53 protein-coding genes and 7 tRNA genes (2 of these 60 running past the window's edge) are annotated in these 57,671 nt (G+C 42.5%); 25 read left to right on the top strand and 35 right to left on the bottom strand.

From position 1 onward, the window contains the following. The 4 genes from HC723_RS01065 to HC723_RS01050 form a co-directional block, all read right to left on the bottom strand. Positions 1–1,222, bottom strand: the 5' portion of a protein-coding gene (locus tag HC723_RS01065) for an AmpG family muropeptide MFS transporter (protein ID WP_153446467.1). 122 nt of this gene lie to the left of the window's left edge; the window shows 1,222 of its 1,344 coding nt (coding positions 1–1,222); the start codon lies at positions 1,220–1,222; its stop codon lies off the left edge, out of view. A 101-nt stretch (positions 1,223–1,323) separates the two neighbouring features. Continuing rightward, a complete protein-coding gene (locus HC723_RS01060) occupies positions 1,324–1,869 on the bottom strand; it encodes a peptidylprolyl isomerase (protein WP_190337909.1) in 546 nt (181 codons plus the stop codon). After that, entirely contained in the window at positions 1,869–2,468 is a 600-nt protein-coding gene (locus HC723_RS01055) for a YajG family lipoprotein (protein ID WP_190337908.1), read from the bottom strand. Before HC723_RS01055 ends, HC723_RS01060 begins: the two co-directional genes overlap by 1 nt. A gap of 2 nt (positions 2,469–2,470) precedes the next feature. Next, positions 2,471–3,640 carry a methyltransferase gene (locus tag HC723_RS01050; RefSeq protein ID WP_153446473.1) on the bottom strand — a complete coding sequence of 390 codons (1,170 nt, stop codon included), beginning with the start codon at positions 3,638–3,640 and terminating at the stop codon, positions 2,471–2,473. Positions 3,641–3,831: 191 nt separating this feature from the next. Here HC723_RS01050 and bolA point away from each other — a divergent pair, with 191 nt between their 5' ends. From bolA to dinB, 10 genes are all read left to right on the top strand, one after another. Beyond that, complete coding sequence (bolA, locus tag HC723_RS01045; RefSeq protein WP_153446474.1) at positions 3,832–4,137, top strand: transcriptional regulator BolA; 306 nt, start codon at positions 3,832–3,834, stop codon at positions 4,135–4,137. 498 nt (positions 4,138–4,635) lie between these two features. Then, positions 4,636–5,976, top strand: a complete 1,341-nt coding sequence (locus HC723_RS01040; RefSeq protein WP_153446476.1) for a Na(+)-translocating NADH-quinone reductase subunit A — start codon at positions 4,636–4,638, stop codon at positions 5,974–5,976. 3 nt (positions 5,977–5,979) lie between these two features. Beyond that, the gene (locus HC723_RS01035; protein ID WP_153446478.1) at positions 5,980–7,224 is read left to right on the top strand and encodes an NADH:ubiquinone reductase (Na(+)-transporting) subunit B; all 1,245 of its coding nucleotides are present in this window, start codon (positions 5,980–5,982) and stop codon (positions 7,222–7,224) included. Beyond that, on the top strand, positions 7,214–7,987 hold the full coding sequence (locus HC723_RS01030) for a Na(+)-translocating NADH-quinone reductase subunit C (protein WP_153446480.1): 774 nt from the start codon (positions 7,214–7,216) through the stop codon (positions 7,985–7,987). Before HC723_RS01035 ends, HC723_RS01030 begins: the two co-directional genes overlap by 11 nt. Continuing rightward, positions 7,987–8,619, top strand: a complete 633-nt coding sequence (locus HC723_RS01025) for an NADH:ubiquinone reductase (Na(+)-transporting) subunit D (RefSeq protein WP_153446481.1) — start codon at positions 7,987–7,989, stop codon at positions 8,617–8,619. The genes HC723_RS01030 and HC723_RS01025 overlap by 1 nt, the downstream gene beginning before the upstream one ends. A gap of 5 nt (positions 8,620–8,624) precedes the next feature. Then, positions 8,625–9,221, top strand: a complete 597-nt coding sequence (nqrE, locus tag HC723_RS01020; protein ID WP_153446483.1) for an NADH:ubiquinone reductase (Na(+)-transporting) subunit E — start codon at positions 8,625–8,627, stop codon at positions 9,219–9,221. Positions 9,222–9,253: 32 nt separating this feature from the next. Beyond that, positions 9,254–10,480 (top strand): NADH:ubiquinone reductase (Na(+)-transporting) subunit F, encoded by a 1,227-nt coding sequence (gene nqrF / locus HC723_RS01015; protein WP_153446484.1) that lies wholly within the window; start codon positions 9,254–9,256, stop codon positions 10,478–10,480. 229 nt (positions 10,481–10,709) lie between these two features. Further along, a complete protein-coding gene (locus HC723_RS01010; RefSeq protein WP_238925386.1) occupies positions 10,710–11,690 on the top strand; it encodes an FAD:protein FMN transferase in 981 nt (326 codons plus the stop codon). A 14-nt stretch (positions 11,691–11,704) separates the two neighbouring features. Continuing rightward, complete coding sequence (gene nqrM / locus HC723_RS01005; protein ID WP_153446486.1) at positions 11,705–11,938, top strand: (Na+)-NQR maturation NqrM; 234 nt, start codon at positions 11,705–11,707, stop codon at positions 11,936–11,938. Between the two features lie 178 nt (positions 11,939–12,116). Next, positions 12,117–13,175 (top strand): DNA polymerase IV, encoded by a 1,059-nt coding sequence (gene dinB, locus HC723_RS01000; RefSeq protein WP_190337907.1) that lies wholly within the window; start codon positions 12,117–12,119, stop codon positions 13,173–13,175. Positions 13,176–13,406: 231 nt separating this feature from the next. Here dinB and HC723_RS00995 read toward each other — a convergent pair whose 3' ends face one another. After that, on the bottom strand, positions 13,407–14,879 hold the full coding sequence (locus HC723_RS00995; protein WP_190337906.1) for a beta-Ala-His dipeptidase: 1,473 nt from the start codon (positions 14,877–14,879) through the stop codon (positions 13,407–13,409). Positions 14,880–14,997: 118 nt separating this feature from the next. Between HC723_RS00995 and HC723_RS17670 the strand changes: the two genes are divergently transcribed. The 8 genes from HC723_RS17670 (at position 14,998) to HC723_RS00960 (ending at position 22,374) form a co-directional block, all read left to right on the top strand. Beyond that, positions 14,998–15,126 (top strand): hypothetical protein, encoded by a 129-nt coding sequence (locus tag HC723_RS17670; protein WP_267904236.1) that lies wholly within the window; start codon positions 14,998–15,000, stop codon positions 15,124–15,126. Positions 15,127–15,664: 538 nt separating this feature from the next. After that, positions 15,665–16,960, top strand: a complete 1,296-nt coding sequence (locus tag HC723_RS00990; protein WP_190337905.1) for an NCS2 family permease — start codon at positions 15,665–15,667, stop codon at positions 16,958–16,960. Positions 16,961–17,011: 51 nt separating this feature from the next. Next, a complete protein-coding gene (gene gpt, locus HC723_RS00985) occupies positions 17,012–17,476 on the top strand; it encodes a xanthine phosphoribosyltransferase (protein ID WP_153446493.1) in 465 nt (154 codons plus the stop codon). 185 nt (positions 17,477–17,661) lie between these two features. Continuing rightward, a complete protein-coding gene (locus HC723_RS00980) occupies positions 17,662–17,940 on the top strand; it encodes a GNAT family N-acetyltransferase (RefSeq protein WP_153446494.1) in 279 nt (92 codons plus the stop codon). Between the two features lie 106 nt (positions 17,941–18,046). Next, positions 18,047–19,288, top strand: coding sequence for an esterase FrsA (frsA, locus tag HC723_RS00975; protein WP_190337904.1), 1,242 nt, complete (start codon positions 18,047–18,049; stop codon positions 19,286–19,288). A 91-nt stretch (positions 19,289–19,379) separates the two neighbouring features. Beyond that, positions 19,380–19,772 (top strand): sigma factor-binding protein Crl, encoded by a 393-nt coding sequence (gene crl / locus HC723_RS00970; protein ID WP_190337903.1) that lies wholly within the window; start codon positions 19,380–19,382, stop codon positions 19,770–19,772. 175 nt (positions 19,773–19,947) lie between these two features. Beyond that, on the top strand, positions 19,948–21,075 hold the full coding sequence (proB, locus tag HC723_RS00965; protein ID WP_190337902.1) for a glutamate 5-kinase: 1,128 nt from the start codon (positions 19,948–19,950) through the stop codon (positions 21,073–21,075). Positions 21,076–21,123: 48 nt separating this feature from the next. After that, the gene (locus HC723_RS00960) at positions 21,124–22,374 is read left to right on the top strand and encodes a glutamate-5-semialdehyde dehydrogenase (RefSeq protein ID WP_190337901.1); all 1,251 of its coding nucleotides are present in this window, start codon (positions 21,124–21,126) and stop codon (positions 22,372–22,374) included. A gap of 259 nt (positions 22,375–22,633) precedes the next feature. On the opposite strand, the gene lipA is transcribed toward HC723_RS00960, so the two are convergent. From lipA to leuS, 12 genes are all read right to left on the bottom strand, one after another. Continuing rightward, a complete protein-coding gene (gene lipA, locus HC723_RS00955) occupies positions 22,634–23,599 on the bottom strand; it encodes a lipoyl synthase (protein ID WP_153446504.1) in 966 nt (321 codons plus the stop codon). 5 nt (positions 23,600–23,604) lie between these two features. Beyond that, positions 23,605–24,312 carry a lipoyl(octanoyl) transferase LipB gene (gene lipB, locus HC723_RS00950; protein WP_190337900.1) on the bottom strand — a complete coding sequence of 236 codons (708 nt, stop codon included), beginning with the start codon at positions 24,310–24,312 and terminating at the stop codon, positions 23,605–23,607. 207 nt (positions 24,313–24,519) lie between these two features. Beyond that, positions 24,520–24,789 (bottom strand): DUF493 family protein YbeD, encoded by a 270-nt coding sequence (gene ybeD, locus HC723_RS00945; protein WP_153446507.1) that lies wholly within the window; start codon positions 24,787–24,789, stop codon positions 24,520–24,522. A gap of 180 nt (positions 24,790–24,969) precedes the next feature. Further along, on the bottom strand, positions 24,970–26,157 hold the full coding sequence (locus tag HC723_RS00940) for a serine hydrolase (protein ID WP_153446509.1): 1,188 nt from the start codon (positions 26,155–26,157) through the stop codon (positions 24,970–24,972). Positions 26,158–26,273: 116 nt separating this feature from the next. Further along, positions 26,274–27,074, bottom strand: coding sequence for a septal ring lytic transglycosylase RlpA family protein (locus HC723_RS00935; protein WP_153446511.1), 801 nt, complete (start codon positions 27,072–27,074; stop codon positions 26,274–26,276). A gap of 4 nt (positions 27,075–27,078) precedes the next feature. Further along, entirely contained in the window at positions 27,079–28,200 is a 1,122-nt protein-coding gene (gene rodA, locus HC723_RS00930; RefSeq protein WP_190337899.1) for a rod shape-determining protein RodA, read from the bottom strand. Between the two features lies 1 nt (position 28,201). Further along, a complete protein-coding gene (mrdA, locus tag HC723_RS00925) occupies positions 28,202–30,103 on the bottom strand; it encodes a penicillin-binding protein 2 (RefSeq protein ID WP_190337898.1) in 1,902 nt (633 codons plus the stop codon). Between the two features lie 6 nt (positions 30,104–30,109). Further along, complete coding sequence (gene rlmH / locus HC723_RS00920) at positions 30,110–30,580, bottom strand: 23S rRNA (pseudouridine(1915)-N(3))-methyltransferase RlmH (protein ID WP_153446515.1); 471 nt, start codon at positions 30,578–30,580, stop codon at positions 30,110–30,112. Positions 30,581–30,691: 111 nt separating this feature from the next. Beyond that, on the bottom strand, positions 30,692–31,009 hold the full coding sequence (rsfS, locus tag HC723_RS00915; RefSeq protein WP_153446517.1) for a ribosome silencing factor: 318 nt from the start codon (positions 31,007–31,009) through the stop codon (positions 30,692–30,694). Positions 31,010–31,147: 138 nt separating this feature from the next. Then, positions 31,148–32,179: a DNA polymerase III subunit delta gene (holA, locus tag HC723_RS00910; RefSeq protein ID WP_190337897.1), complete on the bottom strand. Its 1,032-nt coding sequence runs from the start codon at positions 32,177–32,179 to the stop codon at positions 31,148–31,150. Positions 32,180–32,184: 5 nt separating this feature from the next. Further along, complete coding sequence (locus tag HC723_RS00905; RefSeq protein ID WP_407701687.1) at positions 32,185–32,835, bottom strand: LPS-assembly lipoprotein LptE; 651 nt, start codon at positions 32,833–32,835, stop codon at positions 32,185–32,187. Between the two features lie 183 nt (positions 32,836–33,018). Then, positions 33,019–35,613 carry a leucine--tRNA ligase gene (gene leuS / locus HC723_RS00900; protein ID WP_190337896.1) on the bottom strand — a complete coding sequence of 865 codons (2,595 nt, stop codon included), beginning with the start codon at positions 35,611–35,613 and terminating at the stop codon, positions 33,019–33,021. A gap of 121 nt (positions 35,614–35,734) precedes the next feature. Between leuS and HC723_RS00895 the strand changes: the two genes are divergently transcribed. The 4 genes from HC723_RS00895 to HC723_RS00880 all read left to right on the top strand — a co-directional run bounded on the left by HC723_RS00895 (position 35,735) and on the right by HC723_RS00880 (position 41,231). Beyond that, a complete protein-coding gene (locus HC723_RS00895; protein ID WP_190337895.1) occupies positions 35,735–36,214 on the top strand; it encodes a zinc ribbon-containing protein in 480 nt (159 codons plus the stop codon). Between the two features lie 310 nt (positions 36,215–36,524). Continuing rightward, entirely contained in the window at positions 36,525–37,892 is a 1,368-nt protein-coding gene (dcuC, locus tag HC723_RS00890; RefSeq protein ID WP_153446523.1) for an anaerobic C4-dicarboxylate transporter DcuC, read from the top strand. 80 nt (positions 37,893–37,972) lie between these two features. Then, entirely contained in the window at positions 37,973–39,097 is a 1,125-nt protein-coding gene (locus HC723_RS00885) for a M20 family metallopeptidase (RefSeq protein ID WP_153446524.1), read from the top strand. Positions 39,098–39,269: 172 nt separating this feature from the next. Then, the gene (locus HC723_RS00880) at positions 39,270–41,231 is read left to right on the top strand and encodes an LTA synthase family protein (protein ID WP_190337894.1); all 1,962 of its coding nucleotides are present in this window, start codon (positions 39,270–39,272) and stop codon (positions 41,229–41,231) included. A gap of 161 nt (positions 41,232–41,392) precedes the next feature. On the opposite strand, the gene lnt is transcribed toward HC723_RS00880, so the two are convergent. From lnt to miaB, 5 genes are all read right to left on the bottom strand, one after another. Further along, entirely contained in the window at positions 41,393–42,916 is a 1,524-nt protein-coding gene (lnt, locus tag HC723_RS00875; protein ID WP_190337893.1) for an apolipoprotein N-acyltransferase, read from the bottom strand. Positions 42,917–42,932: 16 nt separating this feature from the next. Next, on the bottom strand, positions 42,933–43,841 hold the full coding sequence (gene corC, locus HC723_RS00870) for a CNNM family magnesium/cobalt transport protein CorC (protein ID WP_153446528.1): 909 nt from the start codon (positions 43,839–43,841) through the stop codon (positions 42,933–42,935). 99 nt (positions 43,842–43,940) lie between these two features. After that, positions 43,941–44,405, bottom strand: a complete 465-nt coding sequence (gene ybeY, locus HC723_RS00865; protein WP_153446529.1) for an rRNA maturation RNase YbeY — start codon at positions 44,403–44,405, stop codon at positions 43,941–43,943. Positions 44,406–44,408: 3 nt separating this feature from the next. Further along, positions 44,409–45,530: a PhoH family protein gene (locus tag HC723_RS00860; protein ID WP_153446531.1), complete on the bottom strand. Its 1,122-nt coding sequence runs from the start codon at positions 45,528–45,530 to the stop codon at positions 44,409–44,411. Positions 45,531–45,764: 234 nt separating this feature from the next. Continuing rightward, entirely contained in the window at positions 45,765–47,189 is a 1,425-nt protein-coding gene (miaB, locus tag HC723_RS00855; protein ID WP_153446533.1) for a tRNA (N6-isopentenyl adenosine(37)-C2)-methylthiotransferase MiaB, read from the bottom strand. Between the two features lie 280 nt (positions 47,190–47,469). Here miaB and HC723_RS00850 point away from each other — a divergent pair, with 280 nt between their 5' ends. Further along, positions 47,470–48,651, top strand: a complete 1,182-nt coding sequence (locus tag HC723_RS00850; protein ID WP_190337892.1) for a 2-octaprenyl-3-methyl-6-methoxy-1,4-benzoquinol hydroxylase — start codon at positions 47,470–47,472, stop codon at positions 48,649–48,651. Between the two features lie 16 nt (positions 48,652–48,667). Here the strand turns inward: HC723_RS00850 and HC723_RS00845 are convergent, their stop codons facing one another. The 13 genes from HC723_RS00845 to lolB form a co-directional block, all read right to left on the bottom strand. Further along, positions 48,668–49,729 (bottom strand): lactonase family protein, encoded by a 1,062-nt coding sequence (locus tag HC723_RS00845; RefSeq protein ID WP_190337891.1) that lies wholly within the window; start codon positions 49,727–49,729, stop codon positions 48,668–48,670. A 213-nt stretch (positions 49,730–49,942) separates the two neighbouring features. Further along, positions 49,943–50,027: transfer RNA gene (locus HC723_RS00840), tRNA-Leu, on the bottom strand. A 66-nt stretch (positions 50,028–50,093) separates the two neighbouring features. Continuing rightward, a tRNA-Gln gene (locus HC723_RS00835) sits at positions 50,094–50,168 on the bottom strand. Between the two features lie 37 nt (positions 50,169–50,205). Then, a tRNA-Leu gene (locus HC723_RS00830) sits at positions 50,206–50,290 on the bottom strand. A 130-nt stretch (positions 50,291–50,420) separates the two neighbouring features. Beyond that, positions 50,421–50,497, bottom strand: a tRNA-Met gene (locus HC723_RS00825). Between the two features lie 229 nt (positions 50,498–50,726). Next, a tRNA-Gln gene (locus tag HC723_RS00820) sits at positions 50,727–50,801 on the bottom strand. 37 nt (positions 50,802–50,838) lie between these two features. Then, a tRNA-Leu gene (locus tag HC723_RS00815) sits at positions 50,839–50,923 on the bottom strand. Between the two features lie 127 nt (positions 50,924–51,050). After that, positions 51,051–51,127 (bottom strand) — tRNA-Met (locus HC723_RS00810). Between the two features lie 306 nt (positions 51,128–51,433). Then, complete coding sequence (gene ychF / locus HC723_RS00805) at positions 51,434–52,525, bottom strand: redox-regulated ATPase YchF (protein ID WP_153446537.1); 1,092 nt, start codon at positions 52,523–52,525, stop codon at positions 51,434–51,436. A 77-nt stretch (positions 52,526–52,602) separates the two neighbouring features. After that, positions 52,603–53,193, bottom strand: a complete 591-nt coding sequence (pth, locus tag HC723_RS00800) for an aminoacyl-tRNA hydrolase (RefSeq protein WP_153446539.1) — start codon at positions 53,191–53,193, stop codon at positions 52,603–52,605. Positions 53,194–53,337: 144 nt separating this feature from the next. Beyond that, complete coding sequence (locus HC723_RS00795; RefSeq protein ID WP_153446540.1) at positions 53,338–54,282, bottom strand: ribose-phosphate pyrophosphokinase; 945 nt, start codon at positions 54,280–54,282, stop codon at positions 53,338–53,340. Between the two features lie 27 nt (positions 54,283–54,309). Beyond that, entirely contained in the window at positions 54,310–55,260 is a 951-nt protein-coding gene (ispE, locus tag HC723_RS00790; RefSeq protein WP_153446542.1) for a 4-(cytidine 5'-diphospho)-2-C-methyl-D-erythritol kinase, read from the bottom strand. Next, positions 55,260–55,886, bottom strand: coding sequence for a lipoprotein insertase outer membrane protein LolB (gene lolB / locus HC723_RS00785; RefSeq protein ID WP_190337890.1), 627 nt, complete (start codon positions 55,884–55,886; stop codon positions 55,260–55,262). The genes ispE and lolB overlap by 1 nt, the downstream gene beginning before the upstream one ends. A 194-nt stretch (positions 55,887–56,080) precedes the next feature. On the opposite strand from lolB, the gene hemA reads away from it, so the two are divergent. Continuing rightward, positions 56,081–57,340 (top strand): glutamyl-tRNA reductase, encoded by a 1,260-nt coding sequence (gene hemA, locus HC723_RS00780; protein ID WP_153446546.1) that lies wholly within the window; start codon positions 56,081–56,083, stop codon positions 57,338–57,340. Between the two features lie 69 nt (positions 57,341–57,409). Beyond that, positions 57,410–57,671, top strand: the start of a protein-coding gene (gene prfA / locus HC723_RS00775; protein WP_153446547.1) for a peptide chain release factor 1. 827 nt of this gene lie beyond the right edge of the window; only the first 262 of its 1,089 coding nucleotides appear in the window; it begins with the start codon at positions 57,410–57,412; the stop codon falls past the right edge of the window.

Below are 57,671 nucleotides of genomic sequence, written 5' to 3'. Positions count from 1 at the left end.
AGTGATCGACCAGCTCACCACTAAAGGAGGCGAGGGTGGTTCGACCAAAGTTGCCTAAAGAGGCCAGTAACGCGTATTGAGTGGCCGAGAAGGCTTGACCAGTTAATACCGTTAAGAAGGAGACGAATGCCACGGTAGAAAACGCAGTGGTGAAATTATCGACCAATATCGTGGCAAGGAATAAATGCTCATTGGGCCCGACTGAGGCTAACCAAGCAAACATCAAGTTACTGCTTGCCATGGCCACACCGCCAATCATTAAGCCTTTAACGATACCAAAGCGGACGTTAAACATGCTGCCGACAAAAGTGAATAGCATGGTTGCGCCCCAACCAATTAGCTTAGAGTAGTCTCCAATTTGTTCGTTACTAAAGCCGACTTCTTTATAGAAAACAATCGACATCCGGCCTAAAAAGGCTTCACCGATTTTGAATAGGAAAACAAACAACAATAAGGTGATCGCAACTTGTACACCATTACGACGGAAGAAATCAAGGAAAGGTTCAATTAAGGTCACCGATAACCAAGCGGTAATTTTGGATTTAATCACTTTATTATGACGTTGTTCTGCTTGATGCTGCAATTCGTCTCGGTTAGTGACAGGCTCGCGAGCCAATAAGGTAAAGACCATCAGCAAGCCAATCACGCCAGTCATACCATAGTAAATATTGTTCCAACCTAACGCGTCGGCATTGGCAAAAGCAAAATAGCCGGGCAGTGAGTAACCGGTCCACCAACCAATTACTGACATAGCTGAAGCTTGCGGTAATTTACTGTTGTTGCTTTTAGGGAAGCTATCAATACGAAAGGCATCAATCGCGATATCTTGAGTGGCGGAGGCGGTTGAAATCGCCAGTGCAATTGCCGACATTAAAATAAGGTTATGAGTAGGATTTAGCCCTGCAATATAGAAGGTGCAAACTAAAATAATCGCTTGGCAGAAAAAAATCCAACTACGACGCTGGCCCAATAAAGGGTGCAGAAAAGGTAATTTGACCCGATCCACTAACGGCGCCCATAAAAAGTTTATCGCATACACCGCAAATACTGAGCCAAAATAGCCAATCGCGCTGCGGGTAAGCCCTGCATCGGTTAACCAACCAGACATGCTTGAGCCAATCAGTACCCATGGAAAACCGCTTGAACAGCCCAACATAAAAACCCACAACAATCGTTTGTCTAAATAGGATTTAAAGGTTTCTTTCCACGTCATTGAAGCCATTCAATATTCCTCGGTACCGCTGAATTTATTAGGGGAGATATGAGTAAGCCATCACAGGGATCTATGATGGCTTTAGATGTCGCGTATTTACGGTCGCTGGATTACTTAACTAAGGTCATTTTGGTGATCAAAATTGGCGTAACCGGTACATCTTGCATACCACCTTGAGTAGTAGTTGGTTTTTGCGCCATTTTTTGTACTACATCAAAGCCCTTGGTTACCTTACCAAACACGGCATAACCTGGGTTGCTACGCGCGTAGTTTAGAAAATCGTTATCGGTCAGGTTAACGAAGAACTGACGTGTGGCAGAGTTAGGATTACTAGTACGCGCCATTGCAACAGTAGCGGTATTGTTTTCTAAGCCATTGGTTGCTTCGTTGCGAATAGGTTTGTAAGAGGATTTTTGGTTAAGATCTTTATCAAAACCGCCACCTTGCGCCATAAAGCCTGGGATCACACGGTGAAATTGGGTGCCCACATAACTGCCATCATCGACATAACGCAAAAAGTTTTTCACTGAAATTGGTGCCATTTTCTGATTTAAATCGATAGTGAAATTACCTATTGTCGTTTCAACATTGACCAGTGGGGCCGCAACACTTGATACGCTAAATAGCATGGCAAGAGAAATTAGAAGCTTCTTCATTAAAAGTTACCTTTCATATAATTAGTGAGTTCAGAATCTTTAGCAATATTGGCTAATACATTACTTGAAACGCGATTGAGCACTTCTTCAATGTCTTTGGTGTCGGCAGTAAAAGAGCCGGTTTTAGTCCCGCTGCCTTGGTAGCTTTTAACAAACTTGCCATTTGGGGTTTCAGCGGTGATTTGAATGGTCACTTTACCGTCAATGGCATACTTGACCGGTTGTTGAGCAACTTTAACCACAGAGTCAACCACTTTGATATTTAAGGTGTTATTGCTATTTTTGGTTTTGGCAAAACCTTGCGAATAGAATTGCTGATAAATCGCATTAGCATAAGCCTCACGGACATTTTGTTTAGCATGCAAAGGTTGAACTTGTTCTTGTCCATCCATTTTTATTTCTGCTATGTATTGCGCAGTGCGGATATCTTGACTGGTTAAAGCGAAGGTTTTACCGCTGACAATTTGATTGGCGCTCAAGGTTGAAGAGGGAACTAAGTTGACCAAATCATTTTGAGAAATACTGGCACAAGCCGAAAGCATCACAGTGGCGCTTATTGCGAGCAGTGTTTTGAATTTTTTAGGTTTTATGAAGTTCATTATTAACGTCCTTTTTGCAGATCATTCTTTTTCAGATCATTGTTCTTGATAGCTTCAATGATCATAAATTTTGAGTTTTCAGCCACAATCGCCACTTGCTGTTCACCAAATAAACGCTCGAGTTTAATGTGATAATCAAGGTGACGATTTCCTACGACCAACAATTTACCATCATGGTTCAATGTATCTTTCGCATCACAGAACATTTGCCAAGCGATGTGATCGGTAATGGCATTTTGCTGGTGGAAAGGAGGATTACAAATGACCAAGAAGCTGCTGTTTTGTTTCATACCATCAAGGCAGTTATTGGCCAGTACTTGGATGTTGCGCTCTGAGCCTAAGTTGCGCTCAAGATTCTTTTTAGCTGATTCCACCGCCATATAGCTTTCATCAATACAAGTAATGCGAGCTTGTGGGTTGAGTTGACCAGCTTTGATGGCCAAAATGCCATTACCACACCCTAAGTCGATAATATGGCGTAAGTCGTCAACTTGTGGCAAGTAATCGAGCATAAAACGAGCGCCAAGATCTAAGTTTTCACCTGAATACACATTGGCATAATTAGACAGCACAATATCTTCACCATCGACTGGCCATTCGCATTCGGCCGCGACAGGGTGAATGGTTGAACAGTTAGCATGAGAAAACACTAAGCGGTGCTTTTTCTTGGCAAGAGAGGTGGTAGTGGTGCCAAGATGCTTTTCAAATAAATCGAGCGTCGAAGTATGAATTTCTTTGGCTTTATTGACACCAATTACCGGGCAATCAGCCGATAACGATGCGCGTAATTTAGACAATTGCCAAGTCAGTAGGCGATTACTTTTAGGCAATTGCATTAAGACTAAATCGATCTTGGCTGGGATGTCATCAAGGCAGTTAAGAAATTTGACTCGGTTGCATTGATTTCGTTGTAGGTTTTTAAGTGCGCCGCGATGAGAGATAAAAGAATCGCTCATCATGGTGACGGTATGGTGTTCGGAAAACCAGCAAGAGAGTGCGCCAAAATTATCATTTAAGATTAAAATATTTTGACCGTCTGGAAGGGCTTTTTCTGTGATGTGGTTAATTAAGTATTCATCACCGGCATCCCATGCTTGTAGCGTTTCATTGGCACGCTTGGGAAAACGGAAAAGTGACAGTTCGCGATCATGTAAAGCTAATAATGTATTCATCTTCAATCTATAATATTGAATCGCATGGCTGCGATATTTGGGCACAAATCGTATGATAGCACGTTAAAAGTCGCTACAGGTTAACTCGGTCATGCAATAATGACGAAAAAATGACGTGAGCGAAGAAAAAACAACCATGTAGCATCAAAGTAAACCCGTCCACATAACTTAATATCTTATAAGGGTAAATTATGATCCAAGACCAAGTTGAAAAAAAATTGCACCTGACATTTAATCCAATCCATTTACAGGTGATCAACGAAAGCTATATGCACAATGTTCCCGCTGGCTCTGAAAGTCATTTCAAGGTGGTAGTGGTGAGTGAGCAATTTGAAGGTAAGCGTTTATTAATGCGTCACCGTGCCATAAACAGTGCGTTGGCTGATGAGTTAGCGAATCATATTCATGCACTATCGATCAATGCTTATACCGATAGTGAATGGAAATCCTTAAGTGGCATTCCTGAGTCACCAAAGTGCGCTGGTGGCGGGAAATAAAGAGGTATATCGCGAACAATTAGATCTCAGCCGATTTTTTGAAATGACTATCGAGTTACTGTCAAATAAAGCGTGTAAAAAACCAACCAAATGTTTAATTTACGTACATAACTATGTAACGAAAAGGCTGACAGAAGCTAGCGTGTCTAATTGGTTCGGTATTTATTTCTAAGCGGTGATAAAGCGTTTGTTATATTTGTGCGGCGCCTCAAAAAACTGCGTTTTAACGTTGGTTTGATGTCGGTCGAGGGTCAAATAAATGTAGGAATCCTGTGAATCATCATGGCAAGGGATTCCAAAAAAGTGTTAGAATATGTCAACTATAGGTTTGTTAATGTTAAAAACCGCTCTAAAAGCCGAAATTGAATGAATTCGGCTTTTTTATATGGATGTTGCGATTTTGGTTACTGATAACTGAAACCGGACACAATAAATTGTCGTGTCTTAAATTGCGCAATAAAGAATCTTATTTCCTTAAATAAAGTAGTGCAAGTGCGTATGATTACAATAAAAAAGGGTCTGGATCTTCCTATTGCTGGAGTTCCTGCTCAGGTGATTAGTGATGGTCCTACCATCAAAACAGTCGCCTTGCTTGGCGAAGAGTACGTGGGTATGCGTCCAACAATGCATGCTCGCGTGGGTGATGAAGTGAAAAAGGGTCAAGTTCTTTTTGTCGATAAGAAGAATCCTGGCGTGCAATACACTTCACCTGCAAGCGGTAAAGTTATCGAAGTGAATCGTGGTGCAAAACGTGTTCTTCAATCGGTTGTGATTGAAGTTGCAGGTAATGACCAAGTGACTTTCGACAGCTACACAGCCGATCAACTGGTGAAACTAGACCGCAAGGTCATCGTTTCTCAATTGGTTGAATCAGGCATGTGGACTGCATTGCGAACTCGTCCGTTCAGCAAGGTTCCAGCAATCGAATCGACTACTCAGGCGATTTTCGTTACTGCCATGGATACCAATCCATTAGCGGCTGACGCGTCGGTAGTGATTAATGAACAACCAGAAGCTTTTAAAGCCGGTTTAGATCTTCTATCCGCTTTAACTGCTGGTAAAGTTTATGTCTGTAAAGGCAATCAAACGCTACCAACGTCTTCTCAATCGAATGTTGAAGAGCATGAGTTTGCGGGTGTGCATCCAGCCGGTCTAGTCGGTACACACATGCATTTCTTGTACCCTGTTAGCTTAGAAAATATCGCTTGGAACTTAAATTATCAGGATGTGATTGCATTCGGTAAATTATTCCTAACCGGTGAAATTAACACCGATCGCGTGATTTCTTTAGCGGGTCCTGCAACTAAGAATCCACGTCTTGTTCGTACTCAAATAGGTGCGAACCTTGAGAACGTCACTGAAGGTGAAGTATTACCTGGTGAAGTGCGTGTTATTTCTGGTTCAGTTCTATCAGGTACTCAAGCTTCGGGTCCACACGCTTACTTAGGCCGTTATCACATGCAAGTTTCTGTATTGCATGAAGGTCGTGAGAAAGAGTTCTTAGGTTGGGCTATGCCTGGTAAGAATAAATTCTCAGTAACGCGCTCATTTTTAAGCCATCTTTTCCCTGGCCGTGTATTCAATATGACTACAACGACCAATGGTAGTGACCGTGCCATGGTACCAATTGGTAGCTATGAACGTGTTATGCCATTAGACATCGAACCAACAGTGTTGCTTCGTGATCTATGTGCAGGAGATTCAGACGGTGCTCAACGCTTAGGTGTGTTGGAGCTTGCTGAAGAAGATTTGGCATTGTGTACCTTTGTATGTCCAGGCAAATATGAATATGGCGAATTACTTCGCGATTGCCTAGATACGATCGAGAAGGAAGGGTAATTCATGGGCCTTAAGAAATTTATTGAAGATTTAGAACCGCATTTTGAACCTGGTGGTAAGCATGAGCGTTGGTTTGCTTTATATGAAGCAGCCGCAACCTTAGCTTATACCCCTGGTACGGTTACAAAGCGCAGTTCTCATGTTCGTGATAGTGTGGATTTAAAACGTCTTATGATCATGGTATGGCTGGCTGTATTCCCTGCTATGTTCTGGGGAATGTACAATACTGGTCATCAAGCGATTGATGCTTTAAACCATATGTATGCGGGTGATCAGCTTGCTTCTATCATATCAGGTGATTGGCATTACTGGTTTACCGAAATGCTCGGTGGAACGATAGGTGCGGGAGCCGGTTGGGGCAGCATGATGCTGCTTGGAGCGACTTATTTCTTACCTATCTATGCGACGGTATTTTTGGTCGGCGGTTTCTGGGAAGTTTTATTCTGTATGGTGCGTAAGCACGAAGTGAATGAAGGTTTCTTTGTTACCTCTATTTTATTTGCGTTAATTGTTCCGCCAACCCTTCCTCTTTGGCAAGCAGCTTTAGGTATTACCTTTGGTGTGGTTGTCGCAAAAGAGATCTTTGGTGGTACAGGTCGTAACTTCCTAAACCCTGCATTAGCGGGTCGCGCCTTCCTGTTTTTTGCATATCCTGCTCAAATTTCAGGTGATGTGGTTTGGACGGCTGCAGATGGTTTCTCTGGCGCAACTGCATTAAGTCAGTGGGCTCAAGGCGGACATGGCGCATTAGTGAATACCGTTACAGGTCATTCAATTACTTGGATGGACGCCTTTATTGGTAATCTTCCAGGAGCCATAGGTGAAGTATCTACATTGGCGCTAATTCTTGGCGGCTTAATGATCGTTTATATGCGTATTGCATCTTGGCGTATCATTGCTGGTGTCTTAATTGGTATGGCGGCCGTGGCTACCATCTTTAATGTCATCGGTTCAGCAACTAATCCAATGTTTGCTATGCCTTGGTATTGGCACCTAGTATTAGGTGGTTTTGCTTTTGGTATGATTTTCATGGCAACCGATCCTGTTTCGGCTTCATTTACTAATAAAGGTAAGTGGTGGTACGGAATGCTGATTGGCGCAATGTGTGTATTAATTCGAGTGGTTAACCCAGCGTACCCTGAAGGTATGATGCTAGCGATTTTGTTCGCTAACCTATTCGCACCATTGTTCGATTACTTTGTCGTTGAGAAAAACGTCAAAAGGAGATTAGCTCGCTATGGCAAATAATAATGATAGCACCAAAAGAACGCTGATCACGGTTATCGCATTGAGCTTAGTGTGTTCAATTGTCGTATCGACAGCAGCGGTAGTATTAAAACCCAAGCAAGTGGCTAATGCCAAGCTTGACGTGCAAAGCAATATCGTTGCAGTTGCTGGTTTTGATGCTAAAAGCGCAGCTGAAATACAGTCAGTCTATAAGAAAAATATCGAGCCTCGCTTGATTGACTTCAAAACCGGTGACTTTATTGAAGGCGATGCCGCAGACTTTAATAGCCGTGTAGCAACCAAAGATGTGAAGCAGTCAATTAAGTTGACGCCTGAGCAAGATAAAGCAAAAATCATTCGTCGTCCTAACCAAGGTTTGGTTTACTTGGTAAAAGATGGTGACAAAGTGACTGAAATTATCTTGCCAATGAACGGTACGGGTCTCTGGTCAATGATGTATGCCTTCGTTGCGGTTGAAACCGATGGTAATACGGTTAAAGGTATTACTTATTACGAACAAGGTGAGACTCCAGGACTTGGTGCTGAAGTTGAAAACCCTAAATGGCGTGCTCAGTTTGTAGGTAAAAAATTGTTTGATGAAAACAATCAACCTGCAATCAAGATTGTTAAAGGCGGCGCACCTCAAGGTTCTGAACACGGTGTCGATGCGCTTTCTGGTGCTACATTAACCAGTAATGGCGTTCAGCATCAATTCGACTTCTGGCTAGGTGATATGGGCTACGGTCCTTTCCTTGCAAAAGTACGAGCAGGAGAGCTTAACTAATGGCGAGTATTAAAGAATTTAAAAAAGTCGTTATTGCTCCGGTTTTAGACAATAACCCTATTGCACTTCAAGTGTTGGGTGTTTGTTCCGCGCTAGCAGTAACCACTAAGTTAGAAACCGCATTTGTTATGACAATTGCGGTAATGTTAGTAACCGCATTTTCTAACTTTTTCGTATCTTTGATGCGTAACCACATACCAAGCAGCGTGCGTATTATTGTTCAAATGGCAATTATTGCGTCATTGGTAATCGTGGTCGATCAGGTATTACGGGCTTACTTCTACGATATTTCAAAACAGCTATCTGTTTTCGTTGGTCTTATTATTACCAACTGTATCGTAATGGGGCGTGCGGAAGCATTCGCTATGAAGTCACCACCAATTCCATCTTTTATTGATGGTATTGCAAATGGACTAGGCTACGGTTTTGTCCTTCTTGTGGTCGCTTTTTTCCGTGAATTGCTTGGCTCAGGAAGATTATTTGGTATGGAAGTATTGCCATTAATTAAAGATGGTGGCTGGTATCAACCAAATGGCATGATGCTACTTGCACCTTCAGCATTCTTCTTGATTGGTTTCTTGATTTGGATTATCCGAACCATTAAACCTGAACAAATTGAAGCGAAGGAGTAATCATCGTGGAACATTATCTTAGTTTGCTAGTTCGTTCGATTTTCATTGAGAACATGGCACTGTCTTTCTTCTTAGGCATGTGTACTTTCTTAGCGGTATCGAAAAAAGTTAAGACTTCTATTGGTCTTGGTGTTGCTGTTGTCGTGGTATTGACTCTGTCTGTACCGCTAAACAACCTAGTGTATACCTATGTACTTAAAGATGGTGCCTTAATTAAAGGTGTCGATCTAAGTTTCCTTAACTTCATTACTTTTATTGGCGTTATTGCGGCATTAGTACAAATTTTGGAAATGGTGTTAGATCGCTTTTTCCCACCTTTGTACAACGCATTGGGTATCTTCTTACCACTTATCACTGTGAACTGTGCCATTTTTGGTGGCGTATCTTTCATGGTGCAACGTGACTACAACTTTACCGAATCTATCGTATACGGCTTTGGTTCTGGTGTTGGTTGGATGCTTGCGATTGTAGCATTAGCTGGTATTCGTGAAAAAATGAAATATTCAGATGTACCACCAGGACTTCGTGGTTTAGGTATTACCTTTATCACGGCTGGTTTAATGGCGTTAGGCTTTATGTCTTTCTCTGGTATTCAACTGTAGGGTAAGCACCCAATAAATAAGGAAAATAGTCAATGGACATTATTCTTCTTGGTGTCGGATTGTTTACTCTGATTGTATTGGTTTTAGTGTTAGTGATTTTATTTGCTAAATCTAAACTGGTACCAACAGGTGACATTACGATTTCCATTAACGGTGACCCAGCGAAAAGTATCGTTACTTCTCCTGGTGATAAGCTACTCAGCGCAATGTCGAGCAAAGGTATTTTTGTATCGTCAGCTTGTGGTGGTGGTGGTTCATGTGGTCAGTGTAAAGTGAAAATTAAATCTGGTGGTGGCGATATTCTACCAACAGAATTGGATCACATCAGCAAAGGTGAAGCTCGTGAAGGTGAACGTTTAGCTTGTCAAGTGGCAGTGAAAACGGACATGGAAATCGAATTACCGGAAGAAATCTTTGGTGTTAAAAAGTGGGAATGTGAAGTTCTTTCTAATGACAACGAAGCGACTTTCATTAAAGAATTGGTACTTAAGATCCCTGATGGTGAAGAAGTACCGTTCCGCGCTGGTGGTTATATTCAGATTGAAGCTGAACCACATCATATTAAATACGCTGATTTTGATATTCCTGAGGAATACCGTGGTGATTGGGATAAGTTTAACTTGTTCCGCTATGAGTCTGTGGTGAAGGAGCCTTCAATTCGCGCATACTCAATGGCTTCATACCCAGAAGAGCGTGGCTTGATTAAGCTAAACGTACGTATCGCTACTCCGCCACCAAATAACCCAGACGTTGCCCCTGGTATTATGTCTTCGTATATTTGGTCACTTAAAGCGGGTGATAAATGTACTATTTCTGGTCCGTTTGGTGAGTTCTTCGCCAAAGAAACTGACGCGGAAATGGTCTTCATCGGTGGTGGTGCAGGTATGGCGCCAATGCGTTCTCATATCTTTGATCAGTTATTACGTTTGCAATCTACTCGTAAGATGTCTTACTGGTATGGCGCACGTTCTAAGCGCGAAATGTTCTACATCGAAGATTTCGATAAGCTAGCAGCAGATAACGAAAACTTTGTTTGGCATTGTGCATTATCTGACCCAATGGCTGAAGATAACTGGGATGGTTACACTGGTTTCATTCATAACGTTCTTTATGAAAACTACTTGAAAGATCATGAAGCACCAGAGGATTGTGAGTACTACATGTGTGGTCCTCCAATGATGAATGCGGCAGTGATCGGCATGTTAAAAGATCTTGGCGTAGAAGACGAAAACATTCTATTGGATGATTTTGGTGGCTAATTATAGCTAAGTGATTGATAGTAATGGCTGACTTTCTAAAGTCAGCCATTATTTTTTGAAGTTAAAAATAATGAGAAATATATCATTGCTATCGCTATCGCTAACGATATTCTATGGTCTATTCCTCATTCTTGTTTTTTACGTTAAGTTAAGGAGTCAGCAGGTGAAACTGAGAACTATTCATCTTGCAAAGCGAGTGAAATACTCGTTGTTAGTCGTGGTTTCTACCATGTTATTAATGGGGTGTTCAAAGCCAGCACAACAAGTGCACTTATCTGGCCCTACTATGGGAACCGGTTATAATGTGAAGTACTTAGTAAGTGATGGTCAACCTTCAGCCAAAGATCTGCAAAAAGGTATTGATAAGGTTCTTGAAAAAGTAAACGATGAGATGTCGACTTATCGTCCAAACTCAGAGCTTAGCCAATTTAATCAGCACCGTAGCAATCAACCTTTCACCGTATCAGAAGATACCGCGACTGTGATTCGCGAAGCATTGCGGATCAATAAAGTGACTGAGGGCGCAATGGATGTCACTGTGGGGCCGATTGTGAATTTATGGGGCTTTGGCCCTGAAGACCGGCCGGATCATACACCAAGTGATGAGAAGCTTGAACAGCGCCGCGCCATTACGGGGATTCAGCATTTACAAGAAACCGGTGATGCCTTAATCAAAGATATTCCAGACCTGTATGTCGATCTTTCTAGTATTGCCAAAGGCCGTGGTACGGATGAAGTCGCGAGTTACTTAGAGTCGATTGGTATTAACGATTATATGGTTGAGGTCGGCGGCGAGATCAGAGCTAAAGGTAAGAACCAGCAAGGCGTGGCTTGGCGCATTGCGGTAGAAAAGCCTGTTATTAATGAACGTGCCGTCGAAAATATTATCGAACCAGGTAATATGGCAATTGCAACTTCAGGCGACTATCGAAACTACTTTGAACAAGACGGTGTGCGTTACTCTCACATCATCAACCCTAAAACAGGAAAACCGATTAATAATAAAGTGGTTTCAGTGACGGTACTAAATCCATCCTGTATGACGGCAGATGGTTTGTCTACCGGGTTAATGGTGTTGGGTGAAGTGGATGGTATCCGCATTGCTAATAAAGAAAATATTCCAGTGTTGTATATTGTTAAAACGAAAGGTGGTTTTAAAGAGTACGCATCAGAAGCATTTAAGCCTTATCTTAAAGATAAGCAGAAATAAGCGAGGGTTTTATCATGGCGATATATTTGATCACTTTTTTGGTGTTTTTATTAGTAATAACTGCAATGTCTGTTGGCTATATTTTTCAAAAGAAAGTGGTTAAAGGCAGCTGTGGTGGTCTAGGTTCGGTTGGGGTGGATAAAGTCTGTAACTGCCCCGAGCCTTGTGACGCGCGCAAAAAACGGGAAGCAAAAGCGGCGATCCGTGCGCAAAAGTTAGCTGAATGGGAAAATAACCGAATTCAGTAATATGCGTTATAGCTTATGACTCGATAGCAATGCCCTGATCCTAACATCAGGGCATTTTTTGTGGTTAATTCTTATCCTTAAACTAATGACTATATTGATCGGTCATTAAAAAAATTTAGTTGTTATTTGACCTAGCATAACGCTATGATTGAGACTGTCTTTATATACAGTATTTAATATGGCAAACCGAAAAATTATTCATGTCGATATGGACTGCTATTATGCGGCAGTTGAAATGCGAGACTTTCCTCAATATAAGGATGTCGCATTAGCGGTTGGTGGCAATGAAAAACAAAGAGGCATTATCAGTACCTGTAACTATAAGGCGCGTGAATATGGTGTACATTCGGCGATGCCTACCGCGCAAGCTTATAAACTGTGTCCACAACTGGTGTTAGTGCCTGGACGGATGTCGGTCTATAAAGCGGTTTCAACGCAAATTCGGGCTATTTTTGCTCGTTACACCTCGTTAATTGAACCGCTTTCATTGGATGAAGCCTATTTAGATGTGACTGATTGCACCATGCATCATGGTTCGGCAACGTTGATTGCAGAGGCTATTCGACAAGATATTGAACGAGAACTGAACTTAACCGCTTCTGCCGGGGTCGCACCGCTCAAATTTTTAGCCAAAATTGCCTCCGATCTCAATAAACCCAATGGTGTGGCCGTGATCCCACCAGATAATGTTCAAGCCACTATTGATACGCTGCCGCTCGAGAAAATCCCAGGAGTGGGGAGGGTCAGTATTGCTAAATTACATCAAGCTAATTTATATACCTGTTTGGATATCAAGCAGTCTAACTATGCCAATCTATTACGTCAGTTTGGTCGTATGGGCGCGTCACTGTGGCAGAGAAGTCATGGCATAGATGAGCGTGAAGTGGTGGTGGATAGGCCAAGAAAATCGGTCGGGGTTGAGCGAACTTTTAGCGTCAATATTCAGTCTTATGCCCAATGCTGGCAGTTGATAGAACAAAACCTTTATCCAGAGTTAGAGCGTAGGTTAGTTAAAGCCAGTCCAGAGAAAAAGATCTTGAAGCAAGGCATCAAAATGAAATTTGCGGACTTTCAACAAACTACCATAGAACATAACCATCAAGTATTGAATTTAGACGATTTTAAAGGCTTGTTAGAAGCTATTTTGACCCGAGCTAATGGACGACAGATCCGCTTATTGGGATTGAATGTGATGTTAGTTCCAGATGAAATGAACAAACAATTATGCTTGTTATAAATAGATGGTTTTGTACTCAATTTTGAACGATCATTACATTTATGGAATTGGTATTACCAAGTGCCCTAGACGGTTTAAGCGTCTTTTCGAAATAGGTAATTGGGAGAAGCTTTCTAGGGATGTTTCATTTGGTATCAAAGGTGATTTTTGAGTCACTTAGCATAAAAATGCCTCGATAATATATTACCGAGGCATTTGCTTGTGAAGCTGATTAAAAGCTATCGAGCTGTATTATGCTTTTTCTGGGATGTTTTCTAAAATAGCAATCATTTGTTCCCAGTACAGTGCCACAGTGGCGATCTCTACTTTCTCGTCTGGAGAATGTGGGAATTTAATCGTAGGACCAAAAGAAATCATGTCCATTTCTGGGTAAGGTTTTTTGAATAAACCACATTCAAGACCCGCATGGATCACCATGATGTTTGGTTTACGGCCATAAATACCTTCATAGACATCGCGGAATACGTGCATGATTTCAGAATCTGCATCGGGTTTCCAGCCTGGGTAAGCACCGTCCAGTTTTAAATTCGCACCGGCTAATTGAGCCAGAGAAGCTAATGTCCCTTCGACCATCTCGCGACCTGAGTCAATCAATGAACGAATCAAACATAAGATGGTGATTTTGCCAGCTTCAGTGGTGATAACACCCACATTCAAAGAGGTTTCAACCACACCTTCAATTTTGTCATCCATACGGATCACGCCATTTGGACAAGCATTTAAGCTCGCAATAAAGCGCGCTTGGTCTGCTTGACTAAGTGGTGAGAATTGGCTTGTTTCTGCGGTTAATTGTGTTTCAAGTGCGGTTTCTACTTGTCCTAGCTCTTGCTTAACCGTTTGAGTATATTGCTCAAATGCGGCAACCAATTCGGCTTGTTTATTTGCTGGTAGCGCTACAATGGCTGACGCTTCACGCGGGATGGCGTTACGCAGGCTACCACCTTGGAATTCAATCACTTGTAGAGCAAGATCTTGCGCCGATTCAGCAAGGAAGCGGCCTAAGATTTTATTGGCATTGCCACGACCAGTGTGAATATCACAACCAGAGTGACCGCCTTTAAGTCCTTTAACCGCAAGTTTTTGTTGTACTACGCCGTCAGCCAGAGTACTACGTTCAATATCAAATACTAATGAAGCATTTACGCCACCGGCGCAGCCCATGTAAATTTCGCCTTCTTGCTCTGAATCGGTATTTAGTAGGATATCGGCTTCAAGCCAACCTGCTTTTAACCCAAACGCGCCAGTCATGCCCGCTTCTTCATCGATAGTCAGTAAAACTTCTAATGGACCATGCTTAATTTCGTTTGAGGCTAAAACTGCTAGGCAAGATGCCATGCCCATACCGTTATCTGCGCCAAGCGTGGTGCCTTTTGCGGTTACCCAGTCACCATCAATGTATGGTTGAATAGCATCGACTGCGAAATCGTGAGCAGTGCCTTCATTTTTTTGTGGGACCATATCAATGTGCGCTTGTAGAGCAACAGTCTTCTTGGTTTCCATTCCAGCAGTGGCTGGTTTTTTGATAATAACGTTGCCGGTTTCATCACGGCGAACTTCTAAATTTTGTTCTTGTGCCCAAGATACGATGTATTGCGCGAGTGCTTCTTCGTGCTTAGATGGGTGCGGAAAAGAACAGATTTTATCAAAGAATTGCCAAACAGGCTGAGGGGATAGTTGGCTGATTTCAGAATGAGTTTTAGACACAAATGACTCCTAATGCGTAAATAGCAGTGGAAAAATAAAAGAACGTTAGAATAATGCACCTTGGATGCAAGGATGTACAGTGGAAATAGGCTGATAATCGTGACTAAACAAGCTTTTTATGATGTCACAACGAGCTAAGATATTGCATTGTTCAACATCGGGTTTAACCTTTGGTGCGTTGTCAGAAGTACGCTCAATTATAGATGGCGATAAGGAAGAGCGCCAACGTACTCATGCGCCTTATTAATAGCCTGGCACATGCTAAACGATGCGAATTTTACCTTGGTTAATATTACGGCAAGATTTAAATAAAGCCAGTAAAAATGTTTTTATACTACGAAAACTGGTGATCTAAATCTCATTTCTAACCAAATTGATTATTTAGTAACTTTTTATTGTAATTTAATTACCATTATGTATAATCTCTTCACTCCTTGATATTGGCGATTTTTAGTGTCAATAGCGAATAGCTTATTCAAATTGAGCGTAGTCGATACTTGAGTGGTCGTTTCTTGCTTTTACGGCTTTTCATCCTACGATTTTGATTTGATTATTGTGTTTAAATACCCCTTATATTTTAGAATTTCTCTAGCCATGATGGCTTTTTTAGATTCTACCAACCACCTTTGATAGGTGGTTTTTTTTTGCCTGTTAATAAAATACTCAACGGTCTTAAATTCCGATTGCTTTGTGGCGGTTTTTTTGGAAAAATACACCACATTTTTTATCAATCGATTGCGCAAACGATTAATTGTGATAAAACGCCAACCTTTAGGAATATAAACATGTTAGAGAAGTACTTTAAGCTGTCGGAACACGGTACCACGATTAAAACCGAAATTTTGGCGGGAATGACCACATTTTTGACTATGGCTTATATAATTTTCGTCAATCCGGCTATTTTATCAAGCACTGGCATGGATCATGGTTCGGTGTTTGTGGCAACGTGTTTAGCGGCCGCGATTGGTTGTTTCATTATGGGGCTTTACGCTAACTACCCAATCGCTCAAGCGCCAGGCATGGGTTTGAATGCCTTCTTTACTTACACTGTTGTACTTGGCATGGGGCATACATGGCAAATGGCATTAGCGGCGGTATTCTGCTCTGGTGTTTTATTTATCCTATTAAGCTTATTTAAGATCCGTGAGTTGATCATCAATGCTATTCCAGTTTCACTTCGCCTAGGTATTTCAGCGGGTATTGGTTTGTTCTTAGCGCTCATCGCACTAAAAAATGCCGGTATTGTGGTGGGTAACCAAGCCACATTAGTCGGTGTTGGTGATCTGACCTCGATCCCTGCCATTCTTGGCGCAGTTGGTTTTATTCTGACGATTGTTTTAGTACAACGTGGTTATCGCGCTGCGGTTATGATTGCCATTTTAGCCACCACGGGTTTAGGTATTTTGGTCGGCAATGTTGAATATCATGGCGTGGTTTCTATGCCGCCAAGTATTGAACCGACTTTCTTACAATTAGATTTCTCGGCGATGACAGATGTCGGTATGATTTCTGTGGTGTTTGCCTTCTTATTTGTCGATTTATTTGATACTGCCGGCACTTTAGTCGGTGTAGCAAATAAAGCAGGCTTTATCGGTAAAGATGGTAAAATCCCACGTCTTAATAAAGCATTATTATCAGACTCAACCGCCACCGCAATTGGCGCATTGTTAGGTACATCCAATACCACATCATTTGTTGAGAGTACCGCTGGTGTTGCAGTCGGTGGCCGTACAGGTCTAACCGCGGTAACCGTTGGTGTTTTATTCTTATTTGCATTATTCTTTTCGCCATTAGCTGGAATGATCCCTGCTTATGCGACCACTGGTGCATTATTTTACGTTTCAATCTTGATGATGTCTGGCCTTGTTAATATTAAATGGGATGATTTAAGTGAAGCAGCTCCGGTTGCGGTAGTTTGTCTCCTTATGCCGTTAACTTTCTCTATCGCCGAAGGTATTGCGATGGGATTTGTCACTTACGCTGCGATTAAATTGCTGAGCGGTAAAGCGCGTGAAGTGCATATTGGTGTTTGGATCCTAGCAGCTATTTTCTTGTTGAAATTTGCTCTCACTGGTGCGTAATTTATTTACGGATCAGAAACATAACTATAATTGAAAAAACAGGTTTTTATTATGAGTACTAAATTTATCGTAACTTGGGACAATATGCAGATGTATTGTCGTCAATTGGCAGCTAAACAAATGCCAGCTGAACAGTGGAAAGGTATTGTTGGCGTGAGCCGTGGTGGTTTAGTTCCTGCGGCAATTTTGGCGCGTGAATTAGGCATCCGATATGTCGATACTATTTGTATCTCAAGCTATGACCATGATCACCAACGAGAAATGAAAGTACTTAAAACCATTGAAGGTGATGGTGAAGGTTTCTTGATCGTCGATGATTTAGTCGATAGCGGCGATACTGCTCGTCATATTCGTAAATTGTACCCGAAAGCCAAGCTTATCTGTGTGTGTGCTAAACCTGCAGGTCAAGAATTGGTTGATGATTACATTGTCGATATTGCGCAAGATACATGGATTGAACAACCGTGGGATATGACTCTGCAGTTTGAAGAGCCGGTTAATCGTAAGCAAAAATAATCGATACCCTTTAATTATTTTGGGTATTACGCTCTGGTTACTTAAAGCGGCAGTTTAAGTCTTAGGGAACGAAGCATTTAATTACTTGAAAAGCCTCATTAACGATACTAACTCGTTAATGAGGCTTTTTTATTGTTATGATGAAGCATGTTGTGAATAGAAGTAGAAATCACGGAGATAGGAATATGGCTAACTTTACTCATGATCCTAAAGTGGGTCGCTATCAAGTTGAAGTGGTGAGCGATCATTGGGCGCATCTCGATTATCATCGCAATCAAAATACTCTGGTTATCACCCATACCTTTGTGCCAGATGAGTTGCGTGGTCAAGGTTGCGGTAAGATTTTAATGGAAACAGTATTGGCTGATATTGACGCGACAGGTCATAAAATCTTGCCAGTATGCCCTTTTGTTGAGGTTTATATTCAACGCCACCCACAATGGCAACATCTGCTAACCGATTAAGTTAATATAATGGCAGGTTTTCAGGTAAAATCATGCTCATCAATGGAGTGTCACCATTGCACTTAGGCGCTGAGGTATAAGCTTTACTAGCGAAAGGACGTTTACCGTGGAAGAGAAAAGTAAAAACATATCAGAATCGTTGTTTAAAAAGCATCATCATGCGAGTGAAACTTCCAGTTTGGTTCAATACTTGTCTGAGAGCCAAACCTTATTAGAGGCAACTCAAGAGCGAACGCAAAGCGCTTGGTATCGAACCTTGCGTCGGGTGCAATGGAGTTGGCAAGGATTGGATCCGATTGAAACAGAATCAGTGCTCGCTCGAATCGCAAGCTCGGCTAATCATCACCAAGATTCGTCTTGGTTGGATACCATTGCCGGTTACCGCCCAGGAAATTGGTCTTATGAGTGGACACAGCAAGGCATGTCACACCAAATAAAAGCCAATGGATTAAAAAGGGAAGGGGCTTCCAATCAATGGTATCTCGCCAGTTTATGTTTCAGTATCGCCAGCTACCCTCATTTGAATACCGATACCTTATCGCTACAAGCACAAATTTTGGTGAATAAAGCCTACTCAGAAGCGATGGAACACAGTCAATATATAACTAAAAAACTGTCGATCCCTTTTGAAAATAAAAAAATTGAAGCGAACTTACACCTTCCTCATACCGAACGACCATTACCCGTTGTGATTGTTTGTGCCGGTATTGATAGTTTACAAACCGATATGTGGCGTATTTTCCGTGATTATCTTGCTGAGCATGAAATCGCGATGTTAACCATAGATATGCCAGGTATTGGCAGTAACACCAACTGGAAGTTAACCGAAGATTCTTGTCGGCTACATCGCGCGGTATTGCATGAGTTACGCAATATTCCTTGGGTCGATCATTTTAAAGTTGGTTTATTAGGCTTACGTTTTGGTGGCAATATACTGACCAGAATGGCATTTTTAGAGCAAGAGAAGGTGCACGCTTGCGTCTCACTCGGGGCGCCTATTCATGGTTTACTATCTACACCAGATAAATTTGCCCAAATGCCCAAAATGCATATTGATACCCTAGCATCGCGTCTAGGTAAAAAAGCGATAGATATTCCAAGTTTAGCCAAGCAGATGAGCGCTTGGTCTTTGAAATCGCAAGGGATCCTATCCAGTCGTAGCACGCCAGTGCCTATTTTAGCCTTGGGTTTAGAGGGGGATCCGGTCGGCAGTAAAGAAGATAATCAAAGTGTTGCTCGTTTCAGCCAAGGTGGTAAAGCGATGCAATTGAGTAGCAAGTCAATTCACCAAGGGTATGAGCAAGCGCTCAAAATTGCAGTTGATTGGTTAAAAGATGCGCTTAAGTAGTGACAAGTATAAGTAAACCGTTAACATGGATGTAAATGATTGATGCAGCAAATGATTGCATCAAATAATAATAAGAAAAGGGAGAAACACTATGACCGATATTGCTACGGGTCCAACACATTTTCGTCTATTGAGTGCTTTAAGGGCTGTGGGGCCTTACTTGAGGGAATCAGATTGCCAGCCTGGCTTGTATTTATTTGATTGTTTATCAGTTTGTGTTGATGAAACCAAATCACCAGAATTACGAGAGTTTTGGGGATGGTGGTTAAAGCTCGAGCGCGTTGAGCAAAATTTTGTGGCCAATTACTCTTATGGCAAATATGACGAAAAAGGACAATGGCTTGATCTTTCGGTTCCAAACAATGCGCAACCAGAAGTCGAGCGCACACTGGACGCCTTTCATAAAAAAATTGAAGCTGTATTGGTGACTCAATACGGTTTTACCATTAGTTCACATCAAGATTCCGTCGCAACTGAGTCTTAATAAAAAGCATAATCGAGTGTGATAGGTTGTTTTTTAGCTCTTAGCTCGAAATATTCTCAATAAAGGCGCATTGTTGCGCCTTTTCTGCTTGTGAAATTCGGTTTGTATTGATAAAACAAAGGGTATATCTAATATAGGTGTTTTCACCTTAACGTTAACCTTTGACAGGAAATCCATGTCTGCTCAAACACAGCATAAATCTCATACGATAGTGGTTAAGCTTGGTACTAGTGTACTGACTGGCGGATCGCTGAAAATCAATAAAGCGCGTATGGTTGATCTGGTTCGCCAATGCGCGATCCTCAAACAACAAGGCCACAAAGTGGTGGTGGTATCTTCTGGCGCGATCGCCGCAGGACGTGAACATCTTGATTACCCCGCCTTACCGAATACCATGGCGAGTAAGCAATTGCTAGCCGCGGTTGGTCAAAGTCGTTTGATTCAAGTGTGGGAATCCTTGTTTGAGCTCTACGATATTAAAATTGGTCAAATGCTACTAACCCGCGCCGATTTAAAAGATCGTGGGCGTTTTCTTAATGCGCGAGATACCGTCAATGCATTAACGGAGCAAGGGATCATCCCGATCGTGAATGAAAATGATGCGGTATCGATTTCAGAAATTAAAGTTGGCGATAACGATAACTTATCGGCGTTAGTGGGGATTTTATGTGGCGCAGACAAATTATTATTATTAACCGATCAATCGGGGCTTTTTACTGCCGATCCGCGTAAAGACCCTAATGCGGAGCTGATCCGTGAGGTTAAAACCATTGATGAAACATTACGTCAAATTGCCGGTGGCAGTGGCACTACGTTAGGCACGGGCGGTATGGCAACTAAACTGCAAGCGGCAGACATTGCTCGTCGTTCTGGTATTGAGGTGGTGATTGCCGCAGGCAGTAGCCCGAATGTGATTTTAGATGCATTGAGCGACAGCCCGCAAGGCACACGCTTTCTACCACTGCAAGAATCGCTAGAAAATCGGAAACGTTGGATTTTAGCCGGCCCTGCTTCGGTTGGTGATTTGGTGATTGATGCTGGCGCGGCCAAAGCGGTGATTGAGCGTGGTAGCAGTTTATTGGCCAAAGGCATTACCGGAGTACAAGGAAATTTCTCGCGGGGTGATGTGGTTCGTCTGCGTGATCAAGTCGGACAATTACTGGCCAAAGGTATTGTGAGTTATTCCAATTGCGAATTAGAGCAAGTGATTGGTATGCATAGTAAAGATATTGAAGCAATCCTAGGATATGAGTATGGTTCCACCATTATTCATCGGGATGATCTGGTGGTGATCCAGGAATAAAACGTCAGGCTGTTGCTGGCGAGAATACAATCAAATTAGGGAAAAATTGTGGACTTAATCAAGATGGGCCAAGCGGCCAAAAAAGCTTCATTTCAATTAGCAACCGCGCCTACCGCGCAAAAAAATAATGCTCTGGCTATTATTGCCGATGAACTTGAAAGTAATGCCACCGCCATCTTAGCGGCGAATGCGAAAGATATTGAACTAGGTCGCGCTGCCGGTTTGACCGATGCGCTACTTGACCGCTTATTACTCAACCCACAACGTTTAGCGGATATCGCGGCAGATGTACGTAATGTGATTGGTTTGAACGATCCGGTTGGCAGTGAAATTGACAGTAAAATGCTCGAAAACGGCATGTCATTAGCGCGTCGTCGCGTCCCTCTTGGGGTGGTTGGGGTGATCTATGAAGCTCGCCCTAATGTGACCATTGATATTGCCGCACTGTGTCTTAAAACCGGTAATGCCAGTATTTTGCGTGGTGGTAAAGAAACCTTTTTCTCGAACATGGAACTGGTGAAAGTGATCCAAGTGGCGTTAGAAAAAGCCGGATTACCTGCCGCATCAGTGCAATATATTGAAAAACCGGATCGTGAATTAGTCTCACAATTATTAAAGTTAGATGATTATGTCGATATGATCATTCCTCGTGGTGGCGCGGGTTTGCATAAAATGTGCAAAGAAAACAGCACCATTCCTGTGATCATTGGCGGCTTTGGTATCAGTCATATCTATATCGACGATAGTGCCGATTTAGCCAAATCAGTGGCTGTGGTTGAAAATTCAAAAGCGCAGCGTCCATCAGCGTGTAATTCATTGGATACTTTGTTGGTGCATGCAAGCGTCGCGGCGGAATTTTTATCGCAGCTGACGGATAAAATCAATCAACAAGTGACTTTTGTGGTTGCCGATAGCGCCAAAGCTTTTTTAAAGCAAGCCGATAACAAACGTGATGCAGTAGACGGCGATTTTGATACCGAATGGTTAAGCTACACGCTAGGCATTAAAGTAGTGAAAAATATTGCTGAAGCGATTGAGCATATGCAAGTACATAACGCCAGTCACTCCGATGCCATCATGACCGAGTCGTTACGTAATGCTGAGTTATTTATTAATTCAGCAGGTTCGGCGGCTGTGTATGTTAATGCCTCTACACGCTTCACTGATGGTGCTCAGTTTGGTCTAGGAGCCGAAGTTGCAGTATCGACCCAGAAGTTGCATGCACGCGGTCCTATGGGCTTAGAAGAGCTAACCAGCTATAAGTGGGTAGGAAAAGCGGATTACTTGATCCGTAATTAAACTTAAAATCAAATGGACAAAAAAAAGCCCAAATCAAAACGATTTGGGCATAAAACAATTTTAGGAATTAATATGAAAAAGCAGAAGTAGGATAAGTTTTGGTTAACTTGACGGCCTGTAACCAAAACCAGAATCTTGCTTGCTACATATAATAGGACTCGGCTTTTTTAGATAAGTTCAAAATTAAATGAAAAAAATTGAAAAAAGGCGAAAGATAGATAATACCTTTCGCCTTTTTAGTGTTCAATTAACGATAAATCTATTTTATTTCAATGCCTTGTGCTTGCATGTCTGCATGGTAACTAGAGCGAACAAATGGGCCACAAGCGGCGTGAGTAAAGCCAAGATCAAGTGCTATATCTTTTAATTCATCAAATTCAGATGGCGGAACATAACGTTCAACCGGAAGATGATGACGGCTAGGCGCCAGATATTGACCCAAGGTTAGCATCGTCACGCCATGTGCACGTAAATCTTTTAAGACTTCGACGATCTCTTCTTTAGTTTCTCCAAGTCCCATCATGATGCCAGATTTAGTCGGAATATCAGGGTGCTGCTGTTTGAATTTTTGCAGCAACCGCAGTGACCATTTGTAATTGGCGCCTGGACGAGCACGGCGATATAGGCGCGGCGCAGTCTCAAGGTTGTGGTTAAATACATCTGGCGGATTATCGTGCATAAGATCCAGAGCCACATCCATACGACCACGGAAATCGGGTACTAACGTTTCGATCTTAATGTGTGGGTTTTGTTCACGAATGGCTTTATTACATTCAGCAAAGTGTTTGGCTCCGCCATCGCGTAAATCATCACGGTCAACCGAGGTGATCACCACATATTTTAGCTTCATATCTTTGATGGTCTGAGCCAGTTTTTGCGGTTCGTTGCTTTCTGGTGCATTAGGGCGACCATGAGCAACATCACAGAACGGGCAACGGCGAGTACAAATCGCGCCTAAAATCATAAAAGTTGCGGTGCCGTGATTAAAGCATTCGGCAAGGTTAGGGCATGAGGCCTCTTCACACACAGAATGAAGATCATTTTTACGCATCGCCGCTTTGATTTCTTTAATGCGGGTACTGTCGGATGGCAGTTTGATTTTCATCCATTCAGGTTTACGCAAAACCTCGGCTTTTTCTACCACAACGGTTTTGGTGGGAATGAGTGCCATTTTATCCGCGTCACGATATTTAACGCCTTGTTCCATTTGAATTGGTTTGCTCATGCTACCTACTTATCAAAGCTTATGCTTTTGTGGGTGTATTCAACCTGGTCGTAACCAAGTAACTCGGTAATTTTTTTGATTAAAATAGATTGTACTTCAGGTACGCTATCTGGGCCGTTAACATCTTTCACTTGTACCATTTCCATGCCCGCGTAGCCACAAGGGTTGATGCGAAGGAAAGGGGTAAGATCCATATTAACGTTAAGGGCTAGTCCATGAAAAGAGCACCCCTTGCGAATACGTAAACCCAGAGAACATATTTTTCTCTCGCCAACATAAACGCCTGGTGCGTCAGGATGGGCAGTAGAATCAATATCAAAATTGGCTAAAGTTTCAACCACAATATTTTCGATATGCGTGACCAATTCACGCACACCAATTTTTTTGCGGCGTAAATTGATCAAGAAATAAGCCACGATTTGACCTGGGCCGTGGTACGTCACTTGACCGCCACGGTCACTTTGCACCACTGGGATATCGCCAGTATTGAGTAAATGTTCTTGTTTACCTGCTTGGCCTTGAGTAAATACAGGGTTGTGCTCAACCAACCAGATTTCATCAGGGGTTAAGCTATCACGTTGATCTGTAAATTGGTGCATATCTTGCCAGACAGGCGCGTAGTCTTGCCTACCTAGTTGGCGAACGATCAATTGTTGTTCAAGTGGGCCAGTAACCGGACTGTGATTGATGGTTGGATCGGCTTGATGCTGCATACCTCGTTTATCCTTAATCCGTCCGACTGTTTAGTCGGCTTCCATGTAAAAAGAGAGGGTGATACTGATTATCTATACTCAAGTACGACGGGTATAAGTTTTGGCGTATTATAACCCCCTTTAGTTGGCGTCACTAGAGGTCAACGATAAGGGGTTATTTTATAGTGTAGAAAGTGAGTCTAGCGACCCATAAGCTCAGGCTTAGACTTAAAGCACCATACGCACGATGTCGATCTCGCCTAATTCTTTATACAGTATCTCTACTTGCTCAATCGATGTGGCAGTAATACTAACCGATACCGCATTGTAAGTGCCTTTTGCGCTAGGTTTCACACTTGGACTGTAATCACCCGGTGCATGTTTTTGGATCACTGCAAGGATCAGATCTGGTAGCTCTGGCTTGGCATAGCCCATGACTTTAAAGGTAAATTTGCACGGGAATTCAAGTAAATCTTTTAGGGTTGCTTGTTCTTGCATGGGGGACTCCAAATAAAACATTGAGCTTGTATGGCGAAATAATAATGCTATTAGTGTGAGATCACAACTTTATGAGCTTATATGTAATAACGATGTGATCGATTATCAAGGGGGTGATCGAAAAAAAGCCACCGAAGTGACTTTTTTAATAAAGCGAATCATTTATTCTAAGTGGAATGTTTAGAACCAGCTTTTAAATAATAACACTACGTAATCAACTAAACGGCTGAAAATACCGCCTTCTTTTACGTCTTCTTGTGCAACTAGTGGGTATTGAGCGACATCCTTACCATTTAATTGGTAGAACAATTTACCCACCACTTGGCCTTTCTTAAGTGGTGCTTTTAATTCTTTATCAAGAACAAAGCTAGCGGCTAAGTTTTTCGCTTGACCACGAGGCACGGTGACATGGGTATCTTCGCTCACACCTAAAGAGACTTCGCTCTTATCGCCCATCCAGATTTTCTCTTTAACGAACTCTTCGCCAGCTTTATGTGGTGAAACGCTTTCAAAGAATCGGAAGCCGAATTGAAGTAGTTTTTTACTTTCTGCTTTACGCGCATTTTCTGTTTTAGTGCCCATTACAACCGATACTAGGCGCATATCGCCTTCAGTTGCTGAAGTGACTAAGTTATAACCTGCACCACTGGTGTGACCGGTTTTAATGCCATCCACGTGCATGCTTTTATCCCAAAGTAGACCATTACGGTTATATTGGGTGATGCCGTTGTAGGTAAATGATTTTTGCGAGTAGATTTTGTATTCTTCTGGCACATCGCGAATAAGTGCTGCACCTAAAATAGCTAAATCGTGGGCAGTTGAGTAGTGCTCATCGTTATCAAGACCATGAACGTTCATAAAATGTGAATTTTTCATGCCAATCTTTTGTGCCCATTGATTCATTAAATCAACAAATGCATCTTGCGAACCAGCAATATGTTCAGCCATTGCAACACAAGCATCATTACCTGAATCAACGATGATGCCTTGGTTTAACAAATCAACGCTGATGGTTTTACCTACTTCAATGAACATCTTTGATGAATCAGGGAAGTTTTTCGCCCAAGCTGCATTACTAATGACAACATCGTCATCACGAGAAATGCTACCGGATTTAATTTCTTGACCGATCACGTAGCTAGTTAACATTTTAGTTAAACTGGCTGGGTGACGACGTTCATCCATATTTTTTTCAGCTAAAATTTTACCTGAATGGTAGTCCATTAAAATATAACTAGCCGCGGCAATATTAGGAGCATTCGGTACAACAATAGGATCAGAAGCTAAAGCACTCGCCGAGATAAGCGATGCTGATAATGCCAATGATGGGATGAGTATAGTCTTTAGATATTTAGCAGTATTTTTCATGAGATATAGGCATCTATTAGTATAGGTGGACGTAAACTGTCCGTATCTTAGCAGATTCATTTGCGTAAATCAGATATGGATTGTGTTTTTCTAAAATGAAAATAAAACTCAATTGCTTATTTTCGTGTTTGGTGTTTCATAAATGCAGTTTGATAGCCTGAACTTTGTAGTTTGAGTAGCGCCGCATTGGCAGCGTCTTGATCTTTCCACGGCCCAAGCATAATGCGATTTATTTTGTTTTGAGTAACAACGCTATAAGGTGCTGAGTAGGTTTGACCAAGTTGTTTGGCTAAAGTTTCCGCTTTATTTTTATTAGAGATGGCAGCCACTTGGATCAGGTATTCATCTTTAGAATAGGCTTGATCGACTTTGGTTTTTGGCGTAGTGATGTATTCCACTTTTACCGGCGCGGTGCCCGCTTGATACACACCAAGTTTGTAGGCAGCAGCATAACTTAAATCAATAATGCGACCTTCATGGAAAGGACCACGGTCGTTGACTCGCACAATCACGGTTTTGCCATTGTCAGTATTGGTGACTCTGACATAGCTTGGGATTGGCAAGGTCTTATGCGCAGCCGACATCGAATACATGTCATACACTTCGCCGTTAGAGGTTAAATGGCCATGAAATTTTTTGCCATACCAAGACGCATAACCGGTTTGGGTGAAGCCCTTAGTCTCTTTAACGATCTTATAATCTTTTCCACGCAAAGTGTAATCACGGTTGCCACTACGACTAAAAGGTTCATAGCGAGGATGCGCGTCTTCCACATGAGAGACAGAAAGGGGCTTTTGTGGTGCTACATCATCACTTAGCTTATAGCGATCGTTTGATGAAGAACAGCCCGCTAAAATCAACAGCACGCTAATTAGTGCATAGCTAGTCAAACGTTTAAGATATATCGTCAGTGTCATTAATTTAGTTCGCCTTTGAAAGCATTTTACGATGAGTATGAATCGACATTAAGATACCGAAACCTGCCAATAGTGTCACCATGGAAGTACCACCGTAACTGATTAATGGCAAAGGTACACCGACCACGGGTAAAATACCACTGACCATGCCCATATTGACAAATACATATACAAAGAAGCTTAAAACAATACTGCCACCCATCATGCGACCAAAAGCGGTTTGTGCTTGAGTGGCAAGATATAAGCCGCGCGCAATAATAAATAAATACACCGCCAGTAAAATACTGACGCCTATGATGCCCCATTCTTCTGAGATCACTGAGAAAATGAAGTCGGTATGACGCTCGGGTACAAACTCAAGTTGTGATTGTGTGCCATGCAGCCAACCTTTACCGGTTAGGCCACCCGAACCAATTGCGATTTTACTTTGAATAATATGATAACCGGCGCCAAGAGGATCGGACTCTGGATTAAATAAGGTTCTCACTCGCACTTTTTGGTACTCGTGCATTAAGAAGAACCATAAAATTGGAATAAAAGCGCCAACGGTTATTGCCGCTGTTGAAATGATCTTCCAACTAATGCCGGCTAAGAAAATAACAAAAATACCCGATGCGGCAATCAATATTGAAGTACCAAGATCCGGTTGCTTGGCGATTAAAATGGTCGGGACAAAAACCAGAACCAGAGATATGACTAAGGTTCTAAACGTCGGCGGTAGGGCTTGTTTACCAATGAAACGAGCCACCATTAAAGGTACCGCGAGTTTGAGTAATTCGGAAGGCTGAAAACGTACGACGCCTAAGTCCAACCAACGCTGTGCGCCTTTAGAGCTTTCTCCAAAGAAAAGTACTCCCAGTAATAAGACAACGCCCATGACATATAAAATAGGCGCTAATGATTCAAAGGTTCTTGGGGTGATTTGCGCTAAAAATAACATCACACCAAGAGATAGCAGCATACGCATTGCTTGGCGATCCATCATCTCGGGATTTTGACCGCTGGCGCTGTACATGATCACCAGCCCAATCCCCATTAAAAGTAGGATCCCGAGTAATAAAGGTAGGTCGATATGCAGTCGTTCAAAAAAAGAGCGATTTTTGCCGTTTGATAAGTTCATACCCATATTATTTTTTATCCTTAGCGGATTCGTCTTGGTCTTTACCTAAGATAATGTGATCGAAGATTTTTCGTGCTACCGGGCCGCCGACTTTGGAGCCGCCGCCCGCATTTTCAAATACCATGGAAACGATGACTTGTGGCTTTTTAAGTGGTGCAAATCCCATTAATAATGCATGGTCTCGTAAGTGCTCCGCCACTTCACTGGCATTGTATTTTTCACCTTCTTTTAAGCCATAGACTTGCGCAGTCCCTGATTTAACCGCTGGCTGATATGGAGTGCCATAAAATGCGCGTCGGGCGGTACCACGACTGCCGGTTGCGACAAGGTGCATGCCTTCTTCCGCTATATTCCAAGTAGACTCTTTTACCCCTGTAATCGATGGGAATGTCTTGATCGGGCTTAAAACAGGTTTTGGGTTTGGTTGGGTTTTATCTATGGTGGCACGCAGTAAATGCGGCGCGCGCACTTTACCATGTGAGACTAACACCGATAATGCTTTAGCTATTTGCATTGGAGTGGCGGTCCAATAACCTTGCCCTATACCTACCGGAATAGTGTCGCCTTGATACCACTGGACCCTATGACGAGCAAGTTTCCAGTCGCGGGTTGGCATGTTAGCGCTGCTTTCTTCATGCAGATCGATACCGGTGAGTTCACCATAACCAAATTTATTCATCCAAGTTGAAAGACGATCAATGCCAAGGTCAAACGCCACTTGATAGAAAAAGGTATCGACCGATTCTTCTAGTGCCTTTCTGACATTCACTACCCCATGTCCCCAGCGGCTCCAGTCACGGTAACCTTTGTGGTTGCGTGCATGAGGAATATACCAAATACCCGGATCATTACGAGTGGTTTGTGGAGTGATCACCCCTTCGGTTAACGCCGCCACTGTAATTAAAGGTTTTACCGTTGATGCGGGTGGGTAAATGCCTAACGTGGCACGGTTTACCAATGGACGGTTAGGATCGTTTAGTAATTTGCTATATGCCTTACTACTGATCCCATGCACAAACGCATTAGGATCGTAACTAGGACTTGAGACCATGGCCAACACACCATTATCTTTGGGATCCAGAATAATGATCGCACCACGGCGGTGGTCCATTAAATGGAAGGCATATTGTTGTAAGTCGATATTCAAATTGAGCACAATATCTTTGCCCGGAATGGGCGGTACGTATTTTAAGGTGCGGATGATGCGTCCACGACTGTTGACTTCAACTTCTTGATAGCCGGATGTCCCATGTAAAACATCTTCGTAATAACGCTCAATGCCTAATTTACCGATATCATGAGTATCTTGGTAATTGGAGATTTTGTCTTCTTCGGTTAAGCGGCGAATATCTCTATCGTTGATGCGAGAAACATAACCTAAAACATGAGTTAGAGTGGAGCCATAAGGGTAGTAGCGCTTCAATGCTGCCGTCACTTCAACCCCTGGAAATTTGTATTGCTGCACCGAAATTTTGGCCACATCTTCATCGCTGAGTTGGGTCAGAATAGGAACCGATTTAAAACGTCTGGTTTGACGGCGCTCTTTTTGGAATGCTTCAATTTGTTCGTCAGTAATAGGAAGAATTTTACGCAGTTCGGCGATGGTTTTATCCAAATCTTTTACTTTTTCAGGGGTGATTTCCAAGCTGAAAACAGGGCGGTTAGAGGCCAGTAATTTTCCGTTACGATCATAGATAAGACCACGATTTGGCGCGATCGGAACGATCTTGATACGGTTATCATTTGAGCGTGTTTTGTAGTCTTGATATTGCTCTACTTGGATGTAATACAAATTGGCGAGCAAGATCCCAACCAAAGCTAAGATACCAATAAACGCCACGATTGCACGGCGAGTAAAGAGTTGAGCTTCAGCGGTATAATCACGTATTTGGCTACGTCTACGTCTCATTCTAGATTATTCTCGGTGGTAAGGATGATTGGCGGTTACGCTCCAAGCGCGGTATAAGCTTTCGGCCATGATCACGCGAACTAGTGGATGTGGTAGCGTCAGTGGCGATAATGACCAACTTTGATCGGCTGCTGCTTTACATGCTGGCGCTAACCCTTCAGGGCCTCCAATTAAAATAGAAACATCACGGCCATCAAGTTTCCAGGCATCTAATTGCGCAGCCAGCTCTGGTGTGTCCCAACGTTTTCCTGGAATATCCAATGTAACAATGCGGTTGCCTTTAGGTACTGCTGCCAACATCGCTTCGCCTTCTTTTTGTAAAATACGCGCGATATCAGCATTTTTACCACGTTTTCCGGCCGATATTTCGATAAGATCGAATGGCATATCACTCGGAAAGCGTCGTTGGTATTCATGAAAACCAGTTTCAACCCATTTAGGCATTTTGGTTCCGACGGCAATGAGTTGGATCTTCATGGCGATGATTCCGTAGTGTTTTGTATAATCAGGTATGACGGGGTATCAATGAGCATGCTCGGTTTAGTCAAGAGAAAGCATACTCATTTATGTTGAATTAAAGGTGTAGTTTTAACTCCACAGCTTCTCTAATTGATATAATTCACGATACTGTGGTTGCATCACATGCACCATCACATCACCAAGATCGACGACAACCCATTCACCTTCTTCTTCGCCGTCCATACCTAATACTGCTACACCGGCTTCTTTGGCTTCACTTGCAACATTTTCAGCGATAGAAGCGACGTGACGTTTAGAGGTGCCAGTACAGATAATCATAAAATCCGTCACGCTTGATTTGTCCGTGACATCCAAAGTGATCATATCTTCGGCTTTCATGTCGTCGGCTTTGTCGGCTAAAAAAGCTTTTAGTTCATTGATTTGCAAAGTGAAACCTCATTTATTTAATAATAGTCACGCAAATTAAGTTGCGCTGCGGTGCAATAGTAATAAAAAGTCGTTAAGAATAACATGGATAATTATAGCGAAAGGCGTTGTTTATGCTTGGTATGGCACCTAAATAGACTATAAGTTTGGCATGCTCACGTTATTTTCAGGCAAACAAAATGCTAAAGAAAGCAGGGCTAATTGGAGCCAGCTGTCTTGGCTAAAGGTTGTTTTGACCGTCAATTCTAATGTAGTGAGTTGCTGAATAAGTTGTCGTAATTGCGATGAATTAAGTCGTTGTAGTGCAGCGGTGTAAAAAGGGCGCTTATTTTGCCAGATCCGATGTTGATCAAAAATATGACCAATTGATTGTCGTGCTGCTAAGGCTTGTTGCATTTCATGTAATAAGAACAGCTCTCTTTGTACAGTACGCAATAAAATAATCGCTTCTTGTCCTTCCGCTTCCAATTGACGCAAAATCCGTTGTGCTCGCTTGGCTTGACCTGTCAATAAGGCATCGGTCCATTGGAATGGGGTGAAATGATTATGACGACTGAGCGCCGCTTCAACCCGCAATAATGTGAGTTTTCCGTCCGGGTAGATCAGTGCCAGTTTTTCAAGGCTTTGTGCTAATGCCAATAAATTGCCTTCATGCCATTGAGATAGCATTTGAATCGCTTCTGCATCGGGAGATAATTTCAGTTTGCGGCAGCGTTGCTGAACAAATTGTGGCAGATAGCGTAATTCAGGGCTGTTGCATGACACCAACGCGCCTTGAGCATGCATGGCTTTAAACCATTTAGCATTTTCTTGAGCGCGAGTCAGTTTATTGGCAATAATGATCAATAAAATATCGGGATTTAATTGCGTTGCTAAATTAGCTAACTCTTTGGCTGAAGCGGTACTCACTCCGGTTTCAGGTATCTCTAATTCGATGATCTGTTGGTTTGAAAATAAACTTAACGCTTGGCAGCAGTCGTATATCTGCTCCCAATTAAGTTGCTTATCCAGACAAAAGCGATGTCTTTCTAAGAAACCTTTTTGCTTGGCTGCTTGATTAATTAAATCTCGGCTTTCTTGTAGTAATAGTGGTTCGTTGCCCATAACGAGGTAAACGTTATGCAACTGACGAGATAATTGTTGCTCTAATTTATCGGCAAAAATACGCATGGTGATTATCGAGCTTCGCTATTGGCTATAGCTTCGGTTGTGCTGGTTTGTTGCACCCCGTTGTCTAAATCTTGAGTCGTCGGCTGAGTATCATCAATATTGGTTGGGAAGTCTTTTGGCTGTGTTGCATCTTCAGCTCCAACAGGGATTAGCTGAGTTTGGAGTGTTGCCATTTGACGTAACATTTGTTCGGCAGCTTGTACGCGCATTTCATCTAAAATCAGATCTTTTTCGACAGATTTAGCCAACGCTGCCATTGGGTTATCAAGGTAACTACGCGTGACATGTACGCTGTAAGCTTTCGGGTTATAACCTGGAACCGTGACGATATAACTGGTGTTGTAGCTCAGTTCATATTCGGCGGCACGCGCATTTTGATAAAGAGATAACGTGCGATCACTATCGCTGTCACTTAATACGTGTAGGTTAGAAACGTTTTTCGCCGGTGGCACGATCTTAACCCCATTCATCAATAATTGTTTTTTTACTTCACGGGTGATCATGCCGTAGTCATCAAAACTGGTGACAGAAATGGTTTTGACATCATCAGGCAGAAGATAATCCCCACGTAAATGGAAGCTACACGCAGTACTCATCATTGCACATGCGGCAATGATCAAAAGACGAAAATGGAATTTAGAAAACAAACGTGTCACCAAGTTATCCCTCTGTGGCAGTGTTATATCCCCGATTTCCTTGAAACGACAGTTTCAATTTTGGGGTATGAATTTGAAAAGCTTATCTTATGCACTTTCATCAATGTTAAAGCAAAAGTGACAAAAATGTATAAGATAAGCGTAAATAACCGTGTATTGGTTACTTACGCTTTAATTTTTAAATTAGTTTGCGACTAGGTTGAGAAGTTTACCCGGTACATAAATCACTTTACGAATGGTTAAACCATCGGTGAATTTAATCACATGCTCGTTAGCCAGACCAAGCGCTTCGACTTCTTCTTTAGTTGCATCGGCAGCCACGGTCAGTTTAGCTCGCAGCTTACCGTTCACTTGTACAATGATAAGCTTTTCATCTTCAACTAAAGCTTTTTCATCAAAAGTTGGCCAGTCACAGGTATCGACTTTTTCGCCACCTAATGCTGCCCACATTTCAAAACAGATATGTGGAGTGATTGGGTACAGCATGCGAACCACTGCTTTTAATGCTTCATCTAGGATGGCGCGATCTTGCTCATTGGCTTGAGGCGCTTTACCCAGTTTGTTCATTAATTCCATGATGGCGGCAATCGCGGTGTTAAAGGTTTGACGACGATCGATATCATCAGTCACTTTAGCAATGGTTTTATGCACATCACGACGCAGCGCTTTTTGGTTACCAGTTAAAGAGGCCAGATCAAGTGCAAAGCTATCGCCTTGGGCTGTATGTTCACCCACTAGTTTCCAAACGCGTTTCAAGAAGCGGTTTGCGCCTTCTACACCAGATTCTTGCCACTCGAGTGTCATGTCAGCGGGCGAAGCAAACATCATAAATAAACGCACAGTATCGGCGCCGTATTTATTGACCATTTCTTGTGGGTCGATGCCGTTGTTTTTTGACTTAGACATTTTGATCATGCCCGAGTGTTCAACATTTCGGCCTTGATCATCAACCGCTTTTTCAATGCGACCTTTACCATCACGTTCAACCGTTACGTCAGTTGGTGCAACCCATTCTTTGGTGCCTTTCTCATTGGTGTGGTAGAAAGCATCTGCGAGTACCATACCTTGGCAAAGCAATTGTTTGAATGGTTCGCTTGAAGTGACATAACCGGCATCACGCAACAATTTATGGAAAAAGCGCGAGTACAATAGGTGCATACAGGCGTGTTCAATACCGCCAACATATTGATCAACAGGCAGCCAGTAGTTGGCTTTTTCAGGATCTAAAATATCGTCAGCTTGTGGGCTACAGTAGCGAGCGTAATACCAAGACGATTCCATAAAGGTATCGAAAGTATCGGTTTCGCGTAAGGCATGTTCACCATTAAAGGTGGTTTCAGCCCACGATTTATCCGCTTTGATTGGGCTAGTTACGCCATCCATCACTACATCTTCAGGCAAGATAACTGGCAGTTGGTCAGCTGGAACAGGGTGCACAACGCCATCATCGGTGGTGACCATTGGAATTGGTGCGCCCCAGTAACGTTGACGAGATACACCCCAATCACGCAGGCGGAAATTGACGGTTTTCTTGCCTTTGTTTTCAGATTCTAGTTTGGCAGCAATGGCATCAAATGCGGCTTGGAACTCAAGACCGTCAAATTCACCAGAGTTAAATAACGCGCCTTTTTCAGTGTACGCCGCTTCAGAAACGTCTGGTTGGTTACCTTCAGCATCTAAAATAACTGCTTCAATATCTAAGCCGTATTTAGTGGCAAATTCAAAGTCACGTTGATCGTGCGAAGGAACCGCCATAACTGCGCCCGTGCCGTAATCCATTAACACAAAGTTGGCGACAAAAATTGGCACTTCACGTCCATTTAATGGGTGAATTGCTTTAAGGCCAGTGTCCATGCCTTTCTTTTCCATGGTAGCAAGCTCTGCTTCGGCTACTTTGGTGTTTTTACATTCGTCACAAAACGCAGCCAATTCAGGGTTATTTTTCGCCGCTTTAGTCGCCAGAGGGTGACCGGCTGCAATGCCCACATAGGTCACACCCATTAATGTATCTGGACGAGTGGTGTAGACTTCGAGATCCGATTGACCGTCGACTTTAAATGATAATTCAACCCCTTCAGAGCGACCAATCCAGTTGCGCTGCATGGTTTTTACCATATCAGGCCAGCCATCAAGGTTGTCTAAATCATCTAATAACTCTTGAGCGTATTCAGTGATTTTAATAAACCATTGTGGGATTTCTTTTTGCTCAACTGGGGTGTCACAACGCCAGCAGCAACCATCTTCTACTTGCTCGTTGGCCAGTACGGTCATGTCGTTTGGACACCAGTTAACCGAAGAGGTTTTTTTGTACACTAAGCCTTTTTGATACAATTTAGTGAAGAACTCTTGTTCCCAGCGGTAGTACTCAGGCGTACAAGTAGCAAATTCACGCGTCCAGTCATAACCAAAACCTAATAGTTTTAGTTGGTTTTTCATGTATTCAATGTTTTCGTAAGTCCAAGGCGCTGGCGCAGTTTTGTTTTTTACCGCCGCGTTTTCAGCAGGAAGGCCAAACGCATCCCAACCAATTGGTTGCATCACGTTTTTACCTTGCAAGCGTTGAAAACGAGAGATCACATCACCAATGGTGTAGTTACGAACGTGACCCATATGCAGTCGTCCACTAGGATAAGGGAACATCGACAGGCAGTAGAATTTCTCTTTATCAGCATCTTCAGTCACTTCGAAGATTTTATTGTCATTCCAGTACTGTTGAACTTTTTGCTCAATGTCTTGTGGATTGTATTGCTCATTTAATTTCGCTACTGGTTTTTGCATCTGGGTATCCGATTTCGTAAATTTGTGAGATCCGTTAGATCAGGCCATACTTGATCAGCATAGAATACCTTAAAGCAGTGACACTCAACAATAGCCAAATCATAATAGACAGGAGTCCGCTATGCCAAAACGCCAACAGGAATACAAACAAGTTTTAGAACAATTATTAGAAAGAGTGAAGAAAACACCCGAAGAGCTTGAAAAAGCATTAGAAACACCGAAAGAAATGCTCGATGCAGTCAAAGATATGACCAAAGATGAAATGGCATTGATCCAACAATATTTAAAATCAGATTTAAAAGAATTTTCAGACAGCTACCAAAAAAGCCAAGAGGACGAAGATGATCCGTTTATGACGGTGGTTGCTGAATCTATTTGGGAAGGTTTACTTGAAATTACCGATAGAACCCAAGTTGAATGGCGAGAAGTATTTAAAGATATCGAACATAAAGGCTTATATGAAGTGGGCGATATTATTGGTTTAGGCGCGTTGGTGTGTGAAAAATGCGGTCATCGCCAAGAATACACCCATCCTCATGAAATCACCCCTTGTATGCAATGTGGTAATCATGCTTTTACCCGTATGCCATTGAAGCCTTAATTCACATTACTATTACTCGTTTCTATTCATCATAAATATAATATTTAACTATTTATGCTGAACGAGTAAGGTTGCTACTTTGTTTGTGGTTGTAAGGTTTATTGTTACAGGCGTGTTCGGTTTTTTGTGTTTTGGTATGAGTGTTTTTTGATAAAAAGCACTTGTATCGATAAATTTTCGTGTTACAAAGAAAAAATTGATAAAGATTAAGTTTTCTCATTACGGCATTTGATAGGTTGTGTGCCAACAAATATTAAAAATGATGATTGTTAATCAAAACACATCGCATAATTTAAAAAGGCAAACAACTATGTTAGAACTATTAATCGGTCTTGCTGTGACTGTTGTAGTGGGTTATTTCATTGTAAAAGGCTACAAACCTACTGGCGTGCTATTAGCGGCGGGTACCTTCTTACTTCTTATCGCACAACCTCTTGGCCATTCGGTTCTTCCTCAAGGAATGGAATCAACGGGGAACTTCTTCACCGATTCATTGATGTTTTTGAAATCGACATTACAAAGTTACAGCGGCGGTTTAGGTCTACAAATTATGCTGTTATGTGGCTTTGCGACTTATATGACGCATATCGGTGCCAATAATATTGTGGTGAAACAATTTTCAAAACCACTGTCTTTTATTAAATCACCTTATATCTTATTAGTTGCGGCTTATATTGTCGCTTGCTTGATGTCTCTAGCGGTAAGCTCTGCTACTGGTCTTGGCGTGCTATTGATGGCGACATTGTTCCCAATGATGACCGCGATGGGTATTTCTCGTCCAGCCGCTGTGGCAGTATGTGCGTCTCCTGCTGCTATCATCTTGTCACCAACGTCTGGTGATGTGGTTATTGCCGCGCAAAAATCAGGTATTCCTCTGCATGTGTTTGCGGTTGAAACTGTATTACCTGTTTCTATCTCTGCCATTATTGTAATGGCGATTGCGGCGTACTTCTGGAATAAATATCTCGATAAAAAAGACAACACTCCAATGGAGAAAGTTGATATTTCAGATATGGATACCAGCGCTCCAGCTTATTATTCTATTTTGCCATTCTTACCTATTTTTGGGGTTTTCCTATTCAACGGCCAAACCATTAAAGGTTTAACATTAGATATTTATACCATCGTGGTGTTGTCAATTTTCATTGGCGCGGTGGTGCATTATGTTTCTAACCGCTGTAATGGTAAGAAAGCACTCGAAGATCTTGAAGTGTGTTATCAAGGTATGGCTGAAGCATTTAAAAGCGTCGTCATGCTATTGGTTGGTGCTGGTTTGTTCGCTCAAGGCTTAATGTCTATGGGGGCGATTGATAACCTACTTGCCCTTGCCAACAATGCAGGCGCAGGTGCGGTCGCGTTAATGTTGTTATTAACCGCCATTACGGTCGCAGCGTCGGTTGCAACCGGTTCTGGTAATGCCTCTTTCTACGCATTTGTTGAACTTGCGCCATCACTGGCGGCGAAAATGGGCATTAACCCTGCGTTCTTGATCATCCCAATGCTACAAGCGTCTAACCTTGGTCGTACTATTTCACCAGTTTCTGGGGTGATCGTGGCGACATCGGGTATGGGTAAAATCAGTCCGTTTGATGTGGTTAAGCGCACCTCGGTTCCTGTATTCTGCGGTCTAGCAACCGTGATCATCGGTACGGTGTTCTTAGTGCCAATGATGGCGTAACCCCGATACACCTTTGATAATGCCCATGACTTTCTAGCTGAGAGTTGTGGGCTTTTTTTTAATTCTTTTGAGGTGAGATAATGACTCAGTCTTTTGATTTACAACGTTATATCCAGCAACTTGAAACTTTAGTCAATGTGGATTGTGGTACTCGTACTGTGCAAGGTGTGGCGAAAATAGCCGATATTCTTACGCCAATGTTTGAACAAATTGGTTTTAGCGTCACTCGCCATCATGTCAGTGACGAAGCGGGACCTTGCTTAGAAATAACCAATAAACCAAATGCAGAATTTTATGATGTGATGTTAAGTGGCCACATGGATACGGTATTCCCTGAAGGCACGGTAGCAAAACGTCCGATGAGTTTGGATGAGCAAAAAATCTATGGCCCTGGCACATCGGATATGAAATCGGGCATTTTAAGTGCTTGGTATGCATTGCAGCAGTTGAGCGATGAAGAACGTGATCGCTTGGCGATTGTGGTGGCACTAAATTGTGATGAAGAAATTGGGTCACTGTATTCTCGCACTTGGATTGAAGAAATGGCGCGTAAAAGTCGCCGTGTTTTAGTGTGTGAAGCGGCACGTACCAGCGGTAACTTGATCCGCTCACGTAAAGGTAATGCCAAATACGAACTGATCTTTAATGGTGTAGCCTCGCATGCAGGTTCGGCTTTAGAAGAGGGCGTATCGGCTATTTATGAATTAAGTCATTGGGCGCTGGCGATTAAAAACTTAGTTAACCTTGAAACTGGTACCACTATGAATGTGGGTGTGATTGAAGGCGGTTTAGTGGTTAACGTAGTACCAGATTTTGCCAAGGCGACGGTTGATTTACGTTTTTGGAGCAATGAAGAAGCGCAAATTATTGATGATACCCTACGCGCGATGGCCAAAACGCCATTTGAAAAGGGGGCAAGTGTGGAAGTGAACCGCTTAACCTTTAAACCGTCGATGCAACCAACGGATGCCACGCAAGTGATGATGACAATTGTTAGTGAAGAAGCGGATAAGCTTGATATTCAATATGGCTGGGAAGATGCGGGTGGCGGCTCTGATGGTAACTTTACTGCCAATGTCGGTACACCAACCTTAGACGGTTTTGGCCCAATGGGATCGGGGTTTCATTCGGATAAAGAATTTCTATTAATTGACTCGATCAAACCAAGAATTGATTTACTCGCTAATGTGTTAAAGCGGTTGTAACGGTCGATCTAGCGTAAAGTGAAATACTCTACATAACCCATAAATAGGAGCCGATGTGCTCCTATTTTTTTATTTATTGATAATGTCTGCGATAAACATCTAAATTTCGTAGACATGATTCCTATAGAAATGATATTTTGCACGCCATTTTGAAAATTTAGAGAATCAGATATTGGAAATTTTTAAGTCGTTCTTCGGTGTGTTATTCCCTGTTGTTGCCATGTTTGTTATTGGCCTTATTCTTCTATCTATGTCGCGTATTTGTTTGTGCGTCTGGAAGCGTGAGCGAGTTAAAAAAGCCAATGGCTTAAAAGCAATTTTGATTTCTGGCTTGCGTATGGATGTGGTGACGCTTTGTTATCTACTGATTCTACCAAGTTTATTAACTTGTTTATTTACTGGCTTTGATGCGATTAGTGGTGTTTGGCTAACCGCATTACGTATTTGGTTTGTGGCTGGTTTATGGTTGTTAGTCTATATGGAGATCGCAACCCCAAGTTTTATCGATGAGTATGACGTTCGCCCCAATCGTTTCTTTGTTGAATATCTGATTTACCCGAAAGAAGTGTTCAGTATGCTGTGGACGGGCTATAAATTAGAGCTGTTTATTGGCCTTGTGGTGTCGATGTTAACCTTATATTTAGGCTGGTGGTTTACTGGCTTGTTAGTGTCTGATATTGCCAGTCCTGCTTGGTATTGGCGTTTACCGCTAGGTTTAGTAGCGGTAGCTTTATGTGTGCTTGGGGCTCGTTCAAGCTTTGGTCATCGTGGCATCAACCCATCTATGATTGCTTTTTCTCATGATCACTTAATGAATGATTTTGCGCTAAATTCAACTTACTCAGTTCTGTATGCAATTAAGCTAATGCGTACTGACGAAGATGCGTCTTCTTACTATCCAAAAATGCCGCAAGACAAAGTTATTGATCTTATTCAACAATCGACCCATATAGATCAAGCTCAATATATTCATCCTGAATTACCAACCCTAGTTCGCCGTCCTGCCAGTTATCAAGGTAAGCCAAAAAACTTGGTGATTTTATTGCAAGAAAGTTTAGGTTCACGTTTTGTGGGTGGATTGGGCGGTTTACCATTAACGCCGAATTTAGATGAAATACTCAAAGAGAGTTGGTATTTCACCCGTCTATATGCAACCGGAACTCGCTCTATTCGTGGTATTGAAGCGGTAACCAGTGGTTTTTCACCAACACCGGCCAATGCAATTGTAAAATTGTCGAAAGGGCAGAAAAATTTCTACACCATTGCGCAAACGCTATTTGATAAGGGCTACCATACTCAATTCATTTATGGTGGAGAAAGCCATTTTGATAATATGAAGGGTTATTGTTTGGGCAATGGCTTTACTGATATTCAAGATCTGCCTACTTTTATTAAGCCGCAGTTTATTGGTTCGTGGGGCGCATGTGATGAAGATTTATATGATAAAGCACATCAGCAATTTACCGAGTTAAACAAAAGCGATAAGCCGTTCTTTAGTTTTGTGTTTACTACCACCAACCACTCTCCTTATGAATATCCAGAAGGTAAGATTGAGCTGCATAACACGCCTGCAGCGACGCGCGAAAATACCGTGAAATATTCTGATTTCGCTTTTGGTGAGTTTATTAAGCAAGCCAAAGCATCAGATTACTGGGACGACACTATCTTTGTGGTTGTGGCGGATCATGATTCACGCGTTTGCGGTGATCAAGCGGTGCCGGTCGATTACTTTAACATTCCAGCGATTATTTTCGGCGGTGGTGTTGAAGCGAAAAAAGATGACCGTATTGCCAGTCAGATTGATTTACCACCAACGTTATTATCTATGATCGGTATTGATAACTTTGGTCCAATGATTGGCCATGATTTAACCCAAGATATCGAAACCTCGAAGCTGCGTGCCATGATGCAATACCATGATACTTTTGCTTGGATGAATAACGATAATCAAGCGGTAGTGTTTGAGGCCAATAAACCAGTCAGTTCTTATCAATATAATCCTCAAACCCATCATTTAGATGCGATGGATTTACCGCAAGCTATGATTGATATTGCCAATGCTAACGCCTTATGGGGCAGCTTGGCTTATAAGAATGACTACTGTCACTGGGGTAAGATCAAGCAAGCGATGTGATAGCAAGAGACCTAAGCATGCGAATCTATAGCGTGGTATGAAAATCACGGGTAACAAAAAGGCAGCCTATCATCATTGGTGATAGGCCGCCTTTTTTATTGCTATTTGCTTACAGAGTTGTTTTTGGGTAAATACGATAAGAGTAACCTAAACCCAAACCCCTAGCGTTGCTTATAGCGATTACGCAGCAACCAAGCGCCACCTAAACCAATAACACTCCACAGGTACAATAACCAAGAACCAATAGATCGGTAAGGGGTATTACCTGTTGTAGATGTGACTTCAGCGTTTAACACTTCGGTTTTAAACTGTGGTACTTGTTTAGTGATACGGCCTCTGTAGTCCGTTACCGCGGTAATGCCGTTATTGGTTGCACGAATGAGTGGTTTACCCAACTCTAAGGCTCGCATGCGGGCAATTTCCATATGTTGGATAGGGCCGATAGAACGTCCAAACCAAGCATCATTTGATAAGGTCAGAATAAAGTCAGTATCATTGGTGACATTTTGTCTGACTTGCTCGCTGAAAATGATTTCATAACACAAAGCGGCCAATAAATGACGGCCGTTCGCCACCAAGTTAGGCTGAATAAAAGCACCACGTTGGAATGATGACATTGGTAGATTAAAAAATGGTGCGATCGGACGCAATAAATCACCAAATGGCACAAACTCGCCAAAGGGCAGTAAATGGTGTTTGCTGTAACGCTTAGCAGTATCGTAATCGTAAGGGCCTTGACCATCTTTACCAAGGGTTAAGACATTATTGTAAAAGCGACCCATATCATCTTGCGATAACACACCCGTGATCAACGCGGTATTGTTAGTACGCGCAGCGGTATCAAGGTTTTGCAGGAAGGCAGGTAAGTCTGATTCTAATGCCGGGATCGCAGCTTCCGGCCAAATAACAATATCAGATTGCCAGTTCTCACGACTCATATCGGTGTATTTCATTAAGGTTGGCCAGCGGTGGCTTGGCAACCATTTTGATTTTTGATCGATATTACCTTGGATTAACGCAAATGAGGTTTTACTGGCCGGATTCAGCTTAACCCATTGCACTTGGTTTAAAGCATAACTTAAACCTACAATGGCGACAGGAACGGCGAGATATTGCCATTTTCGACTGCGCAACACGTACACGAGGCTGCCGGCAATGATCCATAGCATTAGCGTAATCGACTCTACGCCTGAAACAGGGGCAAAGCCATTGAGTGGGCTGTCGATTTGGCTGTAACCCAACCATAACCAAGGGAATCCGGTAAACACCCAACCACGCAACCAATCATTAAATAACCAGAATATCGGCGCGGCGATCAATAAACGACGACGATTATTAGTCGGGAAAAAACGGTTTAAAAAGCCACCAAAAAGAGCAGGGTAAATGGCAAGATAGGCGACCAGAAGGGTCATTAAGAAGACGCTCGCCGCTTTAGGCATGCCGCCAAAGGTATCGATACTGACATGAACCCAATGGATCCCAGTACCAAATTGACCTAGACCCCAAGCAAAGGCAATCCAAGCGCCGGCTTTCGCAGTTTGTGAATCGAGTAGCAAAAGTAACAGGAATGGGCTAACCAGCGCGATCGGCCAGTAACTAAAAGGTGCAAAAGCAAGTGTGGTGGTGGCGCCAATAAAAGCGGCCAAAAGAGGCCGCCATAAGCGCTGAATCAAAGTTGATATCATTCGCGGTTAATGCTTCTTAATTATTGGTTGTCTCAGGTTCAATATTTGTCTCTGAGTTATTTGGGATGGTGACTTGCAGTTGATTGACGCGGCGATTATCACAAGCGGTCACTTTAAAAGTATAACCATCTATATCTACCGACTCGCCACGTTCTGGCAAGTGACCAAAGTTGATCATGACTAAACCACCGATGGTATCGACTTCGTCATCACTGTAAGTAGTGTTAAAGGCATCGTTGAAATCATCGATGTCGGTTAAGGCTTTAACCGAAAAAGTATGTTTGCTTAACTGGCGAATATCGGCGCTTTCTTCATCGTCAAATTCATCTTCAATTTCGCCAACAATTTCTTCTAAAATATCTTCGATGGTGATAAGACCGGACACGCCGCCAAATTCATCGACCACAATCGCCATGTGATAGCGTTCTTCACGAAACTCTTTCAATAAGCGATCGACACGCTTACTTTCAGGTACTACCACGGCAGGGCGTAATACTTCATTGAGTGTAAATGGCGTACTGTCTGACACCAAATAACGTAATAAATCTTTTGCCAGCAGCATTCCTTCAACATGATCTTTGTCTTCGTTAATCACAGGATAACGAGAGTGAGTCGCGTCGATAATTAAGGTTGCAAGGGTATCTAAATCATAATCACGACTGATAGTGACCATTTGAGAGCGAGGGATCATAATATCCCGTACACGCATTTCTGAAATTTCCATCACTCCTTCGAGCATGTCACGAGTATCAGGGTCGATTAAATCATTTTCTTCTGAATCTCGAAACACTTCCACTAGCTCTTGGCGATCTTTAGGATCACCTTGAAACATTTGAGCTAAACGGTCGAAGAAGGACTTTCTACTGGGACCTTCAGATTTGTCGTTCTTACCTTCTGCATGAGAAGGTGAGTTATCATTGTTCATGTTTACTCTTTAGTTATACCAAACACAATAATTGTGAATCTTGAAGTATTGTGGTTGGCATGATGACTATCAACAGCGGATAGCGCGCTTATTTATTAATTATTCTTTTTCTGAGATGTAAGGGTCGTCAAAACCCAATTTTTGCATGATCTCAGTTTCGATGGTTTCCATTTCTTCCGCTTCGTGATCATCAATATGATCATAACCTAACAGATGAAGCGAGCCATGTATAACCATGTGTGCCCAATGTGCTACCAGAGGTTTATTTTGCTCTTTCGCTTCAGCTTCAACCACTTGTTGGCAAATGATTAAATCACCCAGTAAATCTATCTCAATACCAGGTGGCGCTTCAAACGGAAAAGATAGCACATTAGTTGGCTTATCTTTGCCACGGTAATCACGATTGAGTTGTTGGCTTTCTTCCGCTTCAACAATCCGAATGGTTAATTCCGCTTGCGGTTGAAATAAAGGGATCACCGCGTCTAACCACTCTTGAAATTGAGCTTCTGGTGGTAATAATTCGTCATTTTCGACGGCAATTTGAAGATCGAGTTCAATGCTCATGGATTAATCCTTTGGCTGTGCTGGTGTACTATCGACACCAGCAGTCTTGTCAGCATGATTAAAGATCGCTGCGGCTTGTGCTTCACGTTGCTCACGCTCTTTACGACGACGTTTGTCGATAATATCGCGTTCTTTTTGATCTTTGGTTTCCCACTTCTCGTAGGCGTTAACAATGCGAGCAACCACAGGATGGCGCACTACATCATCGGCAATAAAGAAGTTAAAGCTTATATCACTGACATCCGATAACACTTCAACCGCATGACGAAGCCCTGAGCGAGCACCACGAGGTAAATCGATCTGAGTCACATCACCGGTTATCACGGCGCGAGAATTAAAGCCAATACGCGTTAAGAACATTTTCATCTGCTCAACGGTGGTGTTCTGGCTTTCATCTAAAATGATAAAGGCATCATTTAGAGTACGACCACGCATATAAGCCAGTGGCGCCACTTCAATCACGTTACGTTCAATCAGTTTTTCAACCCGCTCAAAGCCGAGCATTTCAAATAATGCATCGTAGAGTGGACGTAAATAAGGGTCGACTTTTTGGCTTAAATCACCAGGTAAGAAACCGAGTTTTTCACCCGCTTCAACCGCAGGGCGAGTCAATAGAATACGGCTGATCTCTTGACGCTCAAGCGCATCTACCGCCGCCGCAACCGCCAAGTAAGTCTTACCCGTACCCGCAGGACCAATACCAAAAGTAATGTCGTGAGTCACAATATTAACTAAATATTGACCTTGGTTTGGGGTGCGAGGTTTAATGATGCCTTTTTTGGTTTTTATAAAGACTTCTTTACCGTATTCAATCACTTGTTCTTGTTGCTGCTCTAAAATACCAGATTCTTTCACCGCAAGATGAATGTTTTCAGGTTCAATGTCGGCAATTACACCACGAATAGGAGAAGTATCAACATACAAGTCTTTAAGAATATCTAAACCCGCGGCGGCAGTATGAGGCTTGCCAACAATGGTGAAAAAATGACCGCGATGGTTAATTTCGACACCTAAACGGCGTTCAAGATGTTTGATATTGTCATCAAAAGGGCCACATAAACTGGCAAGTCTGTGGTTGTCGGAAGGTGTTAAGTTGATTTCAAGTGTGACGATTTTATTACTCACTAGGTCCCTCTCAGAGTTTTGCGGTTCAATATCCCCGTCCTACTTGAAGTCGCAGTTTTGTTGTTTATAAACAATAGGTGGTTACAATCACTCACCCCAATCTCTTAGACAAGCTCTCTGTTTACAAAAGCTAAGCTCATTGGGATGAGTATCCTTACCGCCTCACTGCAACTTCAATTAGTTTGGGTATAAAAAGTTGACCGCTTTTTTATATCATTATAGAAGGATATGGAGTTAAGGAACGAAAGTCACAACCCCTAAATCATCTTCTTTGCGTGTTTTTTTCATCATATCGGTTGGTGATACCGCAGAACGTAAGCCCATTTCTGCTTCAGTTCGCACCAATTTACCGCGTAATGAGTTTGGCAATACTTCAGTGATTTCGATATCAACAAACTGACCAATCAGATCTGGCGAGCCTTCAAAGTTCACTGAACGGCTATTTTCGGTACGTCCAGTCAGTTGCATCAAGTCTTTTCTCGATGGACCTTCCACTAAAATACGCTGAGTCGTTCCAAGCATTAAGCGCGAGTATCGCATAGCTTGTGCGTTAATTTGTTGTTGCAGTTCATACAATCGGTCTTTCTTCTCTTGCTCGGGAATATCGCAAGGGAAATCGGCCGCAGGCGTGCCAGGACGAGGCGAGAATACAAAACTAAAGCTCATATCAAAATCAATCTCTTTGATAAGCTTCATGGTATCGGCGAAATCTTGTTTGGTTTCACCAGGGAAGCCAACAATGAAATCAGAACTGATTTGAATATCTGGACGCGCTTTACGCACTTTACGAATGATAGATTTATATTCAATCGCAGTATGAGGGCGCTTCATCATCGTTAAAATACGGTCTGAACCACTTTGAACTGGCAAGTGTAAGAAGCTCACCACTTCCGGGGTATCTTTGTACACTTCAACGATGTCATCAGTAAATTCTAATGGATGGCTGGTGGTAAAACGAATGCGATCAACGCCATCAATTGAGGCGACTAAACGCAGCAAATCGGCAAACGAGCAGATATCACCATCAAAGGTTGGTCCACGGTAAGCATTGACGTTCTGACCTAATAAATGGATTTCGCGTACACCTTGATCGGCAAGTTGAGCCACTTCAAATAAAACATCGTCCATCGGGCGGCTAACTTCTTCACCGCGAGTGTAAGGCACGACACAATAAGTACAGTATTTTGAGCAGCCTTCCATAATCGAAACATAAGCGGTTGGGCCTTCGGCTTTTGGCTCTGGAAGATTATCGAACTTTTCGATCTCAGGGAAAGATATATCCATTACTGGACCGGATTTTGCTTGAGACTGTCTGATCATCTCAGGTAAACGGTGCAAGGTTTGTGGACCAAATATAACATCAACAAAAGGGGCACGACGACGAATGTGATCGCCTTCTTGAGTGGCGACACAACCACCGACACCAATCACCACGCCTTCTTTTTTGTCTTTTAATGTTTTCCAACGACCAAGTTGGTGGAACACTTTTTCTTGTGCTTTTTCACGGATCGAACATGTATTTAAAAGTAATACATCTGCTTCCGCTGGATCTTCGGTCAGTTCATATCCGTTTGCGGCACCTAGTAAATCGGCCATTTTAGATGAATCATATTCATTCATCTGACAGCCCCAAGTTTTAATTAGCAGTTTCTTACTCATTATCACATTCGCTCGTATTAAATCGGTTTTGGGTTGAGCTTTTGCTCATCATTATTGGTTAGATTTAAGCAGTTTGTGCCACAGGGATCTAGCCAGCGGCGTATTGTACTGCTTTAAACCTCACCTGACTAGGGGGGAGAAGTAACAAAGCAATCTCTGCATAATAGACCTAAAAATGCTATGGATAATTGCGGTGGGAAAGTTGAATAATTTGAACATCATGGCTGCAAGAAAGTGGGAAAAGGGTAGAATGTGATCATTAATGATTATGAGAATAAATATGTCTAAGTTTGATGTGGTGGTAATTGGTGGTGGTATGGTCGGTGCCGCGGTTGCACTTGGCCTAGCTAAGCAGAAAAAACGAGTCGCTTTGGTTGAGGGGGTTGAGCCGTTGGCTTTTGAAGCTTCGCAACCGATGGATCTGCGCGTTTCTGCTATCTCAAAAGCATCGGTTGATCTTTTGCAGCAACTTGGCGCATGGGACAATATTGCGACTAAACGAGTGTTACCGTATTTGGGGCTAGAAACTTGGGAACACCCTGAATGTCGCACTCGCTTTCATGCCGATGAGATTGGTTTAGATAAACTGGGTTATATGGTTGAAAACCGCTTGTTGCAATTAGGTTTGTGGCATCAGTTTGAGCAATACCCTAATCTCGAATTATTTTGCCCAGATAGCCTTGATCACCTCGAATTTAATGACGCATACAACAAAGTAGTCTTAGCTTCGGGTCAGACTCTAGAAGCTTTGTGGGTGGTGGGAGCCGATGGTGCTAACTCGAAAGTGCGTCAACAAACTAATATTGGTATTACCGCTTGGGATTACCGTCAGCGTTGCATGCTGATTAATGTCGAAATGCCACCTCAAGCCAATAATGCTCTACGTGATACCACATGGCAATGGTTTACTCCGACCGGTCCACGTTCATTTTTGCCCTTAGCACCACTGGCGGATGGGCGTGAACAAGGCTCATTAGTGTGGTATGACACGCCACAGCGAATCAAACAATTACAGAACATGCCGGTTGAAAAATTAAGTGAGGAAGTGCTCACTCATTTTCCTGCCGAGCTCGGTGATATTAAAGTATTGCAAGCGGGATCGTTTCCTCTGACTCGTCGTCACGCACAAAAATACTTTGCTAAACGATGTGTGTTAGTCGGGGACTCTGCCCATACTATTAATCCATTGGCAGGTCAGGGGGTCAACCTTGGCTTTAAAGATGTATGGGCCTTACTTGAAACCATTGCTGATAAAGGTCTTGAGTCTGAACAAGCGTTTATTGACTATCAACAACGCCGCCGCAGCGATAATTTACTGATGCAAACGGGAATGGATTTTTTCTATAAAACCTTTAGTAACGATATCGGTCCATTAAAATTGGTGCGTAATACGGTATTGAAAGCCGCGCAACATTCCGGCGACGTTAAGAAACAAGTGCTTAAATATGCGCTTGGTTTATAGGCTTAGTTATTAAATATCAACCCTCGAAGAATTTGACACATACCGGCATATCAATGAAAAGACTATGTCCGGTATGTTGAATTCTGCCATCGAATACATTTCGTTTAAAACTCACCACGCTATGATCATTTTGATTGGCCACGACTAACCATTCACCATTTTCTGAAATGGCAAAATCTCGTGGAAAATCACCACCACAATCAACCGAATATTGATGGTTTACTGTTCCAGTTTGGTTATCAAATGCAAAACAACTGATGATATTTTGACGCCGTCCCGAAAGATAAACAAATCGCTCATCGGGTGACAGTTTAATCGCGCCGCCAGCCTGTCCATTGTCCGTATTTGGAAAAGCAGCTTGAGCATTGATTATCTGCCATTGTTGCTGTTGATCGTGAATGGCAATCAATTGCTCCGACACTTCACATAAGAGTAAGCCAAATTGTTCATCTTGAGTAAATTCAACATGTCTTGGCCCCGAGCCTGACGCTAAGTCTAACTCTTGACGGTTTTGAATTGAAAAACACTCATGATGTTGGTCATACGGATAAAAACTCAACCTATCTAAGCCTAAATCGACGCTTACTAGCGTTTTAGTGTGATTTAGGATTATGGCTTGATGTGCATGCGACACTTGCTGTGCTGATGCTTTCGAGGTGCTATCTATGGATTGGAGGTGTTGTTTTAAATCTAATGAATCATCGAGTTGGAATACATCCACATGACCGCTGCCATATTGAGCGGTAGTCGCCAGTTTGTGTTGGGCATTCATTGCGATAAAGCAAGGTGAATCACCACTAATATCAAATTGGCCTGTTTTATTACATTGAACTTTGCATAGTGAGTATTGGTGAATTTGTGGATGATGATCTGCACTGACTTCTGAAATGGCATAAATTTGGGACTGATAAACATCAAAATAAGACGGATCTTTGATTGGTATCTCTAATAGGTTGGCTTGTAATTCGCCGGTGACGCTATTGAGGTCAAGTCGATGCAAGCCATAAGGACTCGTGGGAGTATAGCACCCTAAAATTAGCGATAAGGTTTGAGGTGGGGTTAACAGTTCCACAAGCATAGGTTTATCCATTAGAGGGATTTATATCAATTGGCTTTATGGTGCGTAAAATTCAGATAAATTGGAATGCGTGATGGGAAGTATTTTCGAGATGTTTATCTCATAAATAAAACCTTAGCAAAGCAGTACAGAAGGAGGATAAATAAGAAGGAGATAAAATAAGCATAAGCCAGAAACAACAAAACCCACTAAAAAGTGGGTTCGATTGGATAATGGTGCGGTCGGAGAGACTTGAACTCTCACACCTCTCGGCGCCAGAACCTAAATCTGGTGCGTCTACCAATTCCGCCACGACCGCAGCGCTTCTTTTACAAGAAGAATTTTATAGTTAATAAGATATTGGCAATCTTGTTAACGTTGTAAATGGCTGGGCTACCTGGATTCGAACCAGGGAATGCTGGCATCAAAAGCCAGTGCCTTACCGCTTGGCGATAGCCCAACAGACGAAACTCACAAGGAGAAACGTTTTGGATCAATGGTGCGGTCGGAGAGACTTGAACTCTCACACCTCTCGGCGCCAGAACCTAAATCTGGTGCGTCTACCAATTCCGCCACGACCGCAAAACCCGTGACTAGAAGTTAAAGTATTTAAACTTAACATCCAGTGACTCGATATAAGCCAAGTAAATTGATTGGAGACAATTTACTTATCGAGTGACACATTTCGAAAAATCAAAACATGTATTTTATATGGTGGCTACGACGGGATTCGAACCTGTGACCCCATCATTATGAGTGATGTGCTCTAACCAACTGAGCTACGTAGCCAAATTTTGTATTGTAAAGTTACTTAGTAACTTTTCGAGCCAGAGAGTATAACTAACCATCCTCTGAATTTCTAGTCTCAAATAGTAAAAAATACTTTTTGAGCGACAAACCTCGCAAAGTGAAGTTTGTTTCAATAATGGCTAGGCTACCTGAAACGAATTCAGGGAACTCTTTGGGTATGTCATCAAAAGCCAATGGCTTTATCTAACTAACCTACCATTTTGAATAATGGCTGGGCTACCTGGATTCGAACCAGGGAATGCTGGCATCAAAAGCCAGTGCCTTACCGCTTGGCGATAGCCCAACAGACGAAACTCACAAGGAGAAACGTTTTGAATCAATGGTGCGGTCGGAGAGACTTGAACTCTCACACCTCTCGGCGCCAGAACCTAAATCTGGTGCGTCTACCAATTCCGCCACGACCGCAAAACCGTGACTAGAAGTTAAAGTATAAACTCAACAACTAGTTACTCGATGTAAACTTAGTAAATTGATTGGAGACAATCTACTTTATCGAGCGTCAAATTTCGAAAAAATCAAAACTTGTAAAATTTGGTGGCTACAACGGGATTCGAACCTGTGACCCCATCATTATGAGTGATGTGCTCTAACCAACTGAGCTACGTAGCCAAATTGAGATTTTCACCTCTGCCTCAACACGTTTAACTGTGTAACGAGAACGGAGCGCATTATGCGGATTAGGGCTGCAAGCGTCAATAGTTTTTTTGAATAAATCTTCTAAAATGAATCGTTCGCATTTTTTTTAAACAAAAAGCGTTATTTGTAAGCAAAAACACCCATTATATTGCGGGTCTGCTGGTTTTAAATATCTCTTGGTCAGATCTGATTTGACGATTTTCAGAGTGAATAAAAAAGAAAAAGTCAGTGGCGGGACCACTGACTTTAAAAAATTATTAGATTGTTAGCTAAAAAAACTTAAACATTAAAGCGGAAATGAACCACATCACCATCTTTAACAATGTAATCTTTGCCTTCTAAACGCCATTTACCCGCTTCTTTTGCTCCGCTTTCACCTTTAAATTGGATGAAGTCTTGAAAAGCAATCACTTCAGCTCGAATAAAGCCTTTTTCAAAGTCGGTGTGGATCTTACCCGCAGATTGTGGAGCAGTAGCACCAACAGGAATTGTCCAAGCGCGAACTTCTTGTACACCCGCGGTAAAATAGGTTTGAAGCTCTAATAATTCGTAGCCAGAACGAATAACACGGTTAAGACCTGGCTCTTCAATACCGAGATCAGCTAAGAATTCGTCACGGTCTTCTTCTTCAAGTTCCGACATTTCAGATTCAATTGCGGCGCAAACTGGCACCACTACCGCATTTTCGCCTTCGGCGTATTCACGAACTTTATCTAAAAATGGGTTATCTTCAAATCCATCTTCGCTCACATTGGCGATATACATGGTTGGCTTCAAGGTTAAGAAGTTTAAGTAGCCAACTGCTGCTAATTCTTCTTTGCTTAATGCAACACCGCGAGCCATGCCGCCTTCAACGAATACTGGCAGTAATTTTTCTAATACGGTGATTTCGTATTTAGCGTCTTTATCGCCGCCTTTGGCTTTTTTTGCTTGACGTTGAATAGCACGTTCACAACTATCAAGATCGGCCAGAGCAAGCTCAAGATTGATGATTTCGATATCTTCAATCGGATCGATACGGCCAGCAACGTGAACGATGTTTTCGTTCTCAAAACAACGAACAACGTGACCGATAGCGTCAGTTTCGCGGATGTTGGCTAGAAATTTATTACCTAGACCTTCACCTTTTGATGCGCCAGCAACCAAACCTGCAATATCAACAAATTCCATTGTGGTTGGCAAAATGCGTTTTGGGTTAACAATTTCTGCTAATGCATTAAGACGAGGATCCGGAACCGGCACAACACCAGTGTTAGGTTCGATAGTACAGAAAGGGAAGTTAGCCGCTTCAATACCTGCTTTAGTCAGTGCGTTAAATAGAGTTGATTTACCTACGTTCGGTAAACCGACGATCCCACATTTAAAACCCATGTTATAAACCTTCTTTCATTCAGCGTAATTGCCGATGTTGTTGTAATTTAATTGTTTTGCTTAATGATCCAAATGATCTATTCAGCTTTAAACGTATGTAAACGATTCTGCGCTTTGGCGAGATCATCTTTTAGTAGTATGTCTAAGCTGCGAACCGATTCATCAACTGCAGCATCAAGTAATTCTTGTTCTTTGGTTGGCGCTTTGCCTAATACATAACCTGCAACGCGATCTTTATGACCTGGATGGCCAATACCAATGCGTAAGCGGTAAAATTCTTTATTATTGCCTTGCTTGGCAATGATGTCTTTTAAACCATTATGGCCGCCATGACCGCCGCCTTTTTTAAATTTAGCCACGCCAGGGGGAAGATCCAATTCGTCGTGTGCGACCATGATTTCTTCAGGTTTGATTTGATAAAACTTGGCTAATGCGGCGACCGATTTTCCCGATAGATTCATAAATGTGGTCGGGATAAGCAGTCGTAAATCTTGACCGTGCACCATAATGCGCCCAGTTAGGCCAAAGAATTTACTTTCATCCTTTAAACTAACATTGTGCACTCGTGCTAATTCTTCCACTACCCAAGCACCCGCATTATGACGAGTGCGGACATATTCAGGCCCAGGATTGGCGAGGCCAACCAGTAATTTGATCGATTGAGTCAAGATTTAGCTCTCTTTGCAAATTTTAAAAGCGCGGCATGATAGCATATTTTTTAAAAGGGTGGGCAGAGTGACAAATAATAAAAAACCACTTCACATGATATGAAGTGGTTTTAAAATTTTGAGCTTTAAGTAAGAGGAAGTCTCTTAATTAAACATCGCCGAGATAGACTCTTCGTTGCTAATACGACGAATCGCTTCAGCCAACATGCTAGATAAAGTCAGTTGAGTGACTTTACCTGTCGCTTTTATCTCATCAGATAATCGGATTGAGTCAGTCACAATAACTTGATCAATCACAGAGTTAGCAATGTTTTTCGCTGCGTTACCTGAGAATACTGGGTGAGTCGCATAAGCAAATACACGCTTTGCACCACGTTCTTTTAGGGCTTCAGCTGCTTTACACAGTGTGCCACCGGTATCGATCATGTCATCGACGATCACACAATCACGGCCTTTAACATCACCAATCAAGTTCATCACTTCAGAAACGTTAGCACGTGGACGACGTTTATCAACAATTGCGATATCCGTGTCATCTAACATTTTAGCGGTTGCACGAGCACGAACAACACCACCAAGATCTGGAGAAACAACCACAGGATCTTCTAAGCCGCGAGATTTCATATCTTCCATTAATACCGGAGTACCAAAGATATTATCCACTGGAACATCAAAGAAACCTTGGATTTGTTCAGCGTGTAAATCGATAGTCAAAACGCGGTCAACACCCACGTTAGACAAGAAATCAGCAACAACTTTAGCAGTGATCGGCACACGAGACGAGCGAACTCGACGATCTTGGCGTGCGTAACCAAAGTAAGGGATGACGGCAGTAATACGGCCAGCAGAAGCGCGGCGCATTGCATCTATCATAACAACCAATTCCATGAGGTTGTCATTGGTTGGGGCGCAGGTAGATTGGATGATAAACACATCACTACCACGGACGTTTTCATTAATTTTAACAGCGACTTCGCCGTCAGAAAAACGATCAACATCTGCATCACCAAGGGAAATGTATAGACGATCTGCAATACGTTGGGCTAGTTCAGGTGTGGCGTTACCAGCAAATAGCTTCATATCAGGCACGGTGGAAACCTCGGGTTGAGTCCAGTTTTAAATTGAGTTGTGGTTGGCTTGTTTATAGTCAGCCAAAGTCTTATAAAGGGAAGAAGTATTCATTCCCTTGGCGATAAAGCCAAAGACACTATTTGAAAATTCGGTCGACGCTAGGTATTCAAGCACTTGTTCGGCTTGCTGTTGAGTATCAAACTCAGCAAAAAGACAAGAACCGGTACCAGTTAGTCTCGACGGCGCATATTGTAACAGCCATGAAAGTTGCTTAGCAACCTCTGGATACAGCAAAGTAACGATTTTTTCGCAATCGTTTTCGTAACCTTGCTGTAAAAGCGTGCTTAAAGCCTGTTTAGGCGTGTTTCTAGTCAGATCTGGGTGAGTGAAAATATCCGCAGTGGCGATGTTCACATCAGGCTTTAAGACTAAATACCATTTTTCGGCAGGATGAGCGGGCTCGAGTTTTTCACCCACACCTTCCGCAAAGGCGGCTTGGCCTCGCACAAAAACAGGCACATCCGCGCCTAAAGCTAAACCAATTTCCGCTAAGGTATCAATATCAATATTTAAATTCCAAAGGGTATTTAAAGCAACTAGCGTCGTGGCCGCATTAGAGGAACCGCCCCCTAAACCGCCGCCCATTGGCAGTATTTTATCAAGTTGAATATCTACGCCCAGCTTGTGTTGTTCTATATTGGATTGAGATCCGCATGAACCATTTTGCTGCGCATAGACTTTCAACGCATTGGCTGCTTTCCAAATCAGATTCTGCTCCAGTGATACCCCCTCAATCGCAGGGGTGATGGTTATCTCACCGGTATTATTGACATCAAAAAATAACGTGTCGCCAAAGTCAATAAACTGAAATAAGGTTTGCAGTTCATGGTAACCATTATCGCGGCGACCAGTAATATACAAAAATAAATTAAGCTTGGCAGGAGAAGGCCAAGCGATGGATTTTGCTTTTAGAGTTTGAATGTTGTTCGCCGGCATTAAAAAATCCACTTACTGATCACGATTTTAATTTGAGTTTTATCTTGTTGTAAAAACAAATGACTTGGCAGCATAAGGTCGGGCTTAACCGGCGTAGCTTGCGGCGCATAACTTAAGTAATCGAGTTGCCACTGCTTTGTATCAATTTCTTTTTCTAAACTGGCCACATTATTCATGTCGTTAAACGTAATGTTATCAGCGCCAGTTGGCAGGCCTTTGATCCAATCGGGTAGTTCAGAAACCGGAATGGTTAAACCAGTTAATTGCTTGATTAATTGATTGGCTTGCGCTGCGGTGGTGACTTTGCCGTCTGAGGTGGTTAGCATCGCGCCACTAGGTAACATTTGCAGTGTCATTACTGTTTGACCAAAAAAGCTCAGCAATTTTAATTGATCGTAATGAGAAGCATGAGTTAATACAAAATTAAGAGACTGACGATGCTCTGGATCTTGGTAACCAATTTTGCCGGTGACTTTAAAGGTATTTAATTGAGTGAGATCTTGCTGTTGTTGTTGCCAGTCAACGCTGGTGTTAGAAGGCGGTGTTGAACTACAACCGACCAGTATTAACGTGATTGCGCTAAGGAGTAAGACCGTAATACGACGAAAAATTGGGAGGATAGGCAAAGAAAATCCTTACTGATGAGTGAGTTTCTTGGCAATTGTAGCACTTTATTTGTGAGCGCTTCAGCACAAATGTAGCTTGAAATAGACGAATGTTAGCTGAAATGGAGGAATACAGGCTCTAGCCCTTTCATTAATACTGCCCATCAAGTAAAATTGCCGCCTCAATAACTATTATTTTAGAGTATTCCCACTACATGTCTTTGCTTGCTATTGGTATCAATCACAATACAGCGTCGGTTGAGTTGCGAGAAAAAATTGCATTTTCACCAGATAAACTGTCTGAAGCCCTTGCTCAGATGGCGGAAAGTCATGCCATAAAAAGTGGAGTGATCGTCTCGACTTGTAACCGTACTGAAATTTATTGTGATCTACGCAAAGGGGTCAGCCAAGGCTACATTATCGATTGGTTGCTGGAGTTCCATAAAGTGGATCCAGACGCTTTAATGTCTTGTATTTATAGTTATGAAGAACAAACCGCAGTGCAGCATCTAATGCGCGTTGCCTGTGGGCTTGATTCGTTAGTTTTAGGCGAGCCGCAAATTTTGGGTCAAGTCAAACAAGCCTACGCGGCCTCGGTTGAACATAAAGCCGTCAATGGCATGACAGAGAAACTGTTCCATAAAGCTTTCTCCGTGGCTAAAAAAGTGCGTACTGAAACGGCAATTGGTGGCAGTGCAGTTTCGGTCGCTTACGCCGCTTGTATGCTCGCGAAACAAATTTTCGAATCGATGAAAAATATTACCGTATTGTTGGTTGGCGCGGGTGAAACGATTGAATTAGTCGCCAAACATTTATCATCGACCCATTGCAAAAATATTATAGTGGCCAACCGAACCATTGAACGCGCTAAACTACTAGCTGACCAATTTGATGGTGAAGTGATCACACTCTCCGAGATCCCTGAGCATTTATCTCGCGCCGATATCGTGATCAGTTCAACCGCTAGTCCATTGCCGATCATTGGTAAAGGCATGGTAGAAAGCGCTTTAAAACAACGTAAGCACCAACCTATGTTATTAGTCGATATTGCGGTTCCACGTGATATTGAAGCGCAAGTCGGCGATCTTAATGATGCCTATTTATATAGCGTCGATGACCTGCAAGGGATCATCAACAAAAACATGGAACAACGCAAAGTTGAAGCCATTCAAGCAGAAGCGATTGTGAGCGAAGAAAGCGCCGCGTATATGATGTGGCTGCGTTCACTGCAAGCTGTTGATAGCATTAGAGACTACCGCCAACACGCCAACGAAATCAAAGATGATCTACTGGAAAAAAGCTTAAATACCTTAGCCGCCGGTGGCAATCCTGAAAAAGTATTACGCGAATTAAGCAACAAACTCACCAACCGATTAATCCATCAGCCAACTCGAGCCATGCAAGTGGTTGCCGAGCAGGGCGAGCCAGAAAAGTTAACTGTTATTCGTCAAAGTTTAGGTTTAGATGAACTTTAGCTATGCTCTTATGCAAGCGATGTAATTAACAGCCCCCATCAATAGCAACATGACATTTAAGATAAAATTATGAAATCGTCAATTTTAACCAAGTTAGAAACGCTGGTTGAGCGTTATGAAGAAGTGCAGCATTTATTAGGTGATCCAGATGTGATCGGTGATCAAAATAAATTCCGCGCGTTATCAAAAGAGTACTCTCAATTAGAAGAAGTGACTTTGTGCTTCCAAGCATACCAACAAGCACAAGAAGATTTAGTCGCAGCTGAAGAAATGGCGCAAGAAGATGACGCGGAAATGCGTGAGATGGCGCAAGAAGAAATTAAAGAAGCCA

Origin of the sequence: Vibrio sp. S11_S32 (assembly GCF_014694465.1) — a bacterium.
In the GTDB taxonomy this organism is placed as follows: domain Bacteria; phylum Pseudomonadota; class Gammaproteobacteria; order Enterobacterales; family Vibrionaceae; genus Vibrio; species Vibrio algicola.
Note: the sequence above shows the minus strand (reverse complement) of the source record. Positions and strands in the feature narration are given on the sequence as shown.

What these genes read in the sequence shown, in the direction of transcription:
- HC723_RS01060 (WP_190337909.1), bottom strand. Translation starts at nt 1,869, where the DNA reads ATGAAGAAGCTTCTAATTTCTCTTGCCATGCTATTTAGCGTATCAAGT.
- HC723_RS01055 (WP_190337908.1), bottom strand. Translation starts at nt 2,468, where the DNA reads ATGAACTTCATAAAACCTAAAAAATTCAAAACACTGCTCGCAATAAGC.
- HC723_RS01050 (WP_153446473.1), bottom strand. Translation starts at nt 3,640, where the DNA reads ATGAATACATTATTAGCTTTACATGATCGCGAACTGTCACTTTTCCGT.
- bolA (WP_153446474.1), top strand. Translation starts at nt 3,832, where the DNA reads ATGATCCAAGACCAAGTTGAAAAAAAATTGCACCTGACATTTAATCCA.
- HC723_RS01040 (WP_153446476.1), top strand. Translation starts at nt 4,636, where the DNA reads ATGATTACAATAAAAAAGGGTCTGGATCTTCCTATTGCTGGAGTTCCT.
- HC723_RS01035 (WP_153446478.1), top strand. Translation starts at nt 5,980, where the DNA reads ATGGGCCTTAAGAAATTTATTGAAGATTTAGAACCGCATTTTGAACCT.
- HC723_RS01030 (WP_153446480.1), top strand. Translation starts at nt 7,214, where the DNA reads ATGGCAAATAATAATGATAGCACCAAAAGAACGCTGATCACGGTTATC.
- HC723_RS01025 (WP_153446481.1), top strand. Translation starts at nt 7,987, where the DNA reads ATGGCGAGTATTAAAGAATTTAAAAAAGTCGTTATTGCTCCGGTTTTA.
- nqrF (WP_153446484.1), top strand. Translation starts at nt 9,254, where the DNA reads ATGGACATTATTCTTCTTGGTGTCGGATTGTTTACTCTGATTGTATTG.
- HC723_RS01010 (WP_238925386.1), top strand. Translation starts at nt 10,710, where the DNA reads ATGTTATTAATGGGGTGTTCAAAGCCAGCACAACAAGTGCACTTATCT.
- nqrM (WP_153446486.1), top strand. Translation starts at nt 11,705, where the DNA reads ATGGCGATATATTTGATCACTTTTTTGGTGTTTTTATTAGTAATAACT.
- dinB (WP_190337907.1), top strand. Translation starts at nt 12,117, where the DNA reads ATGGCAAACCGAAAAATTATTCATGTCGATATGGACTGCTATTATGCG.
- HC723_RS17670 (WP_267904236.1), top strand. Translation starts at nt 14,998, where the DNA reads ATGATGTCACAACGAGCTAAGATATTGCATTGTTCAACATCGGGTTTA.
- HC723_RS00990 (WP_190337905.1), top strand. Translation starts at nt 15,665, where the DNA reads ATGTTAGAGAAGTACTTTAAGCTGTCGGAACACGGTACCACGATTAAA.
- gpt (WP_153446493.1), top strand. Translation starts at nt 17,012, where the DNA reads ATGAGTACTAAATTTATCGTAACTTGGGACAATATGCAGATGTATTGT.
- HC723_RS00980 (WP_153446494.1), top strand. Translation starts at nt 17,662, where the DNA reads ATGGCTAACTTTACTCATGATCCTAAAGTGGGTCGCTATCAAGTTGAA.
- crl (WP_190337903.1), top strand. Translation starts at nt 19,380, where the DNA reads ATGACCGATATTGCTACGGGTCCAACACATTTTCGTCTATTGAGTGCT.
- proB (WP_190337902.1), top strand. Translation starts at nt 19,948, where the DNA reads ATGTCTGCTCAAACACAGCATAAATCTCATACGATAGTGGTTAAGCTT.
- lipA (WP_153446504.1), bottom strand. Translation starts at nt 23,599, where the DNA reads ATGAGCAAACCAATTCAAATGGAACAAGGCGTTAAATATCGTGACGCG.
- lipB (WP_190337900.1), bottom strand. Translation starts at nt 24,312, where the DNA reads ATGCAGCATCAAGCCGATCCAACCATCAATCACAGTCCGGTTACTGGC.
- ybeD (WP_153446507.1), bottom strand. Translation starts at nt 24,789, where the DNA reads ATGCAAGAACAAGCAACCCTAAAAGATTTACTTGAATTCCCGTGCAAA.
- HC723_RS00940 (WP_153446509.1), bottom strand. Translation starts at nt 26,157, where the DNA reads ATGAAAAATACTGCTAAATATCTAAAGACTATACTCATCCCATCATTG.
- HC723_RS00935 (WP_153446511.1), bottom strand. Translation starts at nt 27,074, where the DNA reads ATGACACTGACGATATATCTTAAACGTTTGACTAGCTATGCACTAATT.
- rodA (WP_190337899.1), bottom strand. Translation starts at nt 28,200, where the DNA reads ATGGGTATGAACTTATCAAACGGCAAAAATCGCTCTTTTTTTGAACGA.
- mrdA (WP_190337898.1), bottom strand. Translation starts at nt 30,103, where the DNA reads ATGAGACGTAGACGTAGCCAAATACGTGATTATACCGCTGAAGCTCAA.
- rlmH (WP_153446515.1), bottom strand. Translation starts at nt 30,580, where the DNA reads ATGAAGATCCAACTCATTGCCGTCGGAACCAAAATGCCTAAATGGGTT.
- holA (WP_190337897.1), bottom strand. Translation starts at nt 32,179, where the DNA reads ATGCGTATTTTTGCCGATAAATTAGAGCAACAATTATCTCGTCAGTTG.
- leuS (WP_190337896.1), bottom strand. Translation starts at nt 35,613, where the DNA reads ATGCAAAAACCAGTAGCGAAATTAAATGAGCAATACAATCCACAAGAC.
- HC723_RS00895 (WP_190337895.1), top strand. Translation starts at nt 35,735, where the DNA reads ATGCCAAAACGCCAACAGGAATACAAACAAGTTTTAGAACAATTATTA.
- dcuC (WP_153446523.1), top strand. Translation starts at nt 36,525, where the DNA reads ATGTTAGAACTATTAATCGGTCTTGCTGTGACTGTTGTAGTGGGTTAT.
- HC723_RS00885 (WP_153446524.1), top strand. Translation starts at nt 37,973, where the DNA reads ATGACTCAGTCTTTTGATTTACAACGTTATATCCAGCAACTTGAAACT.
- lnt (WP_190337893.1), bottom strand. Translation starts at nt 42,916, where the DNA reads ATGATATCAACTTTGATTCAGCGCTTATGGCGGCCTCTTTTGGCCGCT.
- corC (WP_153446528.1), bottom strand. Translation starts at nt 43,841, where the DNA reads ATGAACAATGATAACTCACCTTCTCATGCAGAAGGTAAGAACGACAAA.
- ybeY (WP_153446529.1), bottom strand. Translation starts at nt 44,405, where the DNA reads ATGAGCATTGAACTCGATCTTCAAATTGCCGTCGAAAATGACGAATTA.
- miaB (WP_153446533.1), bottom strand. Translation starts at nt 47,189, where the DNA reads ATGAGTAAGAAACTGCTAATTAAAACTTGGGGCTGTCAGATGAATGAA.
- HC723_RS00850 (WP_190337892.1), top strand. Translation starts at nt 47,470, where the DNA reads ATGTCTAAGTTTGATGTGGTGGTAATTGGTGGTGGTATGGTCGGTGCC.
- HC723_RS00845 (WP_190337891.1), bottom strand. Translation starts at nt 49,729, where the DNA reads ATGCTTGTGGAACTGTTAACCCCACCTCAAACCTTATCGCTAATTTTA.
- ychF (WP_153446537.1), bottom strand. Translation starts at nt 52,525, where the DNA reads ATGGGTTTTAAATGTGGGATCGTCGGTTTACCGAACGTAGGTAAATCA.
- ispE (WP_153446542.1), bottom strand. Translation starts at nt 55,260, where the DNA reads ATGCCGGCGAACAACATTCAAACTCTAAAAGCAAAATCCATCGCTTGG.
- hemA (WP_153446546.1), top strand. Translation starts at nt 56,081, where the DNA reads ATGTCTTTGCTTGCTATTGGTATCAATCACAATACAGCGTCGGTTGAG.